The 57,671-nt window shown below is 38.0% G+C and carries 53 protein-coding genes, 2 tRNA genes and 2 pseudogenes (2 of these 57 running past the window's edge); 17 read left to right on the forward strand and 40 right to left on the reverse strand.

Annotated features, from left to right (window positions below; translation table 11 throughout):
* Window positions 1-1,189, reverse strand: partial view of a tRNA (N6-isopentenyl adenosine(37)-C2)-methylthiotransferase MiaB gene (miaB, locus tag H6F45_RS00815; RefSeq protein ID WP_137668652.1) — the 5' portion only. It extends 176 nt beyond the left edge of the window; 1,189 of the gene's 1,365 nt are visible here — the first part of the coding sequence; it begins with the start codon at window positions 1,187-1,189; its stop codon lies off the left edge, out of view.
* A gap of 384 nt (window positions 1,190-1,573) precedes the next feature.
* On the opposite strand from miaB, the gene H6F45_RS00820 reads away from it, so the two are divergent.
* Window positions 1,574-2,113 (forward strand): nucleotidyltransferase family protein, encoded by a 540-nt coding sequence (locus H6F45_RS00820; RefSeq protein WP_096571519.1) that lies wholly within the window; start codon window positions 1,574-1,576, stop codon window positions 2,111-2,113.
* A 347-nt stretch (window positions 2,114-2,460) separates the two neighbouring features.
* Here the strand turns inward: H6F45_RS00820 and H6F45_RS00825 are convergent, their stop codons facing one another.
* Entirely contained in the window at window positions 2,461-5,100 is a 2,640-nt protein-coding gene (locus H6F45_RS00825) for a tetratricopeptide repeat protein (RefSeq protein WP_190346190.1), read from the reverse strand.
* A gap of 315 nt (window positions 5,101-5,415) precedes the next feature.
* Here H6F45_RS00825 and H6F45_RS00830 point away from each other — a divergent pair, with 315 nt between their 5' ends.
* From H6F45_RS00830 to H6F45_RS00840, 3 genes are all read left to right on the forward strand, one after another.
* Window positions 5,416-5,748, forward strand: coding sequence for a type II toxin-antitoxin system RelE/ParE family toxin (locus H6F45_RS00830; protein ID WP_190346191.1), 333 nt, complete (start codon window positions 5,416-5,418; stop codon window positions 5,746-5,748).
* 14 nt (window positions 5,749-5,762) lie between these two features.
* Window positions 5,763-6,080, forward strand: a complete 318-nt coding sequence (locus H6F45_RS00835) for a helix-turn-helix transcriptional regulator (protein ID WP_190346192.1) — start codon at window positions 5,763-5,765, stop codon at window positions 6,078-6,080.
* 174 nt (window positions 6,081-6,254) lie between these two features.
* On the forward strand, window positions 6,255-8,255 hold the full coding sequence (locus H6F45_RS00840; protein WP_190346193.1) for an FAD-dependent oxidoreductase: 2,001 nt from the start codon (window positions 6,255-6,257) through the stop codon (window positions 8,253-8,255).
* A gap of 55 nt (window positions 8,256-8,310) precedes the next feature.
* On the opposite strand, the gene H6F45_RS00845 is transcribed toward H6F45_RS00840, so the two are convergent.
* The gene (locus H6F45_RS00845) at window positions 8,311-8,748 is read right to left on the reverse strand and encodes a DUF29 domain-containing protein (protein ID WP_096571504.1); all 438 of its coding nucleotides are present in this window, start codon (window positions 8,746-8,748) and stop codon (window positions 8,311-8,313) included.
* A 119-nt stretch (window positions 8,749-8,867) separates the two neighbouring features.
* Here H6F45_RS00845 and H6F45_RS00850 point away from each other — a divergent pair, with 119 nt between their 5' ends.
* The 3 genes from H6F45_RS00850 (at window position 8,868) to H6F45_RS00860 (ending at window position 10,136) form a co-directional block, all read left to right on the forward strand.
* Window positions 8,868-9,128 (forward strand): type II toxin-antitoxin system HicB family antitoxin, encoded by a 261-nt coding sequence (locus H6F45_RS00850; protein ID WP_137668241.1) that lies wholly within the window; start codon window positions 8,868-8,870, stop codon window positions 9,126-9,128.
* Window positions 9,129-9,509: 381 nt separating this feature from the next.
* Window positions 9,510-9,833: an ATP-dependent Clp protease adapter ClpS gene (clpS, locus tag H6F45_RS00855; protein ID WP_137668242.1), complete on the forward strand. Its 324-nt coding sequence runs from the start codon at window positions 9,510-9,512 to the stop codon at window positions 9,831-9,833.
* A gap of 6 nt (window positions 9,834-9,839) precedes the next feature.
* On the forward strand, window positions 9,840-10,136 hold the full coding sequence (locus H6F45_RS00860) for a DUF2103 domain-containing protein (RefSeq protein WP_096571500.1): 297 nt from the start codon (window positions 9,840-9,842) through the stop codon (window positions 10,134-10,136).
* A 53-nt stretch (window positions 10,137-10,189) separates the two neighbouring features.
* Here the strand turns inward: H6F45_RS00860 and H6F45_RS00865 are convergent, their stop codons facing one another.
* Both H6F45_RS00865 and H6F45_RS00870 read right to left on the reverse strand, forming a co-directional pair.
* Complete coding sequence (locus tag H6F45_RS00865) at window positions 10,190-10,510, reverse strand: hypothetical protein (protein WP_096571498.1); 321 nt, start codon at window positions 10,508-10,510, stop codon at window positions 10,190-10,192.
* A 230-nt stretch (window positions 10,511-10,740) separates the two neighbouring features.
* Window positions 10,741-11,214, reverse strand: coding sequence for a molybdenum cofactor biosynthesis protein MoaE (locus H6F45_RS00870; protein ID WP_190346194.1), 474 nt, complete (start codon window positions 11,212-11,214; stop codon window positions 10,741-10,743).
* 316 nt (window positions 11,215-11,530) lie between these two features.
* Here H6F45_RS00870 and H6F45_RS00875 point away from each other — a divergent pair, with 316 nt between their 5' ends.
* From H6F45_RS00875 to H6F45_RS00885, 3 genes are all read left to right on the forward strand, one after another.
* Window positions 11,531-13,609 (forward strand): PAS domain-containing protein, encoded by a 2,079-nt coding sequence (locus H6F45_RS00875; protein ID WP_190346195.1) that lies wholly within the window; start codon window positions 11,531-11,533, stop codon window positions 13,607-13,609.
* A gap of 208 nt (window positions 13,610-13,817) precedes the next feature.
* Window positions 13,818-14,264 carry a response regulator gene (locus tag H6F45_RS00880; RefSeq protein WP_137668245.1) on the forward strand — a complete coding sequence of 149 codons (447 nt, stop codon included), beginning with the start codon at window positions 13,818-13,820 and terminating at the stop codon, window positions 14,262-14,264.
* A gap of 16 nt (window positions 14,265-14,280) precedes the next feature.
* The gene (locus H6F45_RS00885) at window positions 14,281-16,167 is read left to right on the forward strand and encodes a response regulator (RefSeq protein WP_137668246.1); all 1,887 of its coding nucleotides are present in this window, start codon (window positions 14,281-14,283) and stop codon (window positions 16,165-16,167) included.
* 113 nt (window positions 16,168-16,280) lie between these two features.
* Here the strand turns inward: H6F45_RS00885 and pyrR are convergent, their stop codons facing one another.
* The 4 genes from pyrR to H6F45_RS26840 all read right to left on the reverse strand — a co-directional run bounded on the left by pyrR (window position 16,281) and on the right by H6F45_RS26840 (window position 18,930).
* Window positions 16,281-16,817, reverse strand: coding sequence for a bifunctional pyr operon transcriptional regulator/uracil phosphoribosyltransferase PyrR (gene pyrR, locus H6F45_RS00890; protein WP_096571490.1), 537 nt, complete (start codon window positions 16,815-16,817; stop codon window positions 16,281-16,283).
* Between the two features lie 83 nt (window positions 16,818-16,900).
* Window positions 16,901-17,863 (reverse strand): adenosylcobinamide-phosphate synthase CbiB, encoded by a 963-nt coding sequence (gene cbiB / locus H6F45_RS00895; RefSeq protein ID WP_096571488.1) that lies wholly within the window; start codon window positions 17,861-17,863, stop codon window positions 16,901-16,903.
* 488 nt (window positions 17,864-18,351) lie between these two features.
* Complete coding sequence (locus tag H6F45_RS00900) at window positions 18,352-18,795, reverse strand: Rrf2 family transcriptional regulator (RefSeq protein ID WP_096571486.1); 444 nt, start codon at window positions 18,793-18,795, stop codon at window positions 18,352-18,354.
* Window positions 18,796-18,798: 3 nt separating this feature from the next.
* On the reverse strand, window positions 18,799-18,930 hold the full coding sequence (locus H6F45_RS26840) for a hypothetical protein (RefSeq protein ID WP_277876945.1): 132 nt from the start codon (window positions 18,928-18,930) through the stop codon (window positions 18,799-18,801).
* A gap of 398 nt (window positions 18,931-19,328) precedes the next feature.
* On the opposite strand from H6F45_RS26840, the gene H6F45_RS00905 reads away from it, so the two are divergent.
* Window positions 19,329-19,742 carry an AbrB family transcriptional regulator gene (locus H6F45_RS00905; protein ID WP_096571485.1) on the forward strand — a complete coding sequence of 138 codons (414 nt, stop codon included), beginning with the start codon at window positions 19,329-19,331 and terminating at the stop codon, window positions 19,740-19,742.
* Between the two features lie 193 nt (window positions 19,743-19,935).
* Here the strand turns inward: H6F45_RS00905 and H6F45_RS00910 are convergent, their stop codons facing one another.
* Window positions 19,936-21,840 (reverse strand): chloride channel protein, encoded by a 1,905-nt coding sequence (locus H6F45_RS00910; protein WP_137669274.1) that lies wholly within the window; start codon window positions 21,838-21,840, stop codon window positions 19,936-19,938.
* A 416-nt stretch (window positions 21,841-22,256) separates the two neighbouring features.
* On the opposite strand from H6F45_RS00910, the gene H6F45_RS00915 reads away from it, so the two are divergent.
* Both H6F45_RS00915 and H6F45_RS00920 read left to right on the forward strand, forming a co-directional pair.
* Window positions 22,257-22,424: a transposase gene (locus H6F45_RS00915; protein WP_199291295.1), complete on the forward strand. Its 168-nt coding sequence runs from the start codon at window positions 22,257-22,259 to the stop codon at window positions 22,422-22,424.
* Between the two features lie 34 nt (window positions 22,425-22,458).
* Entirely contained in the window at window positions 22,459-22,833 is a 375-nt protein-coding gene (locus H6F45_RS00920) for a hypothetical protein (RefSeq protein WP_137669275.1), read from the forward strand.
* 109 nt (window positions 22,834-22,942) lie between these two features.
* On the opposite strand, the gene H6F45_RS00925 is transcribed toward H6F45_RS00920, so the two are convergent.
* On the reverse strand, window positions 22,943-24,553 hold the full coding sequence (locus H6F45_RS00925) for a glycosyltransferase family 39 protein (RefSeq protein ID WP_190346196.1): 1,611 nt from the start codon (window positions 24,551-24,553) through the stop codon (window positions 22,943-22,945).
* 258 nt (window positions 24,554-24,811) lie between these two features.
* On the opposite strand from H6F45_RS00925, the gene H6F45_RS00930 reads away from it, so the two are divergent.
* On the forward strand, window positions 24,812-26,341 hold the full coding sequence (locus tag H6F45_RS00930; RefSeq protein WP_190346197.1) for a hypothetical protein: 1,530 nt from the start codon (window positions 24,812-24,814) through the stop codon (window positions 26,339-26,341).
* Between the two features lie 47 nt (window positions 26,342-26,388).
* Here the strand turns inward: H6F45_RS00930 and H6F45_RS00935 are convergent, their stop codons facing one another.
* From H6F45_RS00935 to pstS, 18 genes and pseudogenes are all read right to left on the reverse strand, one after another.
* On the reverse strand, window positions 26,389-26,718 hold the full coding sequence (locus tag H6F45_RS00935; protein WP_096571475.1) for a formylglycine-generating enzyme family protein: 330 nt from the start codon (window positions 26,716-26,718) through the stop codon (window positions 26,389-26,391).
* Window positions 26,719-26,906: 188 nt separating this feature from the next.
* Window positions 26,907-27,119, reverse strand: a pseudogene (gene avd / locus H6F45_RS00940) (diversity-generating retroelement protein Avd); the annotation flags it as partial.
* Window positions 27,120-27,225: 106 nt separating this feature from the next.
* Window positions 27,226-28,041, reverse strand: coding sequence for a formylglycine-generating enzyme family protein (locus H6F45_RS00945; RefSeq protein WP_190346198.1), 816 nt, complete (start codon window positions 28,039-28,041; stop codon window positions 27,226-27,228).
* Window positions 28,042-28,165: 124 nt separating this feature from the next.
* Window positions 28,166-28,414, reverse strand: a pseudogene (locus H6F45_RS00950) (hypothetical protein); the annotation flags it as partial.
* Window positions 28,415-28,514: 100 nt separating this feature from the next.
* Window positions 28,515-29,594 (reverse strand): RNA-directed DNA polymerase, encoded by a 1,080-nt coding sequence (locus tag H6F45_RS00955; protein ID WP_190346200.1) that lies wholly within the window; start codon window positions 29,592-29,594, stop codon window positions 28,515-28,517.
* Window positions 29,591-29,941 (reverse strand): diversity-generating retroelement protein Avd, encoded by a 351-nt coding sequence (avd, locus tag H6F45_RS00960; protein ID WP_190346201.1) that lies wholly within the window; start codon window positions 29,939-29,941, stop codon window positions 29,591-29,593. Before avd (H6F45_RS00960) ends, H6F45_RS00955 begins: the two co-directional genes overlap by 4 nt.
* Window positions 29,942-30,047: 106 nt before the next feature.
* On the reverse strand, window positions 30,048-32,690 hold the full coding sequence (locus H6F45_RS00965) for a formylglycine-generating enzyme family protein (RefSeq protein WP_190346202.1): 2,643 nt from the start codon (window positions 32,688-32,690) through the stop codon (window positions 30,048-30,050).
* 175 nt (window positions 32,691-32,865) lie between these two features.
* Entirely contained in the window at window positions 32,866-33,948 is a 1,083-nt protein-coding gene (locus H6F45_RS00970; protein WP_190346203.1) for a MoxR family ATPase, read from the reverse strand.
* 9 nt (window positions 33,949-33,957) lie between these two features.
* Window positions 33,958-35,046, reverse strand: coding sequence for a hypothetical protein (locus H6F45_RS00975; RefSeq protein ID WP_190346204.1), 1,089 nt, complete (start codon window positions 35,044-35,046; stop codon window positions 33,958-33,960).
* A gap of 118 nt (window positions 35,047-35,164) precedes the next feature.
* Window positions 35,165-35,416: a hypothetical protein gene (locus H6F45_RS00980; protein ID WP_137667812.1), complete on the reverse strand. Its 252-nt coding sequence runs from the start codon at window positions 35,414-35,416 to the stop codon at window positions 35,165-35,167.
* A gap of 21 nt (window positions 35,417-35,437) precedes the next feature.
* Window positions 35,438-36,295 (reverse strand): trypsin-like peptidase domain-containing protein, encoded by an 858-nt coding sequence (locus tag H6F45_RS00985; protein WP_190346205.1) that lies wholly within the window; start codon window positions 36,293-36,295, stop codon window positions 35,438-35,440.
* Window positions 36,296-36,309: 14 nt separating this feature from the next.
* Entirely contained in the window at window positions 36,310-36,639 is a 330-nt protein-coding gene (locus H6F45_RS00990) for a CU044_2847 family protein (RefSeq protein ID WP_190346206.1), read from the reverse strand.
* 229 nt (window positions 36,640-36,868) lie between these two features.
* Window positions 36,869-36,940: transfer RNA gene (locus H6F45_RS00995), tRNA-Cys, on the reverse strand.
* Window positions 36,941-37,120: 180 nt separating this feature from the next.
* Window positions 37,121-37,714: a chromophore lyase CpcT/CpeT gene (locus tag H6F45_RS01000; RefSeq protein WP_190346207.1), complete on the reverse strand. Its 594-nt coding sequence runs from the start codon at window positions 37,712-37,714 to the stop codon at window positions 37,121-37,123.
* Between the two features lie 296 nt (window positions 37,715-38,010).
* The gene (gene pstB / locus H6F45_RS01005) at window positions 38,011-38,793 is read right to left on the reverse strand and encodes a phosphate ABC transporter ATP-binding protein PstB (protein WP_190346255.1); all 783 of its coding nucleotides are present in this window, start codon (window positions 38,791-38,793) and stop codon (window positions 38,011-38,013) included.
* A gap of 49 nt (window positions 38,794-38,842) precedes the next feature.
* Window positions 38,843-39,724, reverse strand: a complete 882-nt coding sequence (gene pstA, locus H6F45_RS01010) for a phosphate ABC transporter permease PstA (RefSeq protein WP_137667817.1) — start codon at window positions 39,722-39,724, stop codon at window positions 38,843-38,845.
* Between the two features lie 110 nt (window positions 39,725-39,834).
* Window positions 39,835-40,836 (reverse strand): phosphate ABC transporter permease subunit PstC, encoded by a 1,002-nt coding sequence (gene pstC, locus H6F45_RS01015; protein ID WP_137667818.1) that lies wholly within the window; start codon window positions 40,834-40,836, stop codon window positions 39,835-39,837.
* Between the two features lie 222 nt (window positions 40,837-41,058).
* Window positions 41,059-42,099 (reverse strand): phosphate ABC transporter substrate-binding protein PstS, encoded by a 1,041-nt coding sequence (gene pstS, locus H6F45_RS01020; protein WP_190346208.1) that lies wholly within the window; start codon window positions 42,097-42,099, stop codon window positions 41,059-41,061.
* A 701-nt stretch (window positions 42,100-42,800) separates the two neighbouring features.
* On the opposite strand from pstS, the gene H6F45_RS01025 reads away from it, so the two are divergent.
* Window positions 42,801-44,600 carry an aspartate kinase gene (locus H6F45_RS01025; RefSeq protein WP_190346209.1) on the forward strand — a complete coding sequence of 600 codons (1,800 nt, stop codon included), beginning with the start codon at window positions 42,801-42,803 and terminating at the stop codon, window positions 44,598-44,600.
* 741 nt (window positions 44,601-45,341) lie between these two features.
* Here H6F45_RS01025 and miaE read toward each other — a convergent pair.
* From miaE to H6F45_RS01065, 8 genes are all read right to left on the reverse strand, one after another.
* Window positions 45,342-45,941, reverse strand: coding sequence for a tRNA isopentenyl-2-thiomethyl-A-37 hydroxylase MiaE (gene miaE / locus H6F45_RS01030; RefSeq protein WP_190346210.1), 600 nt, complete (start codon window positions 45,939-45,941; stop codon window positions 45,342-45,344).
* A 55-nt stretch (window positions 45,942-45,996) separates the two neighbouring features.
* On the reverse strand, window positions 45,997-46,767 hold the full coding sequence (locus tag H6F45_RS01035; protein WP_190346211.1) for an SDR family oxidoreductase: 771 nt from the start codon (window positions 46,765-46,767) through the stop codon (window positions 45,997-45,999).
* Between the two features lie 176 nt (window positions 46,768-46,943).
* Window positions 46,944-47,028: transfer RNA gene (locus H6F45_RS01040), tRNA-Ser, on the reverse strand.
* A 57-nt stretch (window positions 47,029-47,085) separates the two neighbouring features.
* Window positions 47,086-48,015, reverse strand: a complete 930-nt coding sequence (locus H6F45_RS01045) for a TIGR04168 family protein (protein WP_190346212.1) — start codon at window positions 48,013-48,015, stop codon at window positions 47,086-47,088.
* Between the two features lie 411 nt (window positions 48,016-48,426).
* Window positions 48,427-48,966, reverse strand: a complete 540-nt coding sequence (locus H6F45_RS01050) for a WcaF family extracellular polysaccharide biosynthesis acetyltransferase (RefSeq protein ID WP_096571449.1) — start codon at window positions 48,964-48,966, stop codon at window positions 48,427-48,429.
* A 125-nt stretch (window positions 48,967-49,091) separates the two neighbouring features.
* Window positions 49,092-49,880, reverse strand: coding sequence for a Uma2 family endonuclease (locus H6F45_RS01055; RefSeq protein WP_190346213.1), 789 nt, complete (start codon window positions 49,878-49,880; stop codon window positions 49,092-49,094).
* Window positions 49,881-50,173: 293 nt separating this feature from the next.
* Window positions 50,174-50,947, reverse strand: a complete 774-nt coding sequence (locus H6F45_RS01060) for a glycosyltransferase family 2 protein (RefSeq protein WP_190346214.1) — start codon at window positions 50,945-50,947, stop codon at window positions 50,174-50,176.
* A gap of 218 nt (window positions 50,948-51,165) precedes the next feature.
* Window positions 51,166-51,789 (reverse strand): methyltransferase domain-containing protein, encoded by a 624-nt coding sequence (locus tag H6F45_RS01065; RefSeq protein WP_347237697.1) that lies wholly within the window; start codon window positions 51,787-51,789, stop codon window positions 51,166-51,168.
* Window positions 51,790-52,308: 519 nt separating this feature from the next.
* On the opposite strand from H6F45_RS01065, the gene H6F45_RS01070 reads away from it, so the two are divergent.
* Window positions 52,309-53,154 carry a Uma2 family endonuclease gene (locus H6F45_RS01070; RefSeq protein ID WP_190346215.1) on the forward strand — a complete coding sequence of 282 codons (846 nt, stop codon included), beginning with the start codon at window positions 52,309-52,311 and terminating at the stop codon, window positions 53,152-53,154.
* Window positions 53,155-53,954: 800 nt separating this feature from the next.
* On the opposite strand, the gene H6F45_RS01075 is transcribed toward H6F45_RS01070, so the two are convergent.
* Window positions 53,955-54,401: a DUF29 domain-containing protein gene (locus H6F45_RS01075; RefSeq protein ID WP_137668082.1), complete on the reverse strand. Its 447-nt coding sequence runs from the start codon at window positions 54,399-54,401 to the stop codon at window positions 53,955-53,957.
* Window positions 54,402-54,518: 117 nt separating this feature from the next.
* On the opposite strand from H6F45_RS01075, the gene H6F45_RS01080 reads away from it, so the two are divergent.
* On the forward strand, window positions 54,519-54,665 hold the full coding sequence (locus H6F45_RS01080) for a hypothetical protein (RefSeq protein WP_190346216.1): 147 nt from the start codon (window positions 54,519-54,521) through the stop codon (window positions 54,663-54,665).
* A gap of 1,055 nt (window positions 54,666-55,720) precedes the next feature.
* On the opposite strand, the gene H6F45_RS01085 is transcribed toward H6F45_RS01080, so the two are convergent.
* A complete protein-coding gene (locus tag H6F45_RS01085) occupies window positions 55,721-56,581 on the reverse strand; it encodes an FkbM family methyltransferase (RefSeq protein ID WP_190346217.1) in 861 nt (286 codons plus the stop codon).
* Between the two features lie 172 nt (window positions 56,582-56,753).
* A protein-coding gene (locus tag H6F45_RS01090) for a glycosyltransferase family 1 protein (RefSeq protein WP_190346218.1) crosses the window boundary here: on the reverse strand, window positions 56,754-57,671 show its 3' portion. The gene runs 291 nt beyond the window's last position; 918 of the gene's 1,209 nt are visible here — the last part of the coding sequence; its start codon lies off the right edge, out of view; it ends in the stop codon at window positions 56,754-56,756.

The raw sequence follows: 57,671 nt of genomic DNA on the forward strand, positions 1-57,671 counted from the left end.
GATCCTCAACTAGAACTTCCTCAACTCTGCCAAAGTAACGTTGCGATCGCTCGGCTGCTTTAATCGCCACTAAATGATTTAATCTTTGTAGGCGATCGCTCTTAACCTCCTCGCTTAACTGATTATCCCACAGCGCCGCAGGTGTACCCGGACGGGGTGAATATGCAGCAGTATTCAACTGATCAAAACCAATATCAGCCACCAATTTCAAAGTATTCTCAAACTGTTCTTCAGTCTCCCCAGGAAAACCGACGATAGCATCCGCACTAATAGAAGCATCTGGCATATACTTGCGTATTGTATCAATAATCCGTCGGTATTTATCCTGGGTATAACCTCGTGACATTGCTTTCAACACTTCATTATCCCCAGACTGAAAAGGAATGTGAAAATGCTCGCAAACCTTGGGCAATTCCGCACAGGCTTTAATTAACCTTTCCGTAAAATACCGGGGATGACTAGTAGCAAATCTAATTCTTTCAATTCCTGGAACATCATGGACATAATAAAGTAAATCTGTCAAAGTGTGCAAATGACGACCTTCGGGAGTTGAACCGGGTAAATCCCGTCCATAAGCGTCAATATTTTGACCTAAAAGGGTAATTTCTTTGTAACCTTGTTTTCCTAAAGTTTCAATTTCCGCACGGATAGCTTCTGGTGTGCGAGACTGTTCCACACCCCGCACATTAGGAACTACACAATAAGTACAACGTTCATTACAACCATAAATCACATTTACCCAAGCAGTCACTTTACTATCTCGCCTTGGTTGGGTAATATCCTCTAAAATATGTACTTCTTCCGTAGCGACAACCTGATTACCCTCAAAAACCGACTCTAGCAAGTCTTTGAGACGGTTAGCGTGTTGGGGACCCATCACCAAATCTAACTCAGGAACACGACGCAGTAAAGATTCACCTTCCTGTTGTGCCACACAACCAGCAACCACCAAAGTTAAATCAGGTTCTTTATGCTTACGCTTTGCCTGTCTACCTAAATAAGAATAAACCTTTTGTTCCGCATTATCTCTAATCGTGCAAGTATTATAAAGAATCACATTAGCATTATTAGGATCTTCTGACCATTCAAAGCCCATATCTTCCAGAATGCCAGCCATGCGCTCTGAATCGGCCTTATTCATTTGGCAGCCGAAAGTAGTAATGTGATAACGACGGGAAGAAGTGGTCATGGGAAATTACGCTTAATTAATATCATGTATTTTTAGTCTATTCACCATTTTATCAAAAGCCGTAGCCTTTGTAGGTTTTCAATAATTGACAATTACCTATCCCTTGAAGGGAGAGGATGGAAAAAGCGGATTTTTGATTTTTCCCCTTGAAAGGGGAGGTTTTAAACCGTATGGCTAACGCCACGCTACGCTATCGGCTGACGCTCACGGCGGAAGCCTTGAATGGAACAATTGTCAATTTTCAATTGATAAAACTCTGCGTTATTTATTTCTGCGTTCTCTGCGTCATTTCTGGACTTTAGTCATCCAAAGCATTGTATCATACTTGTTATGATACTTGTCAATAAATGACTTTATCTGTATTTTCAAGTTGTGAAATAAATCATGAGTGATTCTACAAAATTAAAAACTATTCTCTTAGATTCCGTAATTGCAGATGTACTACCACACATCGCTCAAATCAACTTACCCAACTGGTGGTTAGCAGGAGGGGCAGTACGCAATACCGTATGGTCTAACCTATTTGGTGAAAAATGTCAATTATTCATCAAAGATTTTGATATTGCTTTTTTTGATTTACAGGGAACACGAGAACAGGAACAACAAGTAAAATCAATTCTCACTACACAATTTCCTCAGTATGAATTTGATATTAAAAATCAAGCTAGTTTTGGTAGATGGCGGACAGGTAGAACTATATATTACAGTACAGAAGATGGAATTAAAGATTGGTTACACACTGCAACTGCTGTAGGTGTATCTATGAATGACTTAGGTGAATGGCGATTTTTCACACCTTATGGTTTAGATGATTTATTTGATGGCATTATTCGACCCACACCAACACATATTAATGATATAAATGCTGAAAATAAAGCATCAGGATTTATGGAAAAGTGTCCTTGGCTGCGTTTATTCGTATAGTGAGAATATCCTGTTTAAAGGTTCAAATCAATCAAAAATAACGCCGAATATCATATATTTTATCCTTTAGTCAATCATTCTTGGAGTATATTTATACTATTTCTCTAGATAGATGAGGTATGGGAGAAATAAGTTATATCTTCAATCAAGAGGTATTGATAGGATTTCCGTGAAAGGAAACTACGTTGTTGTTAAGGCTTTTCCTTGCACAATTGCAGCTTACCTATTGTTCAATTTCTCTGCTCCATCCCCCTCTCCTTGCAAGAGACATTAATGACTTCAAATTACCCCTTTATAGCTTCTAATTTGTGTAGAAACTATGCAGGGGTGTTTTTAATTTCTCATGACTAACTCTGAATTAATTTTTGAAAGGTTTTATCTTTATTAATATCATCAAAATCTATATCTGTAGCTGCATCTTCCTTGTAGCTGGGTTTAAGCTCAATTGCTTTTTGCAAATTCTCTAATGCTAATTCAACTTCTCTTTGTAGTGCATAACAAGCAGCTTTATTATAGTAAGCACTTGCATAGTCTGGTCTAATTTCTAGTGCTTTATCGAAATTAGTAATTGCTTCGTCATCTTTGCCTAATCTTACCAAGGTGTAACCACGTTTATCCCAAATTTTCGGGGAGTTGGGTTGAAATTTTAACGCTTGATCAAAAGAAGCGATCGCATCTTCATAACGTTCTAATTCTACCAAAGACAAACCACGATTTAACCAAGCCACACTATCATCTGGTTTGATCTGAGTAGCTTTATCAAAACAATTGAATGCTTCTTTGTGTTTACCTAAATTACCACAAGCTACACCAATATCACACCAAGCTTGATGATATTCAGGGTTAATTTTAATAGCTTTATTATAGGACAAAATCGCATCTTTATAGCGTTTTAATCTATTGAGAATTAAACCGCGCTTTAGCCAATTTTCTGCATTATCAGGTTGAATATTAACGACTTGTTCATAAATTGCTAAAGCATCTTCATAACGTTTTTCTGAAAACAACGTTTCCGCTTCTTTGATATAGTCATCCGCAGAAACTTCTATTTGTGTGGGTTCTGGTATTGTTTCTGGTATTGTTTCGGGTATTGTTTCGGGTGCGGTTTCTTGTACTTGTATATTTAGTTGTGTATTTTCAGGTTCAGCTATAAATTGAGGTTGAATAGTTGCTAAATCTTGTAAAATAGACTCTTTCCGAGTTTGAGCGTCTAACTGTAATTCTGCAAGTTGTTTAACAAACTCAGCTTCTAATTTTTCTAACTGTTCTAACTTCTCTAAAATGCTCAACTTCTGTTGTTCAAAATTACTTTGAATATCAGCAAACTGAGAAATAAACTCATCACCTGATTTTTCTAAATTCTCAACTATTTGCTGTTGACGCACTTCCGCTACATTTGGTAAAATCCTAATCTGCTCAATAGATTCAGATTCTAACTTTTGTAAATTCTGTAAAATCTGTGATTTTTGTTTTTGAATATCAGTTTGAATATCAGCAAACTGAGAAATAAACTCATCACCTGATTTTTCTAAATTCTCAACTATTTGCTGTTGACGCACTTCCGCTACATTTGGTAAAATCCTAATCTGCTCAATAGATTCAGATTCTAACTTTTGTAAATTCTGTAAAATCTGTGATTTTTGTTTTTGAATATCGGTTTGAATATCAGCAAACTGAGAAATAAACTCATCACCTGATTTTTCTAAATTCTCAACTATTTGCTGTTGACGCAATTCCGCTACATTTTGTAATTCTCTAATTTGTTTAAGAGACTCAGATTCTAGATTTTGTAAACCCTGTAAAATTTGTGATTTCTGTTGTTGAATATCTTCCTCGATATCACTATGAACATCAGACAACTGAGAAACAAAATCATTACCCGATTTTGCTAAATTATCAATGATTTCCTGTTGACGAATTTGAGCAGCATTTTGTAATAATGATAGTTGCTGAGAAAAGTCAAGCTGTAATTTATTTAAATTATCAAATAAACCACCTTGTTGATTTTGAGCATCAGTTTGTAATTCAGCAAGTTGGGATTTAAACAGATTATTTAATTTTGACAAATTCTCAATAAAAATATCTGTTTGATGTTGAGCATCGGACTGAAAGTGAAATAACTGATCAGTAAAATCTGAGCGTGATTGTGCTATACTTTCAAAAGTTTCTTCTTTTTGTTGTAGAGTTGCCGATTCTAAACCCTGAAGTTGAGATATTAACTGAGAACGGGTTGTTTCAATATCATTAACAGCAGCATCTTTTTGATTTTCCACTGCTGACTTCATTTGCTTAAATTGAGAAACTAACTCAGCTTCTAATTTTCTGACATTTTCAATGGTGATTTTTTGTTGTTGAGCAGATAAAGTGACTTGTTCTAATTGAGTATTTAACCTAAATTCTAAATCGCTGATATTCTCTTGAGCAGATTCAACTTCACGTTCTAAAGCTGTGAGAAATTCCTGTTTTGATTTTGGTAAATCAGATAAAAGAATAGATAAATTTTCCTCTTCACCTTGAATTGCGGTTTTCAGTCTATTAACTTCCTGTGCTAATTCCTGAGTGAGACTTTGAGAAGTTTTAATCAAATTTTCAGAATCTTGACTAACATTAATTAATTGAGTTTGCAACTTTTCTATTCCTTGTACCTGCTGCATTGAACGGTCAACAATATCCTTAATTATAGCTTTCCGCAATAACCATAAAGTAGCAATTAAAACCACAGGAAATAAACTTAAAATCGTTAACCAAATATTAAGTAGGGTATTCGTGCGGGTAAAAGCACGCTCAAAGTCTGACTGTACTTGCTTTTGAAGGCGGTTTTCTTGTCGCAGTCTGGTTAATTCTTCCCGTTCCTGATTCGATAATACCTGAGCAGTAGCGGATAGTTGCAGTTTTCCACCCCAAAACCCTGTAGATAACAGTAATGGTGATAATAAAATGGCGATTTTTAAAGCTTTTTTTGAAAAAATGGGGTTTTTGCTGTTCATGGCACTTTCCCTATCTGTAAGGTTGTTTTTTGCGGTGGTATGTCTATGATAGATTATCAATTTAGGGTAACTGGTTTTCGGACTGGTTGTTTGATATTAGCAGATTAGGGGAAAACAAGGTATCTCTCAATCAGCTTGGTGTTTGATGAAAGTGTATAAAAGTATAGGAATTGTAATTATAGTTGATTAATAAATATTTGAGGTGTGATAATTTTTATATTCCCAAAAGGATCAATTTCCAAGTAACAAAAAATAAAAATAGTTGTATTTTTCAATTTTTGTGCGAAAATATATCATATTTGATATAATTAGGATATGGCACAAACTGATAAATCTCTAGTTTGGCTACACGGGGAAGTTAAAACTCCGCCATTTACTGAAGCAGCACGAATAGAGGCTGGTGTACTACTGAGAAAGTTACAGCAAGGTGAAAATCTGGGAATGCCTCATTCTCGACCAATGCCAAGTATTGGATCACGGTGTCACGAGTTAAGGGTCAGAGATGTAGATAAGAATTGGAGAATCATTTACAGAATTGATGATGATGCGATATTAATTGTCGAAGTATTTAACAAAAGTTCAACAGAAACACCAGATAGTGTGATTGATACCTGTAAGAAAAGATTAAGTAAATATGACAGAGATTGAGAGGATAAAATTTTATGGATAACTCAAAAAGAGAACGTCTTGAAGCTAAAGGTTGGAAAATTGGAACAGTCGCAGAATTCCTGGAATTAACTCCAGAGGAAGCAGCGTTAGTAGAAATTAAATTAGCTCTAAGTCGCAGTTTGAAAGAACGAAGACAAAATTTAATGACTCAGGCTGATTTAGCAGCTAAACTTCATTCTAGCCAACCTAGAATTGCTAATGCAGAAAATGGAGATGCTTCTGTTTCGATTGAGTTATTGATACGTGCGATGTTAGCTACTGGTGCAACTCCCCAGGATATTGGTCAGGTAATTGCTAGTGTTACGAGGTGAAGTCATTTTGGTTAGCTTTTTTCCAGCTAACCTTAAACGCTAGATTCTATTTAGGGTTTGCTGAAAAAGTTATCTGTGAGGGTATAACTTTAATTATCTCATCTAAACCCACCAAGAACCTTTCCCCCAGAACCACCGTCTACAAAATGACATAGTAGACATATTGCATCAACCATGAAACGTCTCATCAGCATAACCCTATTAACCACATTCCTCACACCCTACTCCGTCACCGCAACCCCACCCAGAAACCCAGATAAAACCGTCAACTGTGAAATTCTCGTTGTCGGTGGTGGACTTTCTGGAGTTGCGACAGCTTACGAAAGTTTACTCGCAGGAAACACCGTTTGTTTCACAGAAATTACCGACTGGTTAGGAGGACAAATTTCCTCTCAAGGTACATCTGCGTTAGATGAAAGACCAACTCAAAGAGAAAAACAATTCTATTCTCGTGGATATTTAGAATTACGAAACCGCATACAACAAAAATATCATCAACTTAACCCCGGTGACTGTTGGGTAAGTGACTCCTGTTTTCTTCCCCGTGATGCTCATAATATCATTTCCCAAATGTTGAAAGATGCAGAAAAACAGGGTCGAGGAAAATTACATTTATTCCCAAATACGGTAATTAAAGATTTACAAATTAGTGCAGATGGTAAAATTATCAATAGTGCGATCGCCATTCAACATCAACCAGCAAAAAACGCACCACCTTTAAACACATTCACCCTTTCCCAAACCATAGAAGATGCTTATAGTTATCAAAATTCCTCCCGGTTTAATAAAACCATCATTCATTTTCTACCCCAACAATCACAGAAAAATAATAATCAATGGTACGTTATAGATGCCAGTGAAACTGGAGAAATTATTGCTTTAGCTGATGTACCTTATCGTTTAGGAATTGATCCGATTTCCTATCTTGAACCTTCATCTTCTAGCACTACAAATGATCCCTATTGTACCCAAGGTTTTACATATACTTTTGCAATGGAGGCAACTAAAGAACCACAACCCCAAATCATGCCCCCATTTTATCATCAATATGCCCCATATTTTAGTTATGAACTATCAAGATTAGCCAATTTTGATTTAGTTTTTACCTATCGTCGTATTTGGAGTCCCCAAAAAGGTAAACAAACTAGATTCGGTGGTATTAATTTTACAATTCCTACACCTGGGGATATATCTATGCAAAACTGGACTTGGGGTAATGACTACCGACCAGGAACAGCACAGGATAATTTAATTTATACTCGTCAACAATTACAAGCTACTGGTCAATTACAACCCGGTGGCTGGAAAGGAGGACTAAGAACCGAAACCCTCCGTAAAGGAGAGGAAAAAGCTCTGGCTTATTATTACTGGTTAGTCGCGGGAACTACTGACTCTCAACTCGGTGCAAATGTGAAACAAACCCACCCGAATAACCGTTTATTAACTGGTATAAATTCACCAATGGGAACTGCATCTGGTTTATCAAAATATCCTTATATGCGTGAAGGAAGACGCATTATTGGCCGTCCCAGTTGGGGACAACCCCAAGGGTTTGGTATTTGGGAAGTTGATATTTCTCGCCATAATTATCATGATGAATATTACCGGAAAACTCTGCCCGCAGATATGTACCGTCAGTTAAAAGCGACACTAGCAGGTATAGAAGCAATATTAGTAATTAGGGGTGAAGTCAGTCCAAATAACGCAAGAAAGCGTCGCCGTTCCACTATTTTCCCGGATGCTGTGGGTATCGGTCACTACGCTATAGACTTTCACCCCTGTATGTTGAACAGTCCACCAGAAGCACCTGGTAATATAGAACGTCCGGGAGAAAGACGGGGTGCAGGTAACGCTTATCCTTTTCAAATTGCCCTGAGAGCAATGATTCCCCAAAAAATTGATAATTTATTAGTAGGGGGTAAAAGTATTGCTACCAGTCACATAGCTGCTGCTGCTTATCGGGTGCATTCTTTTGAATGGTCTGCTGGTGCTGCTGCGGGAACTGTAGCTAGTTTTGCATTGAAGGAAAATATAGCACCTTATCAGTTAGTTGATGATTTACCGAGATTAGAACCAAAATTACAGGTTTTAAAAGGTATTTTAGAGAAAAACGGTAATCCTACTGCTTTTCCTGATACTTCTATTTTTAATCAAAATTGGGAAAAATGGCGATAAGTGGGGTAATGGGGAGAAATTATTTGTATTTTCCCAGTCACCAGTCACAAGTCACCTATTCTGGTAAAAATTCCGAGTTGAGGGTTTGTTCGCAGGTGTAAGGACATATTTCTGGAAATACTTTTTCCCCAAGTTGAGTTTCCCGTATTGCTAATGCTAAACCGAGTTCATAAGCTGTGAGAAACATTTCCTCTAAATAGGGTTTTAGACTAGGACTATCTTCTAAAAGTAGTTTAATTTGAATACGTTGTTCTTTAATTGTACTCAACCAACTGTTAGTACGTTTTTCGGCTTGAAATTGCCATTTTAATAGATGTCCTAACAACACTGCTAGTCTATTTCTCAATTCTTGTCTTTCTTTTCTTCCCAAGGTTTCCAGTTCTTCAATGAGGTTCACAGTATCTAATGTATGCCATTGTTGAGTTTTGAGTAAATTAACTTGTTCTTGAGTCCAAGCATGAAAGTCTGTTGTATATAATTCAAAGGTGTTCATTTTTCACCTGTTATTAGTTTATATATTCTTTATTGTAGTCTTGCTTAACTGCTGTCAATTCTCAACCCAACCATAAAGTAAACTAGATATTTGAAGTATTTTTTTGTAAAACATCAGCAATGTTAATAGATTACATTCACAAAGCAATGCACAAAGCAACTTATGAGTTGTTGGAAGATGGGACTTTTTACGCAGAAATTCCCGAATGTTCTGGTGTATGGGCAAATAGTACAACTTTAGAGAATTGTAGGGAAGAGTTACAAAATACTCTGGAAGGTTGGATAATTTTAGGGTTGCGTCTAGGTCATACTTTACCAATTTTAGATGATATTGATATTAATATTAATATTAATATTAATATTAATCAGGAGGTAGCTTAATGCCTCCTTGGGGTCCAGTTAAGCGGCGTGATCTAATTAATTATCCCAAAATTTTGGGTTTTGATGGACTATTTCCTGGTGGCAAACATCAATATATGATTAAATTGATTTTTGTCAATACAAGTATAGTTTTGTCTATGAAATTGTCAACTTAGGACTTGCTCACAATTCCCAACCCTCATCAAGCTGATATCAGTCCTAGTTTATTGGGTCGAATCTTACGTCAAGCTAATATTACCAGGGAAGAATGGGAATCTCTGTGAAAAGCTTATCATTTTCTTCACTGTCACCAGTCACCTGTCACCTGTCACCTGTCACCTGTCACCTCTTTCCAATTAAACTAGATATTTGAAGTGTTTTTTGGGAAAATGTAGTTTATTTATGGAGACAAGACTTGCAACTGTTTATGGAATGGCCTCAGCACCAACTGTAACACCGGATCGGGTGAGTCAAGTTACTCGGAAAACCTATCCTAATTATAAGGTGATTGTCTTAAATGATGATTTCAATACTTTTCAGCACGTGGCTGAATGTTTAGTGAAGTATATTCCGGGAATGTCGAGCGATCGCGCTTGGGAACTAACTAACCAAGTACATTATGAAGGACAAGCCATAGTTTGGGTAGGTCCCCAAGAACCAGCAGAACTATATCATCAACAGTTGCGCCGCGCTGGGTTAACAATGGCACCTCTGGAAGCTGCGTAAACCATCATGAGTAAACCCACTGATGGTAGACTTGTTTGGAATCATTCTACCCACCTTCCCGGACTCATTCCTATTTTAGAACGGTTGTGTCAACAGCATGGGGTCACTACTGTCACACCTGCTGTAATTGGTAGAGTTAAAGGTCATGCGCCACAAATGAAATTGCGCGTGTCTGTACCCATTCGTGGGGGTTATAAAGTTATTGCACGCCAGGGTAAAACAGTGCAAGAGGTTTTTGTTCTCACTCAGTTATCACAGGATCAATTGGAAAATGCGATCGCTGTGGCTATGAAAATTTCATGAAGATCACAAATAATCAGGAGAGGAGTTTAAAAAGCTCCTCTTTTGATGTTTGACTATTCTTCAACTTCATGTACAGCAAATTTATGTAATGGCAAACTTAAAATACAAGAAAATGTTAAAAAATATGACAAAGCTGTAGTAATTTTTAGAGTCATGGTTAAACCTTCCCAATGGGGTAAAACCATTTTCTCAATGCCAAAAGCAAGACAGTAAACTAACCAATAACTAAAACTCATTCTCAACAGCGTTTCTTCTGTTACTTGTGCTTCACTGGTTTCTTGTTTACTATCCCACAGCAACAACAAACCAACCATACAAGCTACGGCAGAAACAGCAACTACAAACTCATGACAAAAGAAGTTTACTAAACACATTTGCCTTTATTCCTGTCTGAATGATGTCCATATCGTCATTAGTCTAAAGGCATATTCCTTGAGGTTACACAAAATAGTTACAAACTGAAATAATGTAAATGATTGCAACAAAAAGCTCTCTACTTGTTAAGATACTTAACAAAATCTTTTGCTAATTATAGCAGGATGCAAGATGGTAATATTTATTCAGCATCCCCTCATGAGATTTTTTGGGCTTAACCGAAAAAACCTCAACATTCTTGTTCACAAGCACCAATACTTACCCAGGAACTAGAACCATCTTGCCAATGTTCTTTTTTCCAAATTGGTGCATTGTGTTTAAGAGTATCAATAGCATACTGACAAGCTGCAAACGCCTCACTGCGATGGGGACATCCCACGGCTACTAAAACACTAATTTCCCCAATTTTTAACCGCCCGATCCGATGATATATGACTACTCGATTCACATCCGGCCATTGGCTGCGAATATCAGTGGCAATTTGATAAAATACCTGTAAAGCCATCGGTTCATAAGCTTGATACTCTAAAGCTACCACAGCTTTACCATCTGTTTGATTACGAACCATCCCACTCATTACTACTACTGCACCATTAGCTGGATCATCGGCTTTGGTATATATTTCCTCAAGAAATAATGGAGCCAAAGTAATGCCAAAACTATCTTCAGCTTTGGGTTTGGTCAGGAAACATGGAGTTTTCATAACTAATTTTTATGCAATTTTACGTAAGTAGGGTTTGCTGAATAAACCTAAAACCTTGATATATCAAAGGTTAGAGGCTGATAAACACAGAAATTAGTGCAAGGGTTTTGAAGGGTATACCGGAAAAAGTGTGCATTTTTTGGGATTTCAAGAGATGGCAAAGAAATTTTCCAATCTCCTCCTGACTCCTGACTCCTGACTCCTGACTCCTATGCCCTCACGGAAAGACTTTCTCAGCAACCCCTAAGTAGTTGTTAAAAATTGTCGTTATTATAAAGCGATCAGCTGCCTACTGGCAATGGAGAACGGATTTTCAATGACTAAAAAAATACCAGGACAAAGTGAGCAAGTGCATCACTGGGAAACACAAATTAAGATGGTATTAGAAGCAACTGGCATCAGCATCTGGACTTTCGATATCCCAACCAATAAAATTACCATATCGGATAATCTGGAAAGTGTTTTTGGTTTAGATAAAGATCATTATCATCACACATATCAAACTATTTTAAACTGCATTCATAGCCAAGATCGAGAATTGGTGAACCGCACTTATCAAAAAGTTATTGAAGACGGAGAAGCATTTGAAATTGAATTTCGTGTAGTTTTGGCTGATGGTAGTATTCGCTGGTTAGCTAGTAAAGGTGCAGTGAGAAAAGACTTATCAGGAGTACCCTTACAAATATGTGGGGTATCTATGGATATTACTAAGCGTAAACAAATTGAGCATCAAAGAATAAAAGAAGCAATCAAAAAAAGTGAAGAAAGATTTAAAATAGTTGCACTGGCTACTAATGATGTGTTGAGGGATTGGGATTTACTCACCAATCAAGTATGGTGGAATCAATCAGTACAGTCACTTTTTGGTTATACATCCGAAGAATTGTATTTAGATGTAAATTGGTGGCGTGAAAGAATACATCCAGATGATAGACAACGAATTAATTCTGATTTACGTGCTGTAATTGATAGTAATAAACAATTTTGGTCGAATGAATACCGCTTTTTGCGTAGAGATGGTACTTATGCCTATATTTTTGACCGTGGTTATATTGTTCAAGACCAAACAAATAAACCAGTGCGGATGATTGGGTTCATGATGGATATGACTGATCGCAAACGAGCCGAAGCAGAATTACAAAGACAAAACTTGCGATCGCAATTATTCGCCAATATCACCCTGAAAATTCGGCAATCTTTACAAATAGAGGATATCCTCCAAACCAGCGTTACCGAAGTACAAAAGCTACTCCAAGCAGATCGAGTATTAATTTTACAACTGAATGGGAATGGTTCTTTCCTCGCAGTCAAAGAAGCTGTAGTTCCCGGTTTACCTGTTGTTCTCGGACAGAAAATTAATGATCCTTGTTTCAGTGAAAATTATATCCAACAATACAGTCAGGGGCGAATTAGTGCTATTAGCGACATCGAGAAAGCAGAGATTCAACCCTGTCATGTAGAATTTCTGCAACAATTTGCAGTTAAAGCTAACCTTGTCGTTCCTATTTTTCGCCAAAATCAATTTTGGGGTTTGCTAGTTGCCCATCAATGTTTACATACCCGTCAATGGACTAACTGGGAAATTGGACTCTTGCGACAACTTGCAGATCAAATTGCTATAGCTTTAGCACAAAGTTTGATTTTAGAACAAGAAACCAAGCAACGACAAGAACTAGCTCGTTCTAACGAAGAACTGCAACAATTTGCTTTTATTGCTTCTCACGATTTACAAGAACCACTGCGGAAAATTAAAACATTTGCTGAAAGGTTGCAAGTCACTTGTGGAGAATTTTTAAGTGAACAGGGAAGAGATTATTTACAACGAATGCAAAATGCAGCCTTGAGAATGGAAACATTAATTGAAGGCTTATTGACACTTTCACGAGTCACAACTAGAGCGCAGCCTTATGTAGCAGTAAATTTAACACAAATTGCCCAAGAAGTATTATCTGATTTAGAAGTAAGTATCCAGCAAACTAGAGGACAAATTGAAATAGGGGAATTACCTATTATTCAAGGTGATCCTTTACAAATGCGTCAATTACTGCAAAATCTCATTGGTAATGCCCTCAAGTTTCATCGTCCAAATCAACCACCCGTGATCAAAATATATGGTCAATTTTTCAACAATGATATTGATGATTTATCCGTTGGTAACACCTATTATCAAATTATTGTTGAAGATAATGGTATTGGTTTTCCAGAAAAATATCTTGACCGCATTTTCAATGTTTTTCAAAGGTTGCATAGTCGCAGTGAATACGAAGGTACGGGCATCGGTTTAGCTATCTGTCGCAAAATTACTGAACGCCATCACGGTACTATTACAGCAAAAAGTCAACCAGGACAAGGAGCAAAATTTATTATTACCTTACCAATTAATTCTCATCTCTAATTTTTCCTCCCAGAGATGGATTACTACTACACCCCAAAATGATGTTAATTGTACAAATGTGGGCAGCAGTTGCAGGCAATTCGATAATTGTCAGCATTCAACCCAGGGCAGTCAGTCCTCAGCAAGCGGCTGAAAAATACAACTGAATGCTTAGGAATAATTGAATAATTAATTAATACTTGTAATGAGTAAAAAGGAGACATTAGGAGTGAAAGATCGGCAACCAAAAGTCACCATTTTAATGGCTGATGACGACGATGATGATAGCTTATTAGTTCATGATGCTTTGCTAGAAAGCCGATTGCCTATCAAACTACATATCGTCAAGGATGGTGAAGAATTGATGGATTATTTATCTCATCGTGGCTTGTATACTGATGTGAATAAAGCACCGCGACCAGGTTTAATTTTCCTGGATTTAAATATGCCGAAAAAACATGGATTGGAGGTACTAAAAGAACTTAAAAATCACCCCCAACACCGGATCATTCCCGTTATAGTCATGACAAGTTCTAACACAGAAGAAGATATATATAATACATACAATTTAGGGGCAAATTCCTTTATTCAAAAACCTGGAAATTTCACATCCTTAGTTGAGGTGATGAAAACTATAGGAAAATACTGGTTTGAAATTGTAGAACTGCCCCTATAAGCAGTAAGAGGCGATCATGAATGACAGACTCATTAAAGTTTTGTTAATTGATGATGATGAAGATGATTATATTCTAACTCGTGATTGGTTTCGGGAATTTCAAGTAACTGGTTGTGAGTTAGAATGGGTGGAAAGTTATCAATTAGCTAGGGAAGCGATCGCTCGACACCAACATGATATCTATTTAGTAGATTATCGTTTAGGGGCAGATAATGGTTTAGAACTGTTGAGTGAAGCTATTCATAATGGTTGTAATTGTCCTTTTATTTTACTTACAGGTCAAGGAGATCGAGAAATAGATTTGGAAGCTATGAAAACCGGAGCAGCCGATTATTTAGAAAAAAGTCAATTAACTGCACCTTTATTAGAACGTTCAATCCGCTACGCCCTTGAACGCAAACAAACAGAACACAAAATTCGCCAACAAGCAGCTTTACTTGATGTCGCTACAGACGCTATCTTTGTAGGTGATTTAGATGACAAAATTTTATTTTGGAACAAAGCCGCTGAACATCTATATGGTTGGAGTCCAGAAGAAGCCCTGACAAAAAAAATCCAGCATCTTTGTCCAGAAAAAATTTTTTCTCAAATTTCAGAAGCATTAAAAATACTCCTTAAACATGGTTCTTGGGAAGGAGAACTGGAGCAAATTAGCAAATGTGGTAAAACAATAATCGTTGCTAGTCGTTGGACTTTAGTACCCGCATTTGGAAACAAGCCCCAATCTATTTTAGTTGTTAACACTGATATTACCCAAAAAAAGCAATTAGAACAGCAATTTCTCCGCACCCAAAGACTAGAAAGTATAGGCACTTTAGCTAGTGGTATTGCCCACGATTTAAATAATGTCCTCGCACCTATTTTAATGACAGCGCAAATTTTGGAAACTCAAGTGAAGGACGAACGCGCTCGACGACTAATACCTATATTAATTAGCAATGCTAAACGCGGTGCAAATTTAGTTAAACAAGTATTATCTTTTGCTAAGGGAATGGATGGCGATCGCACTCTTTTACAACTCAAACATTTACTCATTGAAATTCAGCAAATTATTCAAGAAACATTTCCTAAAAACATGGAAGTTATCACCCAAATTCCCCAAAATCTTTGGACTGTATCTGGTGATGCTACTCAATTACATCAAGTGTTAATGAATTTATGTGTTAATGCCCGTGATGCTATGCCCAACGGTGGTACATTAACAATCACTGCCGAAAATCTTTTAGTTGATGAAAATTACGCCCAAATCCACATTGATGCTCAAGCTAAACCTTATGTTGTCATTACTGTGACTGATACAGGAATTGGTATTAAATCTACGATGATAGACCGGATATTTGAACCATTTTTTACTACCAAAGAATTTGGACAAGGTACTGGTTTAGGTCTTTCTACAGTATTGGGAATTGTCAAAAGTCATGGTGGTTTTATCAATGTTTATAGTGAAGAAAAAAAAGGCAGTCAATTTAAAATCTATTTACCAGCACAAGATACAACCGAAATTATAGAAGAAACTGAAATATCTTTACCGCAAGGTAATGGAGAAATGATATTAGTTGTCGATGATGAATCTGCTATTTGTGAAATTACAAAAACATCACTTGAAAGCTATAATTATCAAGTAATTACTGCCCGTGATGGTATTGAAGCTATTGCCTTATATGTAGAACATCGTGATAAAATAGCCTTAGTTTTAACTGATATATTCATGCCATCAATGGATGGACTCACCAGCATCCGTACCCTGAAAAAAATTAATCCCAATATCAAAATTATTGCTGTTAGCGGACTAGCTCCCAGCGATAAAGTTAACGCAGTTTATGATATGGGTGTAAAAGCTTTTTTGTGCAAACCTTTTACAGCAACTCAATTATTACAAACTATTAGCGCAGTTAATAGGTAATAGGTAATAGGTAATAGGTAATAAATATTATTCCCAATCACCAATCACCAATCACCAATCACCAATCACCAATCACCAATCACCAATCACCAATCACCAATCACCAATCAAATTCAATTACCAATTAACTCCACTGCATCCCTTCCATCCTCATCTTGTAAATAAACTTTTACAATTTCTTCCTTAGCAGTAGGCAATTTTTTACCCACAAAATCAGGATGAATAGGTAATTCCCGATGACCCCTATCTACTAATACAGCCAAACGAATCACCTCTGGTCTACCATACTCATTAACTGCATTTAAAGCCGCACGAATTGTCCTACCTTTGAAAATGACATCATCTACCAAAACAACAGTTTTCCCCGTCAAGTCAAAAGGTATATCGGTTTTCGCTGGAGTTCTTAAACCAATTTTATCTAAATCATCACGATAGAATGTAATATCTAATGCTCCCACATCCACACTGATACCTTCAAGAGTTTCTATTTGACGTGCCAATAAATTGGCTAACGGCACACCTCTAGTATGAATACCCAAAAGTACCAATTGTGACAAATCTCGCGTCCGTTCCACCATTTGAGACGCGAGACGTGTTAAAGTACGACGCAGTTCTTCAGATGAGAGAATTTCAACTACTTTGGTAGACATGGTGATTGGTGATTGGTGATTGGTGATTGGTGATTGGGAAGAAATAAATTCTAAATTTTAAATTCAATATACCTATTCCCTATTCATAAAATTAACAATATTCCTACCCCCAACCACAGTAAAAACGAATATCGAGTTAATTGTAAAGCTTGGGAAATCGAAGTTGGGGTAATGGGATAAATAGCATCTCCCAAGAGTGGTTTATGTTTAGCTACTCCACGATACCAGTTTATACCTCCCATCTGCACACCTAAAATAGCAGCATAGGCGCACTCGCTCCAACCAGAATTAGGACTTGGATCTTGAATAGCATCCCGACGACAAATACGCCAAACATATAAAGGTTTAATTGATAAAAATCCCAAAGTCATCACTGTTAACCGACAAGGAAACCAAGTTAAACAGTCTTCTAACTTAGCACTGAACCAACCAATATAAGTATAAGGTGCTTCTCGATAACCTACCATTGAATCTAAGGTACTACTGGCTTTATATGCTAGTGCTAAAGGAACAGGTCCAACCAATGGTATTAATCCACCCACAATTGCATAAAACAAAGGAGCCATGACCCCATCAGTAGCATTTTCTGTCACCGTTTCCAGAACTGCTCGTAAAACCTCTGTTTCTGAGAGATTTTCCGTATCCCGACCTACATAATTACTTAAAATCTGTCGTGCTGATTCTAAGTTACCTTTTGTTAAAGGTTGGATAACATCTAAAGCAGCTTTCCGCAAACTATGAAGAGCAAAACAACTAGCTAAAAAAATGCTCTCCACCACAATTCCTAAAAATGGATGTAACCATCTAGCAATTTGAACTATTAACCAACCAGATAAACCGCTGCCAATAATGAGGATAATAGCAAGTACAATTCCAGCTAGACGTTGTATTTGAGAACTTTGACAGTGTTGCAGAAAAAATTTACTTAAACCAGAAATTAACCAACCCATCACTCGCACGGGATGAGGCCAACCCCAAGGATCACCAATTAGGTAATCTAACAAAGCCGCAATAATTAATAAGTAGTCGTGCAAAATAAATTTCATAGTTAGGAGAGGGAACAGGGAACAGGGAACCTTGTGCTGAGCGTAGCCGAAGCAAGGGAACAGGGAACAGGTAAGGTTTACAGAGATTTTTTCTTCAATAACTATGTGCAATTAATTTTGCCTGGGTACTTATATAGATGTTATTAGTCATTAGTCATTAGTCATTAGTCATTAGTTATTAGTTATTAGTCATTAGTTATTAGTCATTAGTCATTGGGTTATTAATCTTCCCCAGTCACCAATCACCAGTCACCAATCACCAATCACCAATCACCAGTCACCAGTCACCAGTCCCCAGTCCCCAGTCACCAATCACCAATCACCAATCACCAGTCCCCAGTCACCAGTCACCAGTCACCAGTCACCAGTCCCCAGTCCCCAGTCCCCAGTCACCAATCACCAATCACCAGTCACCAGTCCCCAGTCACCAGTCCCCAGTCACCAATCACCAGTCCCCAGTCCCCAGTCCCCAGTCACCAATCAACTGACTAAACTACAAAACTTGCTTCTTCCCCTAGAGATGCTTGCCAACTTCGCGCATCATAATAAAGGTCTGCCAGAGTAATACTATACAAAGCTTCTTTTAACTTTTGGTTCAGTCTTTGCCACAGAGTAAAAGTTACCCAATCTTCCGCTTGAGCAGGTGGTGGACTGTTCAGAGGTATGTGAGTCATATTTTCCCCAGCAGCCTCTAAAATTTGTCCTATGGAAATTTGTGCAGGTTCTCTTGCTAATTGATAGCCACCAACACTGCCACGAATTGAGTTGACTAACCCAGCGCGACGCATTTCTATTAGCAGCTTTTCCAAATAGGGAGCAGGAATATCTTGACGTTTAGCGATCGCTCTGACAGATACAGGTCCATATTTCGGCTGTAAACTTAAATCCAGCAATGCCTTAACGCTATAGTGTCCTCTCGTGGTTAGTTTCATTTATTAGGGAATAGGTGACTGGGGACTGGGGACTGGGGACTGGGGACTGGGGACTGGGGACTGGTGACTAGGGACTGGGGACTGGGGACTGGGGACTGGGGATACAATGAAAGGATTTTGGATTGTTTTTGTCAACTCCAATCTAAAATCTAAAATCTAAAATCTAAAATTATTCTGACTCCTGACTCCTTGAACTCCTGACTCCTTGAACTCCTGACTAATGACTAATAACTAAAGACTTGAAAATCATCTTTATTTAGCAAACCACTTTTTTACGTTACTTTAAAAAACTTAAACAAATACAGTTTACCAGTAATTCACAAACTATATATATCTCTCTCTGAGCATGATCAGAATTTTATTTTAGAAAATATCTTGACAAGATTGATAATTGTGCAACAATTTCTGATAAGAGTGTAATATACTTGGCTATGCTGAGATAAAAAAATAAAGGACTCTGTTCCTGTTAGCTCAGTATCAGTTAAAATAAAATCGATTCAACCACTTCAATCATTTAATTCCGACCAAAGTTGATGCCTAAACAGAAAAAAAATGAACCCCTTGTTGGTGAAGAACTGCTCCAAAAAGTTAAGGAGCTAGAGAACGAAAGCAAGGAAGAGAAAGCTAAACAGTGTGGCTACTATACTGTTACCAAAAATGGTATAGAGCGCGTGAATATGATGAAATTCTTGAATGCCTTAATTGATGCCGAGGGCATTGAGTTGGACAGTACACCAGGTGCTAATGGCCGTGGTGGACGCAGTGCCAGCTATAGAATTAGCGTGCAGTCTAACAACAATTTACTCATAGGTTCAGCTTATACAAAACAGATGAATCTTAAACCTGGAGATGAATTTATCATTACTTTAGGCAAGAAGCATATTCGACTACGCCAAGTAGATCCAGAAGACAGAGAAGATGGTGAAGTAGAAGAAGCTACAGCTTAATCAAAATTTAGTTGTAGAGGTTTTCAGCTAGAACATCAGTTGTCAGCTGTAGGGGTTTAGCAATGCTAAACCCAGACTTGCAGTTATTGATTTTTGTGTACTAACCAATCGGTTATCAGTTGTCAGCAGTTAAAAACCTCTTCCCCAATCACCAATCACCAATCACTAATCACCAATCACTAATCACCAAAGACTAATGACCAATAACTATATCGGTTGTTGGCAACATTGGTAAATAGTGCTGTAAAGCTTTGCGCGTAGCTGCTAAATTGCAAGTTAAAGCGATTTGCTCTTTTTCGAGTAAACCTAAAATGCAGTCGGGGTTGTTTCTTGCTACCACTGGTAGCTGATGCAAACCTCGCAGCGCCATACGATCTAAAGCTTCAGATAAAGGTTCATCTTGCCAAGCATAGAGAATATCAGTCGTACAAATATCTATGAGTGTTTGACTAGAAAAATTAGGCTGTATTTCACCAGGAGAATGTTGGTAATTTTCCCAAAGAGAAAGAGTGCGGTTAATATCGTCCAGAGAAATAATACCGACTAATTGTTCATTGGCATCAATGACTAAAGCACTGGGTGAGCGATCGCGGATCATTTCCATAGCAGCTTCTAAAACCCCAAGATTTGCCGGCATTTTTTTAGGATAAGAGTGCATAGCATCTGCCACAGAAATTTGCTGTACAATTTCCACTTGCTCATCTTTCAATTCCGAAAGACCAATCTGTTGTAGATTGGAATTAGAATTAACAGTTGGTTTAATTCCTTCTACTAACCAGACACTTAAACCCACCGCAGCCATCAAAGGTAAAACAATTCGGTAGTCACGAGTTAATTCAAACAACATTAAAATAGCTGTTAAAGGCGCTCTCACACTACCCGCCAAAACAGCAGCCATACCCACCATTGCATAAGCTGGAGGAGCAGCCATATATTCAGCAACTCCGGGAACTATCAAAGCCAAAACTTTAGCATAGGCAGATCCAAAGGATGCACCTAAAAACATGGCAGGCGCAAACAAACCACCTACAAAACCACTAGCAGAACTAACAGCCGTCATCAGCAGTTTCAACCCTATAAGTACAAGTAACAAATTCAAGGAAAACTCTTGATCTTGCAACATTGCTTGCACAGTTCCATAACCAATACCTAAAATTTGTGGGTATTGCAAAGCCACTAAACCAACTATTAAACCACCAATAATTGGTTGAATAGGTTTAGGAATCTTGCCCAAAAATTGAAACCCTTGAAAGCGTCCGCTAAAAAAAGCTTTACCTAAACTAATAGATTGTGTATAAGTCAAAGCTACCAAACTTGCACCCAAACCTAAACCCAGATAAAGCGGTAATTCTAAAGGACTGCGAACTTGATAAGCAGGTAAAGCAAAAGCAGGTTGAGAACCCAAACCAATTTGAGCAATTAAAGCTGCTACTACCGCTGCAAGTAAGACCACACTGACGGCAGAAGTAGCAAAAGAAGTAGCCCCCATAACCACCTCTAAAGCAAAAAATACCCCAGCAATGGGAGCATTAAATCCAGCTGCTAAACCAGCAGCAGCACCAGCACCCAACAGTAACCGCTGCCTCTCTTGAGAAACTTGCAGTACATCTGATAACAACACCCCAAAATTAGTACCTATTTCCACACTAGGACCCTCAGGACCCAAAGATGCACCACTACCTAAAGAAACAGCAGCAGCTATCATCTTAGTAACAGGTCGTAATTGTTGCTTAACTTCTCTACCCTGAGATAGAGCAATTAAAGATGAAAGTCCAGGTCCAAAATCTTCAGTACGCCAACGCATTAAGCCTACAATTAATCCGCCCAGGGTAGGAACACAAGCTAAAGTCCAACCACCCCAGACTCCTATCTGTCCCAAAAAATTTTCTAGCATCAAGTGATGAATCAACTCGATGAGATAATGAAAAGTGACCACACCCATACCCGTACCACCACCAATGAGCATGGCTAAAAACAGCACCACTGTTTCCGGGGATGGCTGAAGACGATTGATCAGATGAGTTAAACGAGCAGAAGATGTGGGAAAGGCAACTGGCTGAGTTACTTTCCTCAGTTGTGTAGGAGGCAAGAGAGTCATGGAAAAACGGTGTAAATGTAAGAAAAAATTTATTTTTTTTATTGGTTAATTATTATTGTGAGCCATGATTAAGCAACCAGACAAGTATGGTTGATATCCTTCATATACACAGTTTTCATCAACTCAGACAAGCAGTTAAAATTTTTATGATCAGAATAGTTGAAATAGGAGAGAATTATTAGTTAATACAAGTTGTTAGTTATCACAGTGAGTAGTTGTGATGGGGAGATAGATTGAGTATTCACTATCAGCTATCAGATGGAACAGAGAACAGGTAATATTTTTCGTTTTCCTGCCTCTTACCTCCTACTTCCTGCCCCTACTACCTCCTGAGATCAGAACTTGATTTCAGCCATACTTCTTAGTGAATATAGCTATTGTTATAGAAAGATCACTCTAAATTAAGCGGCTCTAAGGTGCATCAATGCCCGAATTGTGGAGCGCAAACACCGAGAGATGCTAACGGCGCACGTAATATTATGTTGCGTGCTTTGAGGGATTCCTCCTTTACCGTCAGTAATGATGGTATTGCTATCGTTACAGTTCGAGCTTTGTCAATCAATGCTCAGAAATGTTCAGCGTAAATGAATCAGTAAATGGACTAGGCGGAAGCTCTAGATGAATATACACACCTTTGATAATAATTATGTTACTTGTCCGATTTGCCAAAGAAATAACAGGACTAAGCCTGTTAAGACTTATATCGGATTATTTATTTGTCCTTATTGTCAGGAAAAACTCGTAGTTTGTAAAAGTGGTCACTACGTCCGTGATCCGTTTACTTGGAAAAAAATTCTTATCTCCTCGGCGTTGCGTCGTCAAAGCCGACCTTTAGCCAGGATGATTAGAGATTTGCCGCTTTTCAAACGTTATTTGTTGGCTTTAGCTATGGGAGGTGCAATTTTATTTACTACAATTGCTATCACCCAGGACAGCACAAAGTATAAACAGGAACTGCTTCCAGGAAGTGAGAAAGTGACAGGTGATTGGTGATTGGTGATTGGGCATTGGGTTATTAACTTCCCCCTGCCTCCTGCCTCCTGCCTCCTGCCCCCTGCCTCCTGCCCCCTGCCTCCTGCCTCCTGCCTCCTGCCTGGATGATTTACTGAGTGTCTTTTGTAATCAATTGCCAACCGGCGGATTTTCCCACTACTTTAAGAGATGGGAATTGGAGATTTTCTAAAGCAGAAGCATTCACAAGCAAATAGGGCTGCACATCATACTGCCAATGATATTGCAGATCGCCGGGGGAAGCAGGAATAATGGTGCGATCGCTATAAAAATTCAAGGATGAACGAGGGTAAGGAAAAGATGTGTAGATTTTCTGAACTGCCGGATTGGCACGTGCTATCATTGCTGCCACAGGCTTGACTGGATAAGCTTCTCCTAGTTCCCACATCCAGTAGTCAGATTTGATCAACAACAACAGAGAAATATAACTTCCCCAAATTAAAATTTGCCAAAATTGCCGATCGCCTCGTTCTGCCAAAATTGCTGCTAAAGTCATAGTCAAAGCTACGGCGGCCAAAATCATCTGCAAGTCTGTTGTACCTGCACTACCCCAACTTAGATAAATACTAGCCGCAGACGCTACCAAAGCCAAGACTGCAAAACTGGTTATCCAAGCACGGGGATAGGATGAGAATAAACGCCAATTCTCACTCTGAGTTAAAAAGAAACCACAGGCTAAAGCAAAGCTGGGATAAATTGGTAAAATATACCAAGGCTGTTTGACGCTAACCAGAGAAATAAGTAGTAAATACACACTAATCCAAACTAGGATCAGTTTAGCCCAGCTAAAATTGCGATTTTCCCAGGTAAAGCCCACAGTTTGCGGTAAAAATACCAGCCAAGGCCATGTCCATTTGAGAATTTCTAGGAAATAATACCAAGAAGCTTCAGGCTGACCATTAGCAGCAGCAATCTGATTCCAGGTTTGATCGTCTAAATCAATTTGAGAGAAAGGATAACCATAGCGCAGTAGTTGGGCAACATACCAACCCAATACTGGTAAAATACCGATGAAGATTCCTGTCCACAGGTAGTAACTGGTGAGTAATCTTGGTGTATCCCAAAAGAGAAAAACTACAGCAATAGCACCTAAAAATATGCCCACTATGCCTTTAGTTAGGCAAATCAGCCCAAAACTGATACCGACACCAAGACAATAACGCAAGTCTCGGCGCGATCGCAACACACAGAAAATCATCACCATTAACAAACTTACCACTACGCCATCTAGCGTTGCTAATCTGCCATGACGCACTACTGGCAACATCGTCAGATAAATCAAGGCGCTATAAACCGCAGCCCAACGGAGGCGAAATATTTCTCTACCAATACAATACAGCAAAGGCACAGAAATGGCTGTCAGTATAGCTCCAGGTAGGCGAGTTGTCCATTCATTCACACCACCCAGGGAGTAAGCCCAAGCAATTAGCCAGTGCATGAGGGGAGGCTTGTTATAGTATGGTTCACCTCCCAAGGTAGGGTAAAGCCAGTGCATAGAACCTGCTTTGGCACGCCAAATTTCTTTAGCAACTTGTGCCACAGTCCCTTCATCCCAATCTGTGAGCGGCAGTCCGCCAAGATTGATGCTAAACAGCAATATTGCCACCAACAGCAATCCTATTAACCATAGTCCATCCATCCATCTGCCAGAGGTGCGATGCTGTTTTTCTAGATGAGTCCCAATATAGCGTCCTTCTTGCATATTCTATGCTAATCATTTTACTCACTGGTTTGATTCCATAGAGACCAGAGCGAATCTCCAATTTTGCCATACCTTCACAAACTATTTTCACAAGCAATGGCTAGATCCCAAATTACCTCAGTTTTCTCTGAAAAATAATAATTTTTTGCATAAAAATTTTTTAGTTATTTTTTAAACAATTTAACAAGATTTTTGCCAATTAAATGATATAAAGAATACAAGGTTAAATTGGTCAATTACGCTGAAGGAGTTTGGAAAATGCGCCTACCTGTCATTTTAGATATCGCCCTGGGTTTAATTTTTATTTACCTGATTTTAAGCTTGTTAGCTTCCGAAATTCAAGAATTGATTGCTACAATCCTGCAATGGCGTGCTGCACATTTAAAAAAATCAATCGAAATTTTCTTGGCTGGAGATGTTAAAAATTCAGAAGCCAAGGATATAATTGATATGGTCAACAAAATTTATAGCAATCCTTTAATTAAAAGTATTAACCAAGAAGCTAAAGGCATTTTATCCCAGTTACCAAGAAAATTCACTTGGTTTATGGGTGATATAACTAGTAAGATCGGAAGAACAATAAATAAATCACAGGTAAATCATAAGACTTTTAATCAAGATAAAAGTGCGCCTTCTTATATTCAGAGTGATACTTTCGCTACAAGTCTTTTAGAAGAATTACAACTGCCACAAATCATCCATAGTCTAACAGAAGTAAGACTAGAAAAATTTAAAAACCAAAGGTTACAAGAATTACAAACAATTTTAACTCGCTCACTCAGACAAATCCAAGAAACAGAATTACCAAAGTATATTGCCCAGGATATTAAAGATGATTTAGCAACTCTCACTTCAGAATATACAGAAATTGTTGAAGATTTTAAAAAGTACAAGTTTGATATAAATACAAGCGTTAGTCAAATGCAGGATAGCTTGGATAAATACATCAATAACTTTCAGGCGAATATAGAAAATGAAAATCCCATACTAATAGAAACTTGGAAGCGACTGCAAGCTTTACAAAAACACATTTTTCCCAGTGTTGAAGAAGCAATTATCATCGGTGGTTTAAAACCTAACATGAACGAACTTGTCCAATTACTAGACACAAGTAATACTGTTGTTGAGGAAATTCAAATCACTCTTAAAGATAAAAATAGTCAAAGCCATAAAACCATTAAAGAATTAATAGATACCTTACCAGATGGCATGAAGAGAAATATTGCTAACATAGCCAAGCGAGCGCAATACAAGGCTAAAAGTACAGAGGAAGGTATTGAAATATTACGGAGAGAAATTGAGAATTCTTTTGATAGTTCTATGCAAAGAGCAGGTGGTGTTTACAAACGAAATGCTAAAGGAGTCGCTATTTTAATTGGTATTCTCCTCGCTTTTGGTGCTAATGCTGATACATTTCATATCATTGATCGCTTATCGAAAGATACAGTTTTGCGAGAAGCAATTGTTTATAAAGCTGTGCAAACTATAGATCAACAATCTGATCCTTCCAACCTCAAAAATCTTGACACTAAGGAGATTTTAGAGGAAATTAGTTTACCAATAGGTTGGACAAATGAAAACTTAGAAGATCAAATTGGTTGGAATCCAACGAAGATCAATAGCGTACCTATAATCAGTTTATTAACCATGTTATCTGGTTGGATAGTCAGTGGTGTAGCTATTGCAATGGGAGCGCCCTTTTGGTTTGATTTACTGAGTAAAGTTATGAATGTTCGCAATGCTGGTGGTAAATCAACAAAATCAGCTAGAAATCGAGATGCAGATTAATTGATATCATTGCGGCGCTGCCCGCCTGGTTTTAGGTGCTATGATCCTCAAAAAGCTTGCACTTTGTGACTTTCTACAGGGCGTTTTGCTCCTTTAAATTCCGATGGGTCTGGTTTTAGTTCTTGGTTGACTTGAGGTAACTGTGCTACCGCTTGCCATTGTGCCTGGGTAATGGGATATTTGCCCATTGAAAAGGGCTTGATGGTGACTTTGTGTTGCGGTCTTTCGCTGCTACCACTTCCCTCTTCATTTTCTGGTGAACCCATGATGAAAGTTCCCCCAGGAATTAGCACCATTTCTAATTCAATGCCGTTTCCTAAGTTTTCTATAAAATATCGGGCGGTTTTTTTATGGCGATTAATAATAGTTTTGGGCATTGTTAGAAAATTAATAGAAAATAAGTAATTATGTCAGAATCAGGATGTCCAGGATTTTAGGATTAAGCTGTTGTGCATTTAATTTGTATAAGTGGAACAGGCATCTTGCCTGTTAAACAAGAGTTCAGAATATTAGGATTATACAATTTAGCTGTGTAACAGCTTAACAGGATAATTTATTTTAATTGACGTAATATATCTAGTTTACTATTTAATGACTGTAATTGCTCTAGTTTATCAACAGCATATTTAGCAATAATTAAAGCGTCTAATAAATCGTAAAGTCCAGTAATTATCCTATTACCTAGCATAAATTTATGATTCTGTGGTAGGCGGTTAAGAATAGGCACATACCACTTAATTAAATCGTAGGTTTTTTGAATAATTGGTAATTCGTTCATTTTTGCTCAAAAGGGTAAAAATTCAAAAAAATTTTTTAAAGCTCGCTTCGCTCGCTAAGGGTAGAGGAAAGAAGGGTAAAGGGCAAAAGGGCAAGAGTATAAAGGGCTACAAAGTCCACGCAGCACCACACACAACACGAAAACCGTCGTCGCTGCCGTCGAAGCCCGCAGCAAAAGAGTAGCGACGCGCCGAACGGCAATACCCAGGAAGGGAGTACCAAGAACCACCGCGCAGCACCTTTTCGTCATTATTAGACTCGCCGCTTATCCATGCGCTACCATCCGCAGGTACATTTTCATAATTATTATGCCAATCATCTTCACACCACTCCCACACATTGCCGTGCATATCATATAACCCAAATTCATTTGCTACTTGAAAACTGCCTACTTCTGTGGTTTTTTTTCTATAAACTCCTTTTGTTCCCTTACCATAAGTTTTGTTACCATCATAATTTGCTAAATCCGTTGTCATTGTCTCGCCAAAATGAAAGGGTGTGATTGTTCCTGCACGACAAGCATATTCCCATTCCGCTTCGCTGGGCAGTCTGTAGGGTCTTTTGGTGTAGTTTGATAGTCTAGCGCAAAACTCCACCACATCATGCCAAGAAACCCTTTCTACAGGGCAGTTTGCTCCTTTAAATTCCGATGGGTCTGGTTTTAGTTCTTTGTTGACTTGAGGTAACTGTGCTACCGCTTGCCATTGCGCCTGGGTAATGGGATATTTACCCATTGAAAAGGGTTTGATAGTGACTTCGTGTTGCGGTCTTTCGCTGCTACCACTTCCCTCTTCATTTTCTGGTGAACCCATGATGAAAGTTCCCCCAGGAATTAGCACCATTTCTAATTCAATGTCGTTTCCTAAGTTTTCTATAAAATATCGGGCGGTTTTTTTATGGCGATTAATAATAGTTTTGGGCATTGTTAGAAAATTAATAGAAAATAAGTAATTATGTCAGAATCAGGATGTCCAGGATTTTAGGATTAACAGGATAATTTATTTTAATTATTATAGGGTGAGGCAACCTTTCAGCAAGCTTACTAAGCTAACCCACCCAGTTTGATTTTCGGATGTCGTCACCAACATCACTGGAACAGGTCTGGACTCTTTTTATACGCGCCCGACGAATTCCCATCCGCCAGTTCTGGAATAAAAGAGCGCACGCAGCACCACACACAACACGAAAACCGTTGTTGTTGTTGTCGAAGCCCGCATCATTATAGTTGCGACGCGCCGAACGGCAATTTTCAGGATTGTTGTTCCAAGAACCACCGCGCAGCATTCGGGGTTGCCTGTCCCATTTATTATGGTAACAAAATTATATAATAAGTTATGTAATAGCCCCCTCTTCGCTTGCGGGGAGGGGGTTGGGGGTGGGGTTCATCACACTCACATTAACAACAAAATTGATGGTAAATATCCTCCGGTAAAACCAAACTTGCTAATATATGTTGGCGTAATTTCCAGGTATCACCATGTTCTAAATGAGCAAACCAGCTTTGAATTGATTGTTTTATTTTCTCTTCTCCTATTTTCCCTTGCACAAAATCTTGCTGCATTTGTCTGAGTCTTCTTCTCGCACGTCTTAAATTTTCGGTTCTGACACGAATCCTATCAGGTAAAACCCGAAATCCCAGAAAATTCGCTCCTTTAGAAGTTGCAAATAATTGACTTTTAATAGGATGAATTTTCAATCTTAATTTAACTAAATAATTTTCTATTGCTGCTCTAGCATTAACTAAAAATTCCCAGTCATCTGCAAATAAAGCAAAATCATCTACATAACGGATATACTTTTTGGCGTGTAAATCTTCCTTGACAAAATGGTCAAATCCATTCAGGTAAATATTAGCAAAAAATTGGCTAGTCAAGTTACCAATGGGTAAACCATGTCTTCTGTGTAAGGGGGTAAATAAATCATCACCTGGAAAATGGTTAACAATAGCTTCTTGTTCGTTGCTGTTATCAATAATTCTATCAATTAACCATAGTGTTTCTTGACATTTCAATTTTCGCCGCACAAGAGATTTAAGAATTTCATGGTCAATACTGGGAAAATATTTACAAATATCACATTGCAGCACATAACGACTAGAACGAGCAAATTTAGTAAATCTGCGTAAAGCGCGATGAGTACCAAAACCTACTCTATTCGCATAGGAATCATGAATAAATGTCCGTTCAAAAATGGGAACTATTATATTACATAAAGCATGATGTACTACCCTATCTCGATAAGGTGCAGCAGAAATCATCCGTTTTTTGGGTTCTACGATGTGAAAAGTGTGATATTCCCCTGGTTGATAGGTTTGAGTTTCTAATTCATGTTTAATCTGTGTTAATTCTGTTTCCAAATTATAATTAAATTCTAAAACATTATCTCGAAATCGTTTTCCCTTTTGTGCTTGTCTAGCTGCTGTAAAGATATTTTCAAACTCTGTGACTTGTGACCAAAGATTATCATGTCGTTTCATGATGATGTTTGCCGTTTACGTTGTTGTTTAATCCATGCACCTAAATCCGTACCAATATCATTGATTAGTTGTGTCACATATTCATAACGTTTTATTTTAATCAATTCAAAATCTAATAATAACCTGGTTTGATGACGTAATATATCTAGTTTACTATTTAATGACTGTAATTGCTCTACTTTATCAACAGCATATTTAGCAATAATTAAAGCGTCTAATAAATCGTAAAGTCCAGTAATTATCCTATTACCTAGCATAAATTTATGATTCTGTGGTAGGCGGTTAAGAATAGGCACATACCACTTAATTAAATCGTAGGTTTTTTGAATAATTGGTAATTCGTTCATTTTTGCTCAAAAGGGTAAAAATTCAAAAAAATTTTTTAAAGCTCGCTTCGCTCGCTAAGGGTAGAGGAAAGAAGGGTAAAGGGCAAAAGGGCAAGAGTATAAAGGGCTACAAAGTCCACGCAGCACCACACACAACACGAAAACCGCCGAAGTGGTCGAGGTCGAAGCCCGCAACATAAGAGCCGCGACGCGCCGAACGGCAATACTCAGGATTGTAGTGCCAAGAACCACCGCGCAGCACCTTTTTATTATTATTAGACTCGCCGCTTATCCATGCGCTACCATCTGCAGGTGCATTTTCATAATTATTATGCCAATCATCTTCACACCACTCCCACACATTGCCGTGCATATCATATAACCCAAATTCATTTGCTACTTGAAAACTGCCTACTTCTGTGGTTTCTCCTCTATAAACTCCTTTTACTCCATTACCATAGGTGTAGTTACCGTCATAATTTGCTAAATCCGTTGTTATTGTCTCGCCAAAATGAAAGGGTGTGGTTGTTCCTGCACGACAAGCATATTCCCATTCCGCTTCGCTGGGCAGTCTGTAGGGTCTTTTGGTGTAGTTTGATAATCTAGCGCAAAACTCCACCACATCATGCCAAGAAACCTGTTCTACAGGGCGGTTTGCTCCTTTAAATCTCGATGGGTCTGGTTTTAGTTCTTGGTTGACTTGAGGTAACTGTGCTACCGCTTGCCATTGTGCCTGGGTAATGGGATATTTGCCCATTGAAAAGGGCTTGATGGTGACTTCGTGTTGCGGTCTTTCATCATTTGTACTTTTGTCTTCTGTTTCTGGTGAACCCATGATGAAAGTTCCCCCAGGAATGGCTACCATTTCTAATTTAATGCCGTTTCCTAAGTCTTCTGTAAATTGCTGTGCTTGTTTTTGGTACTTGTTAACACTTAATTCTGTTTTCTGTGTTAGCCCAAACGACTGTGATTTTTTGATTAATTCAATTTTGGCAAATGTAAAAGTAAAAGGTTGTAGTACATCATCTTTAATAGTAACAGTGGCACATTCAAATTCAAAGGTTTTGATTTCTGGTAGGGGTAATTCATGAATTACCCCTACCGGTTCTAACTGTTGTGCTAAACGCGCATAATCTCCCCCTAAATTTTGCAATACTTCCTTAGTAATCTCCGCAAAGGGAAGAATTTCTGCTGTGGTGTTTTCATCCCAGTCAGAGTTAGCAAATAACAAAGCTTGAAAATTCTTGATTTGGATGCCAGCTTTCTGAGCTATATATTGAGAAACAGTCTCAAATACAGCATCAACTTCTGTCTTTCTAATAGAACGAAGTAAAACTTCTCTCACTCCTTTTACAAATTCATATCGCCATATTTCTGGTTGATTTTCTTCGCTCACTAACCTTAATTCTAACAACCCACTCATAAAAATTTCCGCCAAAATAATTGGCTTCCTTGGTTGGGGCAACATTTTTTCCTGAATTAAATGAATTACAGGCATACTTACCGGAGCAGATGCCATATAAATCGCCAATTTTCTCGCTAGAGGGGAAGCACTATGATAAAATGTATTAACTAATTTATTAACTAATAATTCTGGTTCTTCTATTGTTTGTGAACTGGATAATTTATCTGTAGGTATTAATTCTTTCCAGTTCGGCATAAATACAATACCCACAGTGTCCATAGTACCTGTACCAGCCATCACTTTTGCCCAATATTTTAAAGATTCAGGTTCTAAAATCACAATAGGTAACTTTAATGCTTGATTGGGGTTTTCTTCTAACCACATAGGGAAATCATGAACAGTCAATTGAGAATTGAGTAAACCTGGTTCAATCGCACTTAATGAAACGGAAATACCCAAATCTAAAACCGTGCGTTCCCATAATTGTTCGGGTAATAATTGCAGAACAGTTACCGGAACTTGTTTAGACCATAATTCTAATAATTGGTGTATTTCTCCTTGCCACCATAAAGAGGAAACACAGTCACTAATTAATAATATTAACCGTCTACCATTAGGTTCTAATAATTCTTTGGGACTGCGGGAACGTTGTTTTTTTGTAGTTTTTCCCTGCTGGTGAAAAAATTGCGGTTTACCATCATTTGTGCGTAAACTCCAAGTATAAACATTTCTAAAAGCTCCATGTCGTTCCATTAATTTACGGAACTCGTTGATAGTTTCTTCCCAAACAACCGTAGCGCGGTTTTCTTCGACAACTAGCACCAAATCTAACCAACGTTCTCGCGCAGGTTTTAAAACTGGTATCCAAACATCATTTTCTGCTATTTGTTGAACAGTATTTTCTTCATCTAAAACAAATTTTATCCGAGATGGAACTTTTCGCATCAATGGACGGAGTGACCTACCAATTTCTAAAGCATTAGGTAAAGCAGCAACCGCAGGAGCTTTAAAAGGTACTCCTGATGATGAAGGTGTTGGTTTTTCAGGGGTTGGTTTTTCAATAGAATTAGAGGATGAATTAGAATCTATATCATCTTTAGTATAAGCTTTAGCTGTGGGTGCTTTTGTTTTTTCTTCTGTAGAAGAACCTAAATTTTCAGATTTTGTAGATGTTGAAGGTTCTCTTAGATTAAGTGGTATCTTAGCGGTAGTCTGAGAACTCTGATTTGATTGCGTAACTTCATCAACAGGTGCAACTACTGATGGTAATTTTATCTGATTTGCTAACCAGAGAGCATCAGCAATATCCTCTGCACTCATGTCCAGTTCTAACTGTTCTAAAAGTCGAATCAATCTGTTAATCATGAGTCCTCTTAGCTATCTTGTTAGGTTCTACCGTTCCCCCTATATAAAACTATGTTTACCGTAGGTTGGGTTGAGGAACGAAACCCAACACCATACTTTGCTATCTCCCGCTAATGTTGGGTTTCACTTCGTTTAACCCAACCTACAATTATTTACTTCTTAATCATGAGTCCTCTTAGCTATCTTGTGAACTATCTAAATATTTTAATATTTTTTCAATCAACTTTTTTTTAATCAACTTTTCTTTATTTGTACCTGTGGGGGATTGTTCATTAGTGACTAAATAGATAGCATTGAGAAGTTGGTCCGTTGCTAATTCCCCACCTTTCCGTTTGTCTAAGAATTGCTGAATTAATTGATTTGCTTCTTGTGATAAATTAGCATCTAAATTTAGATGTGCTTTAACTATCCGTTCTAATTCTTTTTCATTAGGTTCTTGAATATTTAATCTAATACAACGTCTTAAAAAAGGAGGAGGAAAATCTCGTTCACCATTACTGGTTAAAATCACAAAAGGAAAAGATGTACAGCGAACCCTACCTTGTTTAATAGTAGCTTTTCCATCTTTATCTGCTGTCTGTACTTCTACCTGATCTATTTTATCAGCTATGCGTCTTAGTTCCGGTATTTCAAACTCTCCCTCTTCAAAAATATGCAATAAATCATTAGGTAAATCAATATCACTTTTATCAATTTCATCAATTAATAAAACTCTGGGTTTATCAGATGGTAGTAAAGCTGTTCCTAGTGAACCCAAATTAATATATTTACCAATGTCTGCTAGATTATCTTTAGATTTTTTATCTTTTACATCTTGTAAATGTTGTATTGCCTCATCTAATAATCCTAGATTCAAATATTTACCAAGTTTATCTACATTATCCTTTTCTTTTGCATCTTGTAATCTGCCTATGGCATCATAACTATAAAGTCCATCTTTTAATGTGGTGCGTGTGGTAATTGGCCAATGTAACACTTCTCCTAATCCTAATTCATAAGCGACAGCATAGGCTAAAGAAGTTTTACCTGTTCCTGGTTTACCTGTTACTAATAAAGGTCGTCGTAAATATAAAGCCGCATTGACTAATTCTACCTCTTCTGGACGGGCTTGAAATGTCTCAGCGCGTCTTTTTTTGGGGTCACTTTCACTATTATTAAAATCTCGCCAACTTGGTGGTGCTGGAAGTTTAGAACCCTCCTTTATCCACTTTTCATTAACTTCATTATTGCCTTTAAATATTTGCCAGTCGTTAGTCATAGTTATTACCTAATTGTTGATAATGATTGGGTTAGATTCAGGTGTTAAAATATAAGGATTTTCACAAATGAGAATAACATCATTTCCTAATAGATGATTATTACTATTATTAATTCGTGATTCTAAGCGGTTTATTCTCACATTTTCTAGTAATTCATAAATACAGCAGTTTAGATCATGATTTTCTCTATTTTGATAATCTGTTAAAGAAATTTTATCTCTATGACATATAGCTAAAGGAATTACATTACTCTGTAATGAACCAAAAATTTTAGAAATTTTATCAGTATCATTTTTGATATGGTCATCAAATATATTTAAAATAATACCAATTGCTTGATTTACAAAAGCAGAAAAACTGTTAGCATCATATTCATGTATTTTTTGAAAATTATTACAGTTTATATTCTGTAATTTCTCCCATTTGTCAATCCACTGTTGTTTTTTGACTCTCAGATATTGTTTGTCTAATCGTTCTACATCTCGAACAATTACTCTGTACTTCTCACCAATAGGACTTGTTTCACCAAAATCATTTATTTCCCATTGTTCAACAGGATAAGTAAGATATTCTTTAGGTAGAAAAAATACTATATTTATATGTTTTTCTAGAGAAACATTTATTTTTTCGGTCAAGAGAGAATTTAAAATTTTGGGGATATCCTGAATTTTAAAACTTTGATCATGAGAATCACAAATATCAATTGTATGATAGTATGAGCTATCTATTATATAATTTTGAATATTAGGAATAACCCAACCACTAATTTTAAATCTTGGATTTTTTGATCTTGATTTTGTTTGTAATGGTACTATTTTAATTAATATATATGATTCTAGTATAATATTTGGGTTTGGCTCATCCGTACTATGTGCAGATGTTGAATCAAAATTTTCTATATCAGATTTTAATTCTTCTATTTGCTGATCAGTATCCTTAATTTCTTTGTAAAGGATGTCTATTTGTCGCTGCAAGTTATTTTTATCTTGAGCATTTCCCGTTGCATTACGTTCTTCACAAAGTGCTTCATAATCCTTTTTTAGCTCTTTGTATCTCTTTTCTAATTGCTTAAGTTTAATATTATCAGGTTTTGCCATATTACAAAAAATCTCCATACCATAATTTATTATCAAAATTGTTTAATTATTTGATTAGATGGGTAGGGATTTATCATTGCTAAACCCCTATAAATAGATGAGAATTTGTCATAGGAAATTATTTACTTTCCTTTTTGATTGCTTGTCTCACCACTTCTATATCTAACTCCAATATACGAGCAATTTGTTCTACAGTTAACCCCTCACGTAACAGTTTAGGAATCGTTTCTAACTTCACCTCTTCCTTGATCTCTTCCCTAACTTCTTCCTTAACTTCTTGATAAAATCGAGTTTGTTGCCATTCTGTTAATCCAAACATTGCTTCTAACTCCTGACGGCTATAGGATGAAAATTTGTAAATCGTTTTCATTTTATCATTTTAAAATGGTGATCACCCGATCATTTTTAACTGTTCAAAGACATCATTCATATCCTTTTCAATCCTGTTTAATTGTCGCTGCAAGTTATTACGACTTTCGGCATTTTCTGTATAATTCAATTGGTTATAAACGGCTTCATAATCGCCTTCTAAAATTACTAATCTTTTGTTCAATTCCCTAGCTTTAATTTCTTGGACTCGACTCAAAGAGGGAGAAGAATTTATTGATTGTTGTTGAACAGCTTGATTTAAAAAACTCCAAGCTTCAACTAACACAGTTGTAGGTATCATAAATGCCGCTTTCACACCCTCTCGCTTTTTCTCTGCGGCCACGGCCATTCCCACAACTCCCTGTAATGTTTCATCCCAAATAGGAGAACCACTAAAACCCCGTTCAATTTGATATCCAGTAACTTTAATTGCTTCTATATGTATCCAGCGAGTAGCTTGGACATCACGCAGTTCACCATCAGCCCAAACACCAGTATCATGTCCTTGGGGAAAGCCAAAAATGCGGAATTTATGCTGCCAATAATCTGATGTAGTGACAAGTTTTACAGGACTTACCCCCATTGGTAAAGTTTCCTCTATCTGTAACCCAGCAATATCTTCCTTACTTTGTCCTGGGTTCACAGGTTGCCAAAATACAACCTTAGCTTTTAATTTTTGTCCAGGTGCAATCAGGGGAAAATCAAGTTCTATAATGCCATCTGGTGATTCTTGTATGTTAGTGATAATACCCAAAGCGGCTGTCACCACATGAGCGCAGGTAAGCAAATGGTACTGACTCACCAAAAAACCAGCACCGATAACTTTACCGTTTTTATTATAAATGCGAGCGATCGCACTTTTAAAGGTTACTGTTGACATGGAAGCTGTAAATCTTAGTCTTTACTCCACTTAACAGTTACTTCAAAGGTAACTTCCCCACCTACGGAAGTTAATATAGCGCCAGCATCAGCACTGAGTTTGACACCAAACTTCACTTCCATTTCTTTCGGACCTAAATCTTTAAATTTATTATTCAGACTAGCCACCACAGGCTTAATATTATCTATCGCTTCCGAAAATGTTTTTTGTGCCTTTGCAATTTCCTTACCAGAAGGTAGTGCCACTTTCTCAATAGCAGTAGATGTATCTTCTGATTCTTCAACTTCTACTAAAAAAGCTGTTCCATCTTCTAAAGCAAACTCAACTAATACTTTTTCTGCCATATTACATATATATGTTGCTATTCAGACTATGCAACGTCAAATATACAACATTGCCAACATATTTGTACAGCAGAAAATAGCACTAAAGACAGTTGTCTTATGGCTAAAGGCAGACTTACCCCAAAATTACCCCAAATTTATCCCAAACAACAAAGGACGAGCATTAAACCCGTCCCTGTAATGATTATTAAAAGCCTTGAATTGCTTGGTTTTGGCTGTTTTCTCTCAAAGGCGACACCCAGATTCGAACTGGGGGATAAAGGTTTTGCAGACCTCTGCCTTACCACTTGGCTATGTCGCCGCACTCACAACTACTTATATTATCACCTTTATTCCCAAATTGCATCCCCTGGGGAAAAATTTTTTTGGTGATTGGTGATTGGTGATTGGTGATTGGGTTATTAACTTCCCCTACCTCCCCTATTCCCTATTCCCTTTTAACTTCTTAACTGTCACCTGTCACCTGTCACCTGTCACCTGTTCAAGATAACTTCACCTCATCTGCAAAATTACCCCAGCGCACAAAGTGAAATGGACCTGCGACAGAACCCCAAAGATGCTCATCGGTGTCTGGATCTCGTCCTTTGTCCCAACTGATGAACTTATCTCCATCAATTTCAAATTTACTATCCAAGTAGGTTCTTTGTCCTTTGCGGACGACGATACAACCTTTACCTGGTTCAACGTGGCCTCTAAAACAATTCCCAGTCCACTCTACAATCATGTTACAACCGGAGAGTTTTTCCAGGCGATCGCCACTTAACTGATACAACCTTCCTAAATCACGGGATGCACCGAAAAAGTCTTTTTCCTCTTTTACCGTGTAGTTTTCAATCAGGATTTTCTCACCCTCTGTCACTAACTTCAATACCCGCAACCGATAAGGGTCATTGAGCATATAATCATAAGCCTGTTCTACAAAAAAACTCACCCCCGATAACAACCCATAAGGGAGAGGACGCATACAGACACGAATATGGGCGTAAAAAGCCGGATTTTCAAACACTTGAGCTTGATTACTAAAATCAGCGGACATCCAACGGGCTAAGGTAAGAATATCAGTAGAATGAGTCATGACAATTTTGGATTTTCGATTTTGGATTTTGGAGTAAGGATTCTGGTTTTGGTAGACAGGCTCAAAACTCCTTGACTCACATTGCTTTATTTTAAAGCTTGGTGCGTCACGTTAATTAATGGGGAAATCAAAATTCAAAATTAACAACCGAAAATCAACAGTCCTGATAGCGGTTTTCTGTTTGATGAGAATAGATCATCAAAAAACTCAGATAAAAATCTGACCTATATCTCCTGTAATATTTCACAATCCCAAATCCAAAATCTAAAATCTAAAATCTAAAATCTAAAATCCCATTAACCAAAGCGTCCTGCAACATAATCACGGGTACGCTCATCTAATGGATTACGAAAGATTTGACTTGTAGCACCAAATTCTACCATTTGCCCGATCCTACTTTCATCGGTGCTAAAGAAAGCAGTAAAATCAGAAACGCGGGTTGCTTGCTGCATATTATGAGTCACAATCACTATTGTTAACTCAGATCGCAAGCTATGAATCAATTCTTCAACTTTCAATGTAGCAATAGGATCTAAGGCTGAACAAGGTTCATCCATTAATAAAACTTTTGGTTTCACTGCTAAAGCACGCGCAATACATAAACGTTGTTGCTGTCCACCAGAAAGACCTAATGCAGATGTGTTAAGTTTATCTTTCACTTCATCCCAAAGTGCTGCACCTTTGAGCGCCGATTCCACTATTTGATCTAATTTAAATTTGGGACATTTACCAGCAATTCTCACACCATAAGCAACATTTTCATAAATACTCATGGGAAAAGGATTTGGCTTTTGAAATACCATGCCAATTTCTCGCCGCAAACGATTAATATTAATGCGGGGGTCATAGATATTTTGTTCATAAAATTCTATGCTTCCTTCAACTTTGACTTTACCTTCTAATTCACTAATCCGGTTTAAGGTTTTAATGAAGGTAGATTTTCCGCAACCACTAGGACCAATGAGTGCAGTAACTTGGTTCTTATAAATATCTAATGATATGCCTTCGATAGCTTTGTAATTACCATAATAAAAACTTAGGTTTTTAATTTTGATTGCTGGAATTAGGTTACTCATGATTATTTTAGTGATAAAAAACGGTGAAAAGTATTGGTGAAACAATTAATAATTACTTGAATCTGCTTTTACTACTTAATAAACGAGAGATGAGACTAAAGAACAAAACTAAACTCAATAAAATGATAGAAGTCGTCCAAACTAATTTGTTAATTTCTGGGTCAGGATTATTGTAAAGATTGAAAATTAATACAGGTAAAGAAGCAGTCGGACTCATTAAACTATCGGACCAGTTTTGACTAAATAAAGCTGTGAAAAGTAATGGTGCTGTTTCACCTGATGCACGGGCGATCGCTAATGCAATACCTGTAGTAATTCCGGGAATTGCTGATTTGACAACAACCCTAAATGTAGTTTGAAATCTTGTTCCTCCTAATGCAGCAGAAGCTAAACGTTGTTGAGTGGGAATTAGTTTTAATGCTTCCTCTGTTGTTAAGGCAATTATTGGTAACATAATCACAGATAAAGCAAAACCACCAGCAAAGGCGCTAAATTTTTTAGTAATTAAAACAACGACTCCATAGGCAAACATTCCTACAACAATTGAAGGTACACCTGTGAGGATAGAAGTTAGAAACCGCACAAAATTAGTAATTTTATTAGTTTTACCAAATTCTGCTAAAAATATGCCGGTCATTATCCCTATGGGAATGCTTAATAATGCCCCAAAACTAACCATAATAATAGTACCAATAATGGCATTAGCAAAACCATTTTCAATCAGTGGAAGGTAAAACATTTCTGATTTTAACCCAGAAATTCCCCTTGATATAATTTCCCACAAAATTGATGCTAGTGGAAACAATGCCAACAAACTCAATATGAATGATAAACCATTCATGGCATAGCTAAACAAACGCCTCTGAGTTGGTAGCGGGCTGAGTAATTCTTTAGGTAAAGATTCAATATTTTCTGGATTTATATAGCTACTCATGGGATTTTGGATTTTGAATTTTAGATTTGGGATTTTTTGAGATGTTTCTGAATTTATGAGCAATCTGTTTGTCTATATTTGAAAGCTGATAACTGATGACTTAATGCTTACTAAGAATTTTTCTTGCGTACCCATTGCACTAATAGCACAGCACCGATATTAACTGCTAAGGTTAAAACAAACAAAATCAAACCTAAATAACTCAATGAACCAATATGTAAACCAGGTTCAGCTTCGGCAAATTCATTAGCTAGAACAGCGGGAATTGTATAAGCTGGATCAAGTAAAGATAGACTAATTTGAGCCGAGTTACCAATTACCATTGTGACTGCCATTGTTTCACCAAGTGCGCGGCCTAAAGCTAACATTGCTGCACTTACCATTCCTGAAAAACCTGCTGGTAATAACACCCGAAAAATGGTTTCCCAACGAGTGCTACCTAAAGCCATAGATGCACTGCGTAATTCTTTAGGAACAACCATCAAAACATCACGAGAAATAGCCGCCATTGTTGGTAAAATCATAATCGAAAGAATAATTCCCGCCGTTAACATATTATTACCTGTGGGATATTCAGTATTAAACAAGGGGATAAAATTAAAAGTTTTACCTAACCATTGTTCAAAGGGTTCGATAATGGGAATAAATACAAAAATTCCCCATAAACCGATAATTACACTGGGAATTGCAGCAATTAATTCTACTACAAAAGCAATAATATTTCTGACTACTAATGGTAAAAAGTCTTCACTCGTTACTAGGGCGACTGATATTCCTATAGGCACAGTCAATAAAATAGCGATCGCACTACTTACCAAAGTACCATAAATATAAGGTAATGCCCCAAAAACTTGATTGCCTGTATCCCATTCTTGACTCCAGATAAACCCTAAACCAAATTGAAAAACCGCTGGTTTAGCTTCTTGAAAAATTACCCAAGTCATGACAAATAAAATTGCTACAGTGATGGCAGCAAATAGATAAACTAGAAATGTAAATCCTTGATCAAATCTAAAATTTAATCCACCAGTAACAGTTAAGTTGATATTTTCATCATTTACTTTTAAGTCTGATGATTGATGGTAATCATTCTTCTCAAAGGAATTGGGCATAATTAATCAAAACAATTAAAGTGAAATATTTAGTTATCCAAAGTTAAATAGTGAATTGAGAAAGGATTTAGGATACAGATTACAGGATTCAGAATCAATGAGAGTTTTCCATTTATGATTATTCTGACTCCTGACTCCTGTACGGGTGAAGCATTCGGGCGATAAATTTTCAATTTTTTCACAGGCTATTTTCCGAATGCTTCGCCCCTTGCCTAGTTTTGATTATTTAACAGTGCTATTCACTGTTTGTAAAACACGATTGACAACACCACTAGGAATTTTTGTGTAATTCATGTCATCATTAAATTGTTGACCATCTTTAAGTACCCAGTTAATCCATTTTTTAATCGCATCTGCTTTAGCTGGAGTGGGATAATTTTTATAAATCATCATCCAAGTTAAACCCACAATAGGATAACCCTGATTAGGATCACCTACAAATACACGATAGTTAGCTGGAAAAGTTACACCTGATAAAGCTGCATTTGCAGTTGCTAAGGAAGGTGCAACAAATTCTCCTTTTTTATTTTGTAATTGTGCTGATTTTAATTTGTTTCTGGTAGCGTAGTCATATTCAACATAACCAATAGCTCCAGGAGTACGAGCAACTAAAGCAGCTACACCAGGATTACCCTTTCCTTTCAAAGCGTTGGGTAAATTCCATCTTGGTGCAGTATTAGCGCCAATTCTACCTTTAAAGTAGGGATTAATAGAACTCAAGTGATTGGTAAAAATGAAAGTTGTACCGCTACCATCAGCACGAACTGCAAATTTAATCGGTTGGTTTGGTAAATTTACACCTGGGTTATCAGCTTTAATTTGTGGATCATTCCAGTTAGTAATTTGTCCAGAAAAAATTGCTGGTAGGGTTTTACGAGACAATCTAAGTTGGCTAACACCTGGTAAATTGTAAACTACCGAAACCGCACCACCAGCAGTAGGTACTAAAATTACACCATTTTTGACCTTGGCCATATCTGCATCTGTCATGGCTGCATCACTAGCACCAAAATCTACAGTACCAGCTATAGTTTGACGAATACCACCACCACTACCAATTGCTTGGTAATTAATTTTTAATTCAGGATGTTTCTTTCTTACTTCCCGTGCATAACGTTCATAGAGAGGTGCGGGAAAAGTTGCTCCTGCACCGTTCAAAGTCTGAGCTTGAGCAACTGCTGTGAAAATAGGACTAAATGCTACGGCCGCTGTTACTACAGAAGTAGTGAATGCACGGCTAAAAATGGTGGTTGAAATGTTCATAATGCCTCATTTTGAAGGATGTTTTACCTGATGGAATTACAGCCTTAAATAAAGTTCATACTTGCTGATTAACTAGAAATTAATAACCGTCAAAGAATAGATTAAACTATGTTTAAATTTCTTCCTAAAGGAGTAGTGATAGTAATTTTGTTCACCAAGTTGTGTAAAGCCGAATCATAATTTTTATGATTTTATGCAATTAAATGTATATTCACGGTTGTAAAAGTTGCGTGTTTCACCATAAATAAACCCAGCAGGGTCATTATCAGAACCCCTGCTAGGAAATTAGTTGATATTTGTGCCATGTTTGCGCGGATCAGCGTTTATTTGTCCTAAATAATGCCTACCCCTACTTAAAATAACTATATATAGTATGTAAATAGGTTAAGAACAATCATATAATAGGTTAAAATGCTGTTAAACTTATTTTTCCTCAATTCGTAAAATTGCAGAGTTAAATAAGTCGGCTTGAAAAAACCGAGGTATGTTACAAAAAGTAAAATCTCTGAAAGTCTCTTACCTCTTGCCTCTTGCCTCTTGCCTTGCCATAACGATAAATTTTAACGCCTACCTACTTAAATTACTGAGTGGAAAATCCAAATCGCTGATATTTTAGTAATCTAAATTAATGGTAAATTTTCAAAGCTTCCCGACGGAGGCATTGATCACAGCACAATTTGAATATTCAAACATCTACAGTTATGGCGCTCATAGTTCAAAAATACGGTGGTACATCTGTTGGTTCGGTGGAACGTATCCAAGCGGTTGCACAACGGGTTTATAAAACTGTACAAGCAGGAAATTCCGTTGTCGTCGTCGTTTCCGCAATGGGTAAAACCACCGATGGATTAGTTAAACTAGCTAATGAAATCTCTAAAAGTCCTAACCGTCGGGAAATGGATATGCTGCTTTCCACAGGGGAGCAAGTCACCATTGCTTTACTAAGTATGGCTTTGCAGGAAATTGGACAACCTGCTATTTCTATGACTGGCGCTCAGGTAGGTATTGTTACTGAAGCTGAACATACTCGCGCTCGCATTTTGCATATTGAAACAGAGCGTTTGATGGGGCAGATTAATTTAGGTAAAGTCGTTGTTGTAGCTGGTTTCCAAGGAATTTCTAACACTACAGCAATGGAAATTACCACCTTGGGGCGTGGTGGTTCTGATACTTCCGCAGTGGCTTTGGCGGCAGCTTTGGGAGCAAATTTTTGTGAAATTTATACAGATGTTCCAGGGATTTTAACTACAGATCCGCGCCTTGTACCGGAAGCGCAGTTAATGACAGAAATCACCTGTGATGAAATGCTGGAGTTAGCTAGTTTGGGTGCAAAGGTATTACATCCCCGTGCGGTGGAAATTGCCAAAAATTATGGTGTTCCTTTGGTGGTAAGGTCCAGTTGGACGGATCAGCCTGGTACATGGGTAACATCGCCAAAAGTGCAAGAACGGGCGTTAGTCAATTTAGAATTAGCTCGTCCTGTGGATGCGGTAGAATTTGATATTGATCAGGCTAAGGTATCTTTATTGCGTGTTCCCGATAAACCAGGGGTAGCAGCAAGGTTATTTAATGAAATTTCCCGTCAACAAGTAGATGTAGATTTAATTATTCAATCAATTCATGAAGGTAATAGTAACGATATTGCTTTTACCGTAAATACACCTATTTTGAAACGAGCGGAAGCTGTAGCTTCAGCCATTGCACCAGCTTTGAGAAATCAACCCAATTCAGATGAAGCAGAAGTTTTGGTAGAAAATAATACAGCAAAAGTGAGTATTTCTGGAGCGGGAATGATTGGCCGTCCTGGTGTAGCTGCTAAAATGTTTGTAACCTTGGCGGAAGCGGGTGTAAATATTCAAATGATTTCTACCAGTGAAGTTAAGGTGAGTTGTTTGGTAGATGCGGGAGATTGCGATCGCGCTATTGCTGCACTTTGCAACGCTTTTGAAATTACTGCTTCTCCTGCTGTTCTATCTTCCCCAACTCCCGAATCTCCCGCAGTGCGTGGTGTTGCTTTAGACATGAATCAAGCGCGGTTAGCTATTCGTCAAGTTCCCGATCAACCAGGAATGGCGGCGAAATTGTTTGGTTTATTGGCAGAATATAATATTAGCGTGGATATGATTATTCAATCACAACGCTGTCGGGTGGTTGATGGGGTTGCGCGTCGGGATATTGCTTTTACCGTTGCCAGGATGGATGCAGAAAACGCCCAAAAGAAATTAACCCAAGTTGCAGATCAGTTAGGATGGGGTGAGGTAGTTTTGGATGGGGCGATCGCTAAAGTGAGTATTGTTGGTTCGGGAATGGTTGGACAACCAGGTATTGCCGGGAAAATGTTTACAGCTTTAGCGGAAAATAAAATCAATATCCAAATGATTGCCACTTCAGAAATTAAAATTAGTTGTGTTGTGGCACAAGATGAGGGTGTGAAGGCTTTGCAAGTTATTCATACAGCGTTTGGGTTAGCTGGAAGTGAAAAATTTGTAGTACCCGCGTGAAAATAATACTCAGATCCTCGACTTCTCAAAGAAGTCGGCGATCTATTATTAGGAATTACCATTCAAGTCTTTAGGCCACAGTAAGGGCGAAGCATTCGGACAATTAATTAGGGGTTGCTGAGAAAGTCTTTCCGTGAGGGCATAGGAGTCAGGAGTCAGGAGTCAGGAGTCAGGAGAAGATTTGAAAATTTCTTTGCCATCTCTTGAAATCCCAAAAAATGCACATTCCGGTATACCCTTCAAAACCCTTGCACTAATTTCTGTGTTTATCAGCCTCTAACCTTTGATATATCAAGGTTTTAGGTTTATTCAGCAAACCCTAATTATCGGTTTTTACCTAAAACTATCATCCGAATGCTGATGCTTCCAGCACGCTTCGCGAACGCCCCTACATTGTTGACGCGAAACCTAAATCAAAATGTGGTTTATTTACCTGAAAATAGCTTTCCTCTCTTTCTTAAAAACCAAGGGTTATTCCTAAAAAAAATATTTAAATGTTAGTTAAATTTTTCGTTTAATTTTGTACGTCTTTCACGCGAAAATTAGCCCACATTACAAAACCGCACTGAATTTGTATTTTTTTGTGTTGTATCTTGGCAAGCTCACTGTTTTAATGTTACCAAATTTGATAGGTTATAAAACTATCTATTGGTAGATAAAGGTATGTCTTATGGTAGAATCTAGCTAAAATTAGGAGATGAGAAGAGCTAAAATTTGATGATGTTTTAATTGGATCATGTTTTAACTATGAATTCGCGGTTCTGGGTGCAAGGTTGCTAATATTTCACTTTCCACAACTGCTAATTCATCAAGTCTTTGCATCACCATTTGTCTGTCAAAATAGGTATCTGCTAAAACCCAATATGTGCCAAAATGTCGCGCTTCTGATGCCATTAAACCACGATAAAATTTAGCTAATTCTGGTTCTGGACAGTTTGCTGCTAAAAGTCCTAAACGTTCATGACTGCGTGCTTCTATTAAACCAGTAACTAATAAACTATCTAAAAATTGTTCTGGTTCTTTTTTTCTGACTTGTGTTTTTAAACCTGCACCATAGGGAGGTGGTGAAAGGGGTGCAAGGGGAATATTTCGACGTTCTAACCATTGGTTGACGAGTTCAAAATGTTCTAGTTCTTCTTTGGCGATCGCGGTTAATTCTCTCACCAGTTTAGTATTTGAAGGATAACGAAACATAAAATTTAACGCTACACCTGCGGCTTTGCGTTCACAGTGAGAATGATCGAGTAAAATAATATCTAAATTAGCGATCGCTTGTTCTATCCAAGCATCACTGGTAGGTTGTTTGAGAGCGTTGATAGTTGGTAATGGTGAACTTAGCACAATTGGTAATGGGTAATTGGTAATGGGTAAGAAAATTCTACCTATTCCATTATACCTAAATCCGATTTACTAAAGTTGCACTAGCTTGATCAACTGGCATTAATATCACTTCATTAATATTAACGTGAGCCGGTCGGGTAGCACAGAAAAATACTACATCAGCGATATCATCAGCAGTCAAAGGTTGCATTCCTTGATATACTTTTTTTGCTCGTTCCGTATCTCCGTGAAACCGCACTTGACTAAATTCTGTTTCTACCATTCCTGGATCAACGGAAGTCACCCGTACAGGAGTACCCAACAAATCTAATTTTAATCCTTCGGAAATAGCTTTAACTGCTGCTTTTGTGCCACAATAAACGTTACCACCGGGATAAGTTTGATGTCCCGCAATAGAACCGATATTAATTACATGACCTTTATTCCGTTGTACCATTCCGGGGACTATGTAACGGGTAAGGTAGAGTAAACCTTTGATATTAGTATCTATCATTTCCTCCCAGTCTTGGCAGTCGCCTTCATATAATTTATCTAAACCGCGACTTAAACCAGCGTTGTTGATTAAAATGTCAATTTCTGACCATTCGGGTGGTAAATTAGCAATAGCAGATTCAACGGCCGAGCGATCGCATACATCCAACTGAAGTAAATGAGTTTCTACACCATATAATTTATTAAGTTCCCGTGCTTTTTCTTCCAACTTTTCTAAGCGTCGCGCTGCTAAAATCAATTTTGCATTTTCACGCCCAAAGACTTTAGCACAAGCAGCACCTATTCCGCTACTTGCACCGGTTATTAATATAGTTTGGGTGTTGAGAGCAATCATTTTTCACGCCTCAAAAATACTATCAAACATTTCTCGCTTTACTCTAAAATTAACATTCCTGATTTGTTGGTACTGGTTTACCAGCCTTTACATCTACAATATCTTTACCATTTGGTAGGACATTTTGCGCTCTTCTCTGCGCCTCAGCGTCTCTGCGTGAGATAAAAATCCTTCAACGGAGAGGGGGAGATTCGAACTCCCGGAAGCTTTCACTTCACCTGATTTCAAGTCAGGCGCAATCGACCACTCTGCCACCTCTCCAAATTATCTGTCAACTTGTTAAACACAAAAACCGACAGATAACAGTATAGCCTATAATTACGCCGTTGGCACTACTAAAGTAGAAGAATTATAAAAAATTTCTGCCGATACCACCTGGAAGTCATCATCTACCCAAACCAGGGAAGCTTTTGTTACCACACCCCCCTCTAACTCAACCAGGGAAAAATTCCGCCGTTTTCCCCCATTTTCTGAGATAATTCTGGGTACATTCGCCGCATTTAAATAAATAGTTCCCTCTGGACTTCTAAATATAGCTTTTCTTAACACCTTCTTAGTGTGGCGCAGATTTCGGTGCATATGACCAAAAGCCACTAGAGAAACCATTTTGTTCATATTGATACTTTGAGAAATCGCTGCTGCTAAGTCAGGATCACCAAAGTCACCACCAATAGGATGCCAATCTTTACCACAGGGGTCTTCAGGGCGATCGCCTAACCCCGTCGGTCCATTATGACCCAAAAAAATAATATTCTCACAAGCTGCACTTTTCACCGCTTGCACGATTTTATCTGCTGACTCTTCCATACTGCTGACACCATACCGTTGTTTACAGATATCAGCAAATCTCCACTCTGATCCACCCCAGGTAAAAGGACGACTACCCACTACTGTTAAATTCCAATCTGGAAAATCCAATTTACCATAACCGACTTGGGCAGATCCTAATAAATCTAATTGTTTCTGTACCCGGTCTTCCTTAGTGCGGTCATAAGGACATTTTTTCCGTCCCCATTCAGTGGCAGTGTACCATGCGTCGTGGTTGCCCATCACTGCTGCTTTGGGAATATCCAAGGAAGCGATCGCTCTAACCACATCCACTGACTCATTACCAAAATCTCCCACAAACAGCACTAAGTCAACACCCAGATGCTTGAGTGCGATACCATCTTCTACTTCCCATAGGTCGTGAACATCGCCAACTACAGCGATTTTCACAGGTTTTGATTGAGTTTTCTGACTGGTCATGCCACTTTAAAAAGCCATATCCATATATATATCAGGATAAGAAACTCTACCCCATTTGGAAATAAATTGGGAGCATCCCAATGAAGGAAAAAATAAACGCAGCCACACCAAAAACCCACTGAAACTCTATTCCCTTTGTGTACTTTGCGTCCTTGGCGGATGTTTGGATACCTGTTAAAGGTAGGAATGGTCAAGCCTCAATTAGTTGATTACGATTGATTACGATGCCTGTTGAAAAACAACATATCATGACTGCCCCTAAAGGAGCAATCTGTTCGCCTACATCCACTGTTCCTTAGCACGGCAAAATATCTTCGCAGTTCGACACTTCGGCAATCTCAGTGACCGCAAGCTCACTGACCACCACGCTCAGATACTTTGCCGAGCGTGGTTTTGACTCACTCGATTTTCTTATAACTTTCTGGGCTTAATGGCTTGTGCAGGATTTCCTGCATAAATTGTCATTGATGCTAATGATTTAACAGCTACTCCACCCAGAGTTAATACAGCACCTTTACCGACAGTCACCCCAGGTCCAATTATTGACTTAGCAGCAATCCAACTACCTTCCTCAATATAAATTGGGGCAATTTTTAATTCAAAATCAGGGTGATTCCAGTCATGATTACCTGTGCAAAGATAGACATCTTGAGATATGCAAGCATGACTTTCTATGGTCACATGAGCTAGGTTATCTATCCAAGCATTTTCACCAATCCAGACATAATCACCGACAGTTAAGCGCCAAGGAAATTTTACCCGCACTTTTGGTTTTAGGCGCACACCTTGACCAATAGTAGCTCCAAAAATGCGGAGTATTTGCACTTTGACCGATGAAATGGGTAACCAAGAACTTTCAACTAGAGGTGATCCCAGGAAGTACCAGCACAGTTGTTTCCAATAGGGTGCACCGGGGGTATAGTTACCCAGACTGTAGTTATCTAATCGCATATTCGTAATAGACTTCTCTGAAAAAGATGTAGGGACAATTCATGAATTGTCCCTACGAATGGGTTTCAGGTTATGCTTATGTAATTTTCGGGCAGGTCTAATAGGAAAACGAGGATTTCCGCGCCTTAAATTTCTTCGGGATTAATCCCCATTTCTTGCAGTTTTGCTGCTAATTTAGCGGCTTTCTCTTCGGCTTGTTCAGCCCTTTGGCGTTCTTGTTCAGCCCTTTGACGTTCTTGTTCAGCCCTTTGGCGCTCTTGTTCTAATAATTCAGAACCCCAAAGAAGCAAATTACCGGATTCATCCCACCAGCGCAACCAAAAGGTTACCATTTCTGCTTTTTTACCTCTCCATACACCCAAAAACAGGTTTAAAGTTGCTAGGTAAAATCTTCCCTGTTCATCTGGGGATTGTTGCTGGTATTTACCGTCTGTTAAATGATAAACATCTAAGGTTCCGGTTTGAGGATGGAAGATCACATATACAGGGACTTTTAAAATTTGTTCATAAAAATACCATTTACCATAGGGATAATGGGGATTAATAGAATATTCTCCCCCCTCAGTAGCAGAGATAAATTCCATCACAATGGCGGGGGGTTCTCCTTCGGCGTGGGGAGTATAACTCCGGCGCACTTCTCCCTCTGGCAGGGGATGAACTACAGGTATATAAACCCAGTCGGGGGCTTTGACGATGGTTTTGTCGCCCACTGTGGCGCATAGCCCAAAATTGGAAGCAATGAGCATGGATTCTAAGATTAATCCAGCCAGTTCTAAGGATTCTCGCAAAGCTGCGGCTAAGAGGGGTTGAAGATTACTTTCCACTGGTTCGTCTGGTAGGGGGAAATCCGCTGGCAGTTTTTCCCATCTCACAGGGGGTAATGTGTATAAGGGATGGCGTTCTATAACTGTCATGGTGTTAAGCAATGGCTGTTTATTTATTGTATTCCGTGTGGATAATTATCGACATTTCCAGGAAATCAGCACATACTTGTTTATTTAGGGTTTGCTGAAAAAGTCCCTTCGTTGAGGCAGGGAATAGGGAATAGGGAATAGTTTTAGCTATCTGTTATCCCCAGATTTTCTAATTTATCAGACCCAAAATGCACAGTTTTTAAGGTATACCCTTCAAAAATCTTGCACTTTCTTTCCTCCTGATCAGCCTCAAACCTTTGATTTACGAGTATTTTGGGTTTATTCAGCAAGCCCTATTTATCCCTTTGATTAAAACTAGCCTCTATTAAATTTATACTGAGCAGAATTTCTGCTAATACTCGCTGCAATGCGTAATACAAACCATATTTACCATCTAAAATGCCTCCTTTGACAATCAGGCAATAAACCAGTATAATTAATGGGGCGATGATTTTTCGCTTACGCAGACGATCGCCTAAACTAAGTTCATGGTTCGGGGTTTCTAGGAGTTTTTTGGACTCAATCACCATGTAACGTTGTTGCGCCCATAACCAGCGATTTAATGGTTTGCGATCGTCGTGGTAAATGTATGCTGTCAGTTGACTAGAGTTACCTTCTACTAAAACCCGATGAGCGTGTCCATCATCTTGATAATTTGCTTTTTCTATTCTGTATAATATCTGGCGGGGTGGAAGTAGAGTACCTCTTAAAGGTTTACCAAACACACAATATTTAAATCTAGCAAAGTAACCGTCAATGGTAGTATCTAGAGGTAAATTTTTAATCTCCGTAATTAGTTCATCAGTTAAGATATAATCAGCATCCAGAGATAAAACCCATTCTGATTTAACTTGCTCTAAGCCATAATTGCATTGACTTGCAAAGGAATCAAATTTACGTTTAACTACTGTGACTTGGGGATAATTTGAGAGAATTTCTAAGGTTTGATCTGTGCTGTAACTATCAATAACAATAATTTGTTTTGCCCAGGTGAGTTTTTCTAGGGTGCGATCGATGTTGGGGGCTTCGTTATAAGTGAGGATGAGGGGGGTAATTTGTTCTAGCATATAGTGATCTGATTTGATTCATGAATTTTTTGTAGAGGCAGGGAACAGGGAACAGGGAACAGGGAACAGGAAAGAAGGCTGTCAGTATTTATGGTGAGCGAAGCCGAACCATGTATGGAGTTCTGTTCAAAAATCAAATATTAGTCCTATAGTTGGGTTAAATTTAAGCTGTCCATTGATAGTTATCCACACGGGAGCCAGGGAATGAATTAAGAGTCTCAAAGCTCAAGTCGGTTAAAAACCGACTGAGAAATTATAGTTTCATGGCGGCTATATGCTTCCTCCAGTGTGGAAGAACACAGCATTGATTTCCACAAGTAAGGTATTCTACCTGCAAATTTAAATTCAATATTTGTATACCCCTCTGTTGTTAATAAATTTTTTAATGTTTTCACAGAGAAAAACTTGATATGTCCACCATCCCAAAGAGCAGTGAAGTGTTTATCCATTTTTCCAGAGATAGCCAGGGCTAAGTTTTTCAAATAACCATGATAGGGTGTAGTTAAAATTAACCGCCCATTGGGTTTGAGTAGTTGTTTAGTATTCCTAACTATAGCTTTAGGGTCAAATAAATGTTCAATTACCTCGCAGGAAATAATAAGATCAAATTGCCCTCCTATTTCTGTATAGGGTAAATCATATATACTTCCCTGGATAAAACGACAATCAGGAAATTTTTCCTGGGCTAATTGCACACCTGATTTAGACTCTTCCACTCCGATAACTTCATACCCTTGTTGTGCAATTAAATTAGTTAAACTACCATTGCCACAGCCAATATCTAAAATGCGTGGTTTTGGTTGATTTTTTAGGGGGGGGAAGCAGAATATACCATTTCTAATAAAGAATTAATCAGATATTTATGATGGTGTCCGCTGTCAGCATTGGCGTAGTAATATTCGTGTTTATTAGACATTAAATATTTCTCCTTTAAATAATTTTTGTAATTTATCCACGGCATAAATTCCCTAGCTAAAGGCGTAATAAGGATTACTCACCATTATCGCTGGCTTAATGGCAAAGGCATTTGTTTAAATGGCTTATTCCCATTCCCACCTCCTTTTTCTCAATCAATTGCTTTTAATAGCTTTTAAAGGGGTGTTTTCTCACGCATTTGCATAACTTTCTTGTCTACTTTCTCTCCTTGTCTTCCAAGTCTTGCCCTCACGACAATGTAAAAAATCTACCCCTGTGAGGTGGGGTGGAGGTTGGTCTAAATCTGTTGCTTGTTCTAATAATGAAATTGTGGTTCTTTATTGTCATCAATGACACTGATTGATCCCCCCAACCTCGTACTGGATATGCAAAACTGAATCAATCTTAGTTAAATTAGTAAGCATCGGGATTCAATCGGAGGAAATATGAGTGAATCGACATTGCTAAACTTAGATCAATCGACACCAGATTCAACCCCAGATTTTGTTAATCCCCCCACCCAGGATGAATTACTATATGATGACGGCATCCCCATGGAAACCTATCGCCATAAACTGCAAATGGATTTACTAGTTGATCCCCTAGCTGCTTGGTTAGGGGATCAAGATGCCTTTGTGGGGGGTAATATGTTTGTTTACTTTAGTCCCCATCAATTGAAAAACCATGATTTCCGTGGTCCGGATATGTTTGCTGTGTTGGATGTTCCCAAGGGAGAGCGCAAATGTTGGGTAACTTGGGAAGAGGGTAAAGGTCCAGATGTGGTAGTAGAGTTGCTATCCTCTAGCACTGCTTCCAGAGACAAGACAGACAAAAAAGAAATATACCAAAACAGGCTCAGAGTACCAGAATACTTTTGGTATGATCCTTTTAATCCCAATGAGTTTGCTGGTTTCATCATCAGGGATTATGGATATGAACCAATCATTCCCGATGAGCAAAACAGGCTGATCAGTCAAAAATTAGGTTTAGCTCTAGTGCGTTGGGCGGGAGAATTTGGGGGAGCCAACGCCGTCTGGGTAAGGTGGGCAACTTTAGACGGGGTTCTACTACCTACAGCCCGTGAATTAGCTCAACAAGCACAGCAAGAAGCTCAACAAGCACAGCAAGAAGCCCAACAAGCACAGCAAGAAGCCCAACAGGCACAGCAAGAAGCTCAACAGGCACAGCAAAGAGCAGAGGCTGCGGAATTGTTACTGGCACAGGAGCGCCAACAAAGGGAGGAATTGCTGGCAAAATTACAGACAATGGGGATAAATCCTGATCAACTTTAGAGGCTGTTTTATAAATTTTCAAGAGGAAATTAGCTAGTTATACTAAAAACGGATGATTGCTAGACTTTTGCCCAGGCAAAAATCTTTGGATAGCAATACTCTTAGCGATTTAAATAGGGTTTGCTGAATAAACCTAAAACCTTGATGTATCAAAGGTTAGAGGCTGATAAACACAGAAATTAGTGCAAGGGTTTTGAAGGGTATACCGGAAAAAGTGTGCATTTTTGGGGATTTCAAGAGATGGCAAAGAAATTTTCAAATCTCCTCCTGACTCCTGACTCCTGACTCCTGACTCCTATGCCCTCACGGAAAGACTTTCTCAGCAACCCCTAAATAGTAAGGCTGTAACCCGTTTTTAGTATAGTCATTTGCCAACTTTCACTAACTTAATGCTATACTTTCCTCATGGCATACATACCACTGGTGAAAAGCGGTCAAATTTTTGGGATTGCATCCAACCCACCTTCCGCACCCTAAACTGTCACACAACGAAAAATGGTCATTTGGGGATTTGAGATTGGCGAACTGCTTGCAGCAGCGCTTCGCTATCGCTACCTAAACTTTAGACCATTTTGTATTAAAATTATCCTCAAAGGTCTTCAAAAATCCGAAATTACCGATTGTGACACTGGGGGGTGCGGAATGTGGGATAAAACCATTAAAATTCAAGGCTTCCCCCTGCCATCACAGGGGTAGGTTTTTTTGCTGAGGTGCTTCACTTTGATACATGATTCATTCGGGTGCGATCGCCCATTTTTGAGAAGCATTGTTATAGAAATTTCACAGGGACATCACTAATTTTAATCGGGAAGAAATTCTGGATCAAGTAGATCATCTGCAGAAAACGGACAACTTTCAGGAAAAAGATGAGCAGGTAATTCACTTTTTTTGATAGCCTGTCTTCTGGCTTTAACATAAATTTCTGCAATTTCTTGCAAGAAATAGTTATACAACGTTTTAGACTTTAACAATAACTCAAGCTCAAATCGAAAGTTATCAATTTCATTTTGCCAACCTTTGGCACAGTATTCTTTTTCAGAGTTCCAATACTTATACAAGAGTAAGTGAATGAGCAATTGACGCAGGTAACTGTCAACTTTCCGCCTTTGTTCATTACCCAAACTGAGAATTTCCTCCTTTAAATGTAAAAAATCTAATTCCTCAATGCGATTATTTTCTAGTAATTTATAAGTTTCTTCCAGCCAAAGGAAATAATCTTGTTCGTAAAGAACATTAATTGTGTTCATGAAAGCACCTAAGTATTGTTTACTCTATTTTGACGCTCCCCGCCTTAAAAGGCTATCCATTATAAACATCTTTCTTAACAATCTTAAAACCTATACTTGGTAAAGGTTTCAAGACTTTTGAATTTACCTGATCTTGACAAAATGCACCTCATCTTTATTGATAAAAACTTCATTTTATTGAGAATCAGCAACGAAGGATTAAGGGTTGGGGGTCTGCAAGCGATCGCTCTCATGAATATTAAGAAAGATGTTTATAATGGATAGCTTATTAAGGGGAGTAAGGGGGGATCCTTACAAGGGTAGGTTTTTTACATTGTCGTGAGGGCAAGACTTGGGGGACAAGGAAGGACAGTGGACAAGGGAGGAAAACAGTACAAAATCATCTTCTCTTGGTAACAAAAAGACCATTGTGCTGATAAAATCTTCCTTGTCTACTTTCCCTCCTTGTCTTCCTGGTCCTGCCTCAACAGATAATATTAAAAACCTACCCTTGTGAGGTAAGGGGGGATCTGGATAAAACCTGATACTTCTCAGACATCCTCTCAAAAACAATTATTGTTAATTACCAGTTCGACTCCAAAAATAGCATTATTTAGGGAAACTGTCAATCCCTAAGCAGATCAGTCAGGGTTATGACTGCCCCTAAAGGAGCAAGCTGTTGTGCATTTAATTTGTATAAGTGGAACAGGCATCTTGCCTGTTAAACAAGAGTTCAGAATATTAGGATTATACAATTTAGCTGTGTAACTGCTTATCTGCTATATAAAACCTAGACAAAACTAGACTTTACTTTCTACTTCAACGGGAGCATGGGAGCAGTTATCCCTCAGTAGACTTTCACGCCTTAGCCAGACGCGATTGTGTTCCAATTAAGTTTCTGAAAAAGACTACCACCATCATTGCTTGGTTTTCGCGTCGGCAATAGTCTCAATTCAATACTTGATATCACCGTATTATATATCAAGTAGTTGATTTTTTCCTAAAAATATATTGATTTTTGTCAATATAAGTATAGTTTTGTCTATGAAATTGTCAACTTAGGACTTGCTCCTAAATTAGGAATTTATTTAAACGAATCTATTAACATCATGATTAGTTAATTAGGGTTTGCTGAAAAAGTCTCTTCGTTAAGGCAGGGAATAGGGAATAGGGAATAGGCAAGAGTTTGGGTGATCTGTTAGTAACCAATTCTTTGAAATTTCACCCGGAAAATGCACGCTTTTAGGAGTATACCCCTGAAAAATCCTGCACTGATTTCCTAATTTTTCACCTGAAACCCTTGATTTATCAAGGTTTTGAGTTTATTCAGCAAGCCCTAATTAAATTCTGATATCCATATTATGAATAAAGTAAGCGGGACTTTGAGCGACTTTCTGATTAACAAAATTTCGATTTCTGATATATATATTATTCCCTGGCTTTAATGAAGCAACAGGGTTACTTAAAATTTCTCTAGTATATGGATTATAGAAGACTTTGATAAATCCTGTTTGGGTAAGTTTATCATGCAGCGCCGGCGATACTGTCTCTATAACAATCAACGATAATGTCTGATTATTGAGTGTTTCTAATGCTCCTGCAAAAGCTTGGTCTTCATACCCTTCTACATCAATTTTTATGGCTGAAGGAAAACCATAAATTTTAGATAATTCATCAATTGTTGTGATATTAACTAACTCTGTCTTATTTGTTAAATGAGTTATGGAATCTGATAATATTTGATTTTGACAGCCTGCATCTGTGCTGATTACGCCCTGAGAAATTGATGATCCCACAGCATACTGAAAACATTTAACTTGATCATGTAAGTTATTAATGCCTATATTTTCAATTAGCTTATGGAAGGTGTTACTCACTGGTTCCAACGCAATCACAGAAGCATTACTTACGCCTCCAGCTAGCAAAGAATAAGAGCCAATGTTTGCACCAATATCAAAAAACAAATCATCTTTTGATAAGAAATGAAGAATTAGGCACATATCCACAAACTCATGAAGACCAACATAAATATTACCTGTAGCTCCTGTTTCCCCCCCTCTAATAATAATATTTGTATTTTCCACAAAACGGAAAACAAAAGCGGATAATGATTGGTTAGCTAATCTATAATGTAATTGCCAATGGACAAAATTGATTAATGCTTTCCATGGTTTTGAAGAAGAAAGCGGATGAGAAATCAAAAAATTTAATGTGTTATTTAAAAAGAACATTTTGACTAAAATTGTAAATTGTAATTTGTTTGTAAAACTCGGAAAATATAATTAAAACCAGTCGGTTTTCAACCGACTTAAGCTTTGAGATTCTTAATTCATTCCCCGGTTTCGGTGTGTGGATCACTATTCACCGGCTCCCTCACCGTTGTACGCGGTTATAAAAATTAATGAGATCTTCCCCCATTTTCAGGGAACTAAAACGTTGAATATTCTCCAGTCCCGCCTGCACTAGCTTTGTTGCTTCCTCCGATTGGTTGAGTAAAAAATCACACTGTGCAACTATGGCTGATAAATCATCAGGACTGGCCATCAGAGCAGCATTACCAACTATTTCAGGGAGAGAACCACTGTTAGAGCAAACAACTGGACAGCCAAAAGCCATCGCTTCTAAAGGAGGCCAACCAAATCCCTCATAGTAACTGGGAAAAAGCAAGATGGAAGCCTTCAGGTATAGGGAGGATACCGCCTGATCATTGGGATAGGAAACAAAGGTAATTTTGTCACCTACTTGCAGTTCTTGAATGATCATTTGCAGATCCATATCTGGGGGAGACCCAGCCATCACCAATGACAGGGGGTGACTCTTGACCAGTTCGGCAAAAACTCGAATTACCGTTGCTCGGTTCTTATAGAAGCCATTGTTACCAATGTGCAAAATTATTCTTTTTCCATCCCGCACTCGTTCCTGCCATCCGGGGATTTCTGCCGGGATTAAATCTAATAAGCTACTCCTAATACTAGGGAAAATCACGGTGGGAACAATTTGATTGCTAACGTTCTGTTGAAAGTCCTGACCTGTGCAGGTGCTGTCAACACATATATTTTTCTGGGATTTGAGGGATTTTAAGTTTTCTCTAATTAACCAGCGGGCGAAAAAACCAGGCGGGGGTATGGGAAATTCCCCTTTTTGTTGCAAAACGGGAATTAAATCGTGAAGGGTGACCACACATTTTTCTGGCGGTATTTTCCTGAGAACATAGCAGGTACTACCATCCATCAGGTGAAATATGTCGCCATTGTATTTGCACATATATTTACGCAACTGTAGCGGGGAAAT

It is taken from the genome of Sphaerospermopsis sp. FACHB-1194 (assembly GCF_014696235.1).
Taxonomy (GTDB): Bacteria; Cyanobacteriota; Cyanobacteriia; order Cyanobacteriales; family Nostocaceae; genus Sphaerospermopsis; species Sphaerospermopsis kisseleviana.

What these genes read in the sequence shown, in the direction of transcription:
- H6F45_RS00820 (WP_096571519.1), top strand. Translation starts at nt 1,574, where the DNA reads ATGAGTGATTCTACAAAATTAAAAACTATTCTCTTAGATTCCGTAATT.
- H6F45_RS00825 (WP_190346190.1), bottom strand. Translation starts at nt 5,100, where the DNA reads ATGAACAGCAAAAACCCCATTTTTTCAAAAAAAGCTTTAAAAATCGCC.
- H6F45_RS00830 (WP_190346191.1), top strand. Translation starts at nt 5,416, where the DNA reads ATGGCACAAACTGATAAATCTCTAGTTTGGCTACACGGGGAAGTTAAA.
- H6F45_RS00835 (WP_190346192.1), top strand. Translation starts at nt 5,763, where the DNA reads ATGGATAACTCAAAAAGAGAACGTCTTGAAGCTAAAGGTTGGAAAATT.
- H6F45_RS00840 (WP_190346193.1), top strand. Translation starts at nt 6,255, where the DNA reads ATGAAACGTCTCATCAGCATAACCCTATTAACCACATTCCTCACACCC.
- H6F45_RS00845 (WP_096571504.1), bottom strand. Translation starts at nt 8,748, where the DNA reads ATGAACACCTTTGAATTATATACAACAGACTTTCATGCTTGGACTCAA.
- H6F45_RS00850 (WP_137668241.1), top strand. Translation starts at nt 8,868, where the DNA reads ATGTTAATAGATTACATTCACAAAGCAATGCACAAAGCAACTTATGAG.
- clpS (WP_137668242.1), top strand. Translation starts at nt 9,510, where the DNA reads ATGGAGACAAGACTTGCAACTGTTTATGGAATGGCCTCAGCACCAACT.
- H6F45_RS00860 (WP_096571500.1), top strand. Translation starts at nt 9,840, where the DNA reads ATGAGTAAACCCACTGATGGTAGACTTGTTTGGAATCATTCTACCCAC.
- H6F45_RS00865 (WP_096571498.1), bottom strand. Translation starts at nt 10,510, where the DNA reads ATGTGTTTAGTAAACTTCTTTTGTCATGAGTTTGTAGTTGCTGTTTCT.
- H6F45_RS00870 (WP_190346194.1), bottom strand. Translation starts at nt 11,214, where the DNA reads ATGAAAACTCCATGTTTCCTGACCAAACCCAAAGCTGAAGATAGTTTT.
- H6F45_RS00875 (WP_190346195.1), top strand. Translation starts at nt 11,531, where the DNA reads ATGACTAAAAAAATACCAGGACAAAGTGAGCAAGTGCATCACTGGGAA.
- H6F45_RS00885 (WP_137668246.1), top strand. Translation starts at nt 14,281, where the DNA reads ATGAATGACAGACTCATTAAAGTTTTGTTAATTGATGATGATGAAGAT.
- pyrR (WP_096571490.1), bottom strand. Translation starts at nt 16,817, where the DNA reads ATGTCTACCAAAGTAGTTGAAATTCTCTCATCTGAAGAACTGCGTCGT.
- cbiB (WP_096571488.1), bottom strand. Translation starts at nt 17,863, where the DNA reads ATGAAATTTATTTTGCACGACTACTTATTAATTATTGCGGCTTTGTTA.
- H6F45_RS00900 (WP_096571486.1), bottom strand. Translation starts at nt 18,795, where the DNA reads ATGAAACTAACCACGAGAGGACACTATAGCGTTAAGGCATTGCTGGAT.
- H6F45_RS00905 (WP_096571485.1), top strand. Translation starts at nt 19,329, where the DNA reads ATGCCTAAACAGAAAAAAAATGAACCCCTTGTTGGTGAAGAACTGCTC.
- H6F45_RS00910 (WP_137669274.1), bottom strand. Translation starts at nt 21,840, where the DNA reads ATGACTCTCTTGCCTCCTACACAACTGAGGAAAGTAACTCAGCCAGTT.
- H6F45_RS00920 (WP_137669275.1), top strand. Translation starts at nt 22,459, where the DNA reads ATGAATATACACACCTTTGATAATAATTATGTTACTTGTCCGATTTGC.
- H6F45_RS00925 (WP_190346196.1), bottom strand. Translation starts at nt 24,553, where the DNA reads ATGCAAGAAGGACGCTATATTGGGACTCATCTAGAAAAACAGCATCGC.
- H6F45_RS00930 (WP_190346197.1), top strand. Translation starts at nt 24,812, where the DNA reads ATGCGCCTACCTGTCATTTTAGATATCGCCCTGGGTTTAATTTTTATT.
- H6F45_RS00935 (WP_096571475.1), bottom strand. Translation starts at nt 26,718, where the DNA reads ATGCCCAAAACTATTATTAATCGCCATAAAAAAACCGCCCGATATTTT.
- H6F45_RS00945 (WP_190346198.1), bottom strand. Translation starts at nt 28,041, where the DNA reads ATGCCCAAAACTATTATTAATCGCCATAAAAAAACCGCCCGATATTTT.
- H6F45_RS00955 (WP_190346200.1), bottom strand. Translation starts at nt 29,594, where the DNA reads ATGAAACGACATGATAATCTTTGGTCACAAGTCACAGAGTTTGAAAAT.
- avd (WP_190346201.1), bottom strand. Translation starts at nt 29,941, where the DNA reads ATGAACGAATTACCAATTATTCAAAAAACCTACGATTTAATTAAGTGG.
- H6F45_RS00965 (WP_190346202.1), bottom strand. Translation starts at nt 32,690, where the DNA reads ATGATTAACAGATTGATTCGACTTTTAGAACAGTTAGAACTGGACATG.
- H6F45_RS00970 (WP_190346203.1), bottom strand. Translation starts at nt 33,948, where the DNA reads ATGACTAACGACTGGCAAATATTTAAAGGCAATAATGAAGTTAATGAA.
- H6F45_RS00975 (WP_190346204.1), bottom strand. Translation starts at nt 35,046, where the DNA reads ATGGCAAAACCTGATAATATTAAACTTAAGCAATTAGAAAAGAGATAC.
- H6F45_RS00980 (WP_137667812.1), bottom strand. Translation starts at nt 35,416, where the DNA reads ATGAAAACGATTTACAAATTTTCATCCTATAGCCGTCAGGAGTTAGAA.
- H6F45_RS00985 (WP_190346205.1), bottom strand. Translation starts at nt 36,295, where the DNA reads ATGTCAACAGTAACCTTTAAAAGTGCGATCGCTCGCATTTATAATAAA.
- H6F45_RS00990 (WP_190346206.1), bottom strand. Translation starts at nt 36,639, where the DNA reads ATGGCAGAAAAAGTATTAGTTGAGTTTGCTTTAGAAGATGGAACAGCT.
- H6F45_RS01000 (WP_190346207.1), bottom strand. Translation starts at nt 37,714, where the DNA reads ATGACTCATTCTACTGATATTCTTACCTTAGCCCGTTGGATGTCCGCT.
- pstA (WP_137667817.1), bottom strand. Translation starts at nt 39,724, where the DNA reads ATGAGTAGCTATATAAATCCAGAAAATATTGAATCTTTACCTAAAGAA.
- pstC (WP_137667818.1), bottom strand. Translation starts at nt 40,836, where the DNA reads ATGCCCAATTCCTTTGAGAAGAATGATTACCATCAATCATCAGACTTA.
- pstS (WP_190346208.1), bottom strand. Translation starts at nt 42,099, where the DNA reads ATGAACATTTCAACCACCATTTTTAGCCGTGCATTCACTACTTCTGTA.
- H6F45_RS01025 (WP_190346209.1), top strand. Translation starts at nt 42,801, where the DNA reads ATGGCGCTCATAGTTCAAAAATACGGTGGTACATCTGTTGGTTCGGTG.
- H6F45_RS01035 (WP_190346211.1), bottom strand. Translation starts at nt 46,767, where the DNA reads ATGATTGCTCTCAACACCCAAACTATATTAATAACCGGTGCAAGTAGC.
- H6F45_RS01045 (WP_190346212.1), bottom strand. Translation starts at nt 48,015, where the DNA reads ATGACCAGTCAGAAAACTCAATCAAAACCTGTGAAAATCGCTGTAGTT.
- H6F45_RS01050 (WP_096571449.1), bottom strand. Translation starts at nt 48,966, where the DNA reads ATGCGATTAGATAACTACAGTCTGGGTAACTATACCCCCGGTGCACCC.
- H6F45_RS01055 (WP_190346213.1), bottom strand. Translation starts at nt 49,880, where the DNA reads ATGACAGTTATAGAACGCCATCCCTTATACACATTACCCCCTGTGAGA.
- H6F45_RS01060 (WP_190346214.1), bottom strand. Translation starts at nt 50,947, where the DNA reads ATGCTAGAACAAATTACCCCCCTCATCCTCACTTATAACGAAGCCCCC.
- H6F45_RS01070 (WP_190346215.1), top strand. Translation starts at nt 52,309, where the DNA reads ATGAGTGAATCGACATTGCTAAACTTAGATCAATCGACACCAGATTCA.
- H6F45_RS01075 (WP_137668082.1), bottom strand. Translation starts at nt 54,401, where the DNA reads ATGAACACAATTAATGTTCTTTACGAACAAGATTATTTCCTTTGGCTG.